This window comes from Mycobacterium sp. NGS16, assembly GCF_059813225.1.
Genome location: NZ_JCALEE010000015.1, coordinates 1 through 48,240, shown reverse-complemented (window position 1 = coordinate 48,240; position 48,240 = coordinate 1). Strand labels below are relative to the sequence as shown.

The following is a 48,240-nucleotide window of genomic DNA, read 5'->3' as shown; positions in this document are numbered from 1 at the left end:
TGGTGGCGGCACCCACCGTGCGCTTGCCCCGACGCGACCGCATCCGACTCTTGCCCTCTTCACGCCGACCAGCCATCATCCCCGCATCCCTTCCCACAAAAATCGCTCAGCTTCCCTTAAGCAACGCAGCGTAAACGAAGTTAGGTTCAGTGATCGCGAATTCGCGAAATCGGCACCGAATTTGACCGGAGCTCCGCGAGCCGAAAACGTCCTCTAAGCACTTCTCGTTTTAGCTACGCGCCCACGAAAAGCACCGATGGAGCAGCCTCCAGCCCCCGGCAGGCCCCGCATGCCCTCCACCACGCAAAAAACGGGCTCTTATCCGTCGGCCACCCGCGAAGAATTTACGTGGAAAATAATTTACAAGATAGTTCTAAGTTTCCGCAAGGGGGCATCTTCGTCCAGCGGGAGCCGCCGCGCCCGTCGGTTGCAAATCACGGGGCTATCGCGCCCACTTGCTGTGTGCCACCCATGGAGAAGCGGTCGCGGCCACCGACCACGCCCACTCCTCCGGCACGTCGATCACCCGGTAGGCCTTGACACCGGCGGCGGTCGCCGCGATCAGGGTGGCGACTCCGACACGGCGCTGAAACCAGCTCTGGCGCACCGTCCAGCCGATGATGCCCGCGGTGGCGATACAGTAGCGGCGCTGTTCCCAACTACCGGTGCGGGCCGAAAGCCATTGCGGGTCAACGCGATGCCCGAGCGCACGCGCCCGATCGGCGGCCAGCAGCGCCGCGCATACCGTCAGCGCCGCCCAGACCGGCCAGTACCACAGCGGCACACCGTCGACCGCCGCCAGCACCGCCCCACCCGCCACCGGCAGCATCATCGCGCGGGTCCAGCGTCGGCGGGCCGCCGCCGGGCCGTGCCGGCGCAGCGGGCCGGTGACCACGACGGGGTCGGCGACCAGCCCGGCCAGCACCTGCTCGGCGGTGGCTCGCGGGCACGGCGGCAACAGGACCGAGGATTCACCTGCCCCGGTGACACCGGTCATGGCCGCGTCCAACCGCGCGCCGCCGAACAGCCGCACCAACAGCGGCCGTCGCAGCGTTCCACCGCGCAGCCGGCGCATGTCGTAGCTGTGCTGCCGCACGCGCAGCAGTCCGTAGCTCAACTCCAACACGTCGCCGGCCGCCCCGGAGCTGCGGGACAACACCAGGTTGCCGTAGGTCAGCGCCGATCGCAGCACCGCCAGTAGGATCGCCGCCACCAGTACCAGACCCGCGATCACCGCCGCGGTCTGCTGCGCCCCGAACCGCCCGGCGGCGTCACGCCAGGCCCCGCTCAGCGCCGAATCCTGCAGCGCCGCCCAGGCGCCGCTCTGATAGAGCGCACCCACCGCGGCGCCGATCGTCACCAGCCCGGACAGACTCAGGGCGCTGTAGCGCAACCACGACGGGCGCCACCGCGCCAGCACCGTCGCGCGGGTCGGCGCCGGCCCAAATTCCGCTGGACCCCCGGTGTGCGCCAGCAGGATCTTGCGCAGCCGCGGCACCTGGCTGCTCTCCACCGCGTTGAGTTCGAACATGGTGTCCCCGGTGCCGTGCTGGCCGGTGCTGACCCGCAGCACCGTGAGCCCCAGCAGCCGGTGCAGCAGCCGGGCGTCGGTCTGAACCGAACGAATCCTGTTGCGCGGCACCGAAAGCACCTTGCGGCGCAGCAGGCCCGAGCGCAACTGCACCCGGCCCTGGGGGTCGGGTTCGATGCGATAGCTGGTGGTGAACCAGCGCGTCACCCCGATCACGGCGATCACCCACACCACCGCGACCACCCACACCGAGTTGTCGGTGGCCGAACCGAACACGACGATCGCGATCAGCAGCGGTAGCTCACGCAGCGCCTCGTGCAGCGGATGCACCAGCAACATCCGCGGGCTCAGCCGCTGCCAAGCCGGTTCAGCGGTCATGTGGCGTCCCCGGCGCCCAGCGAGGCGATGTCGGTCAGTTGCGCCACCACCCGGTCGGCGACCGGGGCATCCAGCGCCACGATGTGCACCGCCCCCGCCGAGGACGCGGTCGTCACCCGGACGTTGGCCAAGCCAAGCAGTCGATCCAGTGGCCCGCGGTAGGTGTCGACGGTCTGGACCCGCGAGATCGGGGCGATCCGGCGCTCCTGCACCAGCCAGCCGGTGCGCGTGTAGACGGCTTGATCGCTGATGTCCCACCGGTGCACGCGATAACGCCATAGTGGCGCGATCACCGCGGAGACCAGCAGCCCCAACGCCGTGACCGCTAGGGCGACCATGTGTAGCCAGGCCAGCCGCTCATCAGCGACCGCCCACCCCAGTTGCAGCACGGCCAGTACCAGCCAGGGCACCGCGCCGACCAGAGCCCATACCAATGGCGCGCGAGAGCTCGGTGGATTGGTGGGGTCGACCATGGTGACCTCCCCGGGACGGTTTGCGTTGGGCGCCATGCAACAGAGAATGACCTAGCGTCGCAGCGCTGTCATCTGCAAGGGTGCGGAACCGGCCGGCGTCGGTATCGTTTCGGGAATGGGGAGCCGGGACAAATGGGCCGCACAGGACGTACCCGACCAAACCGGGCGCGTCGCGGTAATCACCGGCTCCAACACCGGAATCGGCTATCACACTGCTCTGGTGCTCGCCGAACACGGCGCCACGGTGGTGCTGGCGGTGCGCGACCTGCACAAGGGACGTGCGGCAGCCGAACGGATCCACCACGCCAGCCCGCAGGCCGCCGTCGAGGTGCAGGAACTGGATCTGAGTTCGCTGGCCTCAGTCCGCGAAGCCGCCGAAGCGCTCGGCTCTGCCCATCCCCGCATCGACGTGCTGATCAACAACGCCGGTGTCATGTACACCCCCAAACAGACCACCGTCGACGGGTTCGAGCTGCAGTTCGGCACCAACCATCTGGGGCATTTCGCGCTGACGGGCCTGCTGCTGCCCCGGATGATGCGGGTGAAGGGGTCCCGGGTGGTGACGGTCAGCAGCATGGCGCACCGGATCATGGCGGCGATCCACTTCGACGACCTGCAGTGGGAGCACGGCTACAACCGGATCGCCGCCTACGGCCAGTCCAAGCTGGCCAACCTGATGTTCACCTACGAGCTGCAGCGGCGGCTGGCCGCCAAACGCAAATCGACGATTGCCGTCGCGGCGCATCCCGGCACTGCCAACACCGAACTGACCCGCTACCTGCCGCCGTTCCTGCGTCCGGCCGACCGGTTGCTGATGCCGCTGGTCGTCCAGAGCGCCGCGATGGGCGCACTGCCGACGCTGCGTGCCGCCACCGACCCCGAGGTGGCCGGCGGGCAGTACTACGGGCCGGGTGGTCTGGGGGAGCAGCGCGGGCATCCGAAGCTGGTCGACGCCAGCAAGCAGGCGCACGAGGTCGAGTTGCAGCAGCGGCTGTGGGCGGTCTCCGAGGAACTGACAGGAATCACTTACCCCGTCTAGTTCAGACTGTCGTCATGCGATCCGTTGAAGAGCACCAACGCGCCGTCGCCGACTTGATCCGTGCCCGCCCACCGGTCACGGTGCCACTGTCCGACGCCGAGGGGCTGGCCCTGGCCGCGGATGTGACCGCGCCGATCTCCTTGCCGGTCTTCGACAACTCCGGCATGGACGGCTACGCCGTACTAGCCGACGACGTGGCCACGGCGACCCCTGAGCATCCGGTGAAATTGCCGGTGACCGAGGACATTCCGGCCGGCCGTACCGACATCCCCTCGTTGGCGCCCGGTACTGCGCACCGCATCATGACCGGTGCGCCGATCCCATTCGGCGCCGACGGCGTAGTTCCCGTCGAAGCCACCGATGGCGGCACCGAGGTGGTGGCGATCAGTGCCGCCACCGCGCGGGGACGCCACATCCGTCGCGCCGGCGGTGACGTCGCCGAGGGCGCCACCGTGCTGTGGGCCGGCCAGCTCGTCACAGCGCCGGCGGCCGGCCTGGCCGCGGCGCTGGGCCTGGCCGAGTTGACCGTGCGCCCACGGCAACGCGTGCTGGTGATCTCCACCGGCACTGAACTGGTCAAGCCGGGCACGACGCTGGCGCCCGGACAGATATATGAGTCCAACGGGGTGATGCTGGCCGCCGCGCTGCGTGACGCCGGTGCCGAGGTGGTGGCCGCGGCGACCGTCGCCGACGACACCGCCGAGTTCACCGCGGTGCTCGACCGCTACGGCGTGCGCGACGGCGCGGTGGATCTGGTCATCACCAGCGGTGGCGTCAGCGCGGGCGCCTACGAGGTGGTCAAGGACGTCTTCGGTCGCGACGGCGATCAGGGCGTGGACTTCGTCAAGGTGGCGATGCAGCCGGGCATGCCGCAGGGCATCGGCCGGGTCGGCGACGCAGCCATCATCACGCTGCCGGGCAACCCGGTCAGCGCGCAGGTGTCCTTCGAGGTGTTCGTCCGGCCCGCGCTGCGCCGCGCGATGGATCTGCCGGCACCGGACCGGCCGCGCCGCACCGCCATCCTCAGCGAGACGCTGACCTCGCCGGCCGGGCGGCGGCAGTTCCGGCGCGGACTGCTCGACCACGAAACCGGGACCGTCACCAACTACGGGCCGCCGGCCTCGCACCATCTGCGCTACCTGGCGTCGGCCAACTGCCTGCTCGACATCGCCGACGAGGTGACCGAACTGCCGGTGGGCACCGCGGTGGAGGTCTGGGACCTGACCGGGTGAGTCCCCCCAGCTTCTAAGATGGCCGGATGGCCAGACGACCCCGCGCTGCTGATGATCCCGGCGGTCTGCGGCACCTGATCGAGCTCGTGCGCTCGACGGTGCCGCCGATGCACCCCGCCGGCTTGCCGTTCGTCGCCGGGGCGTTGGGCCTGGCGGCGTTGGGCCGCAAGCAGCGCTGGCTGCGCGGCGCCGGGCTGCTGGCCGCCGGGGCCAGCGCGGGGTTCTTCCGGCATCCCCGACGGGTGCCGCCGATCCGCCCGGGTGTGGTGGTGGCCCCCGCCGACGGCATGGTCTGCCTGGTCGACACCGCGACCCCGCCCCCGGAACTGGGCCTGCCCGACACCCCGCTGCCACGAGTCAGCATCTTCATGTCGGTGTTCGATGCCCACGTGCAGCGGGCCCCGGTCGGCGGCGAGGTGCTCGACGTGATGCACCGGGCCGGCCGGTTCGGGTCCGCCGACCGCACCGAGGCCAGCGAGGACAACGAGCGCAACAGTGTGCGGATCCGCACCGCCGACGGCGCCGAGGTGATCGCGGTGCAGATCGCCGGGCTGGTGGCGCGACGCATCGTCTGCGCCACCAGGCCCGGCGATCACCTGGCGATCGGCGACACCTACGGGCTGATCCGGTTCGGCTCGCGGCTGGACACCTACATGCCGGTCGGGACGCAGCCGCTGGTCGGTGTCGGGCAGCGCATGGTCGCCGGTGAGACCGTGCTGGCCCAGCTGCCATGACGACATCCACCCCGGGCCGCACCCGGGGCCCGGTGGGCCTGCACATCCTGCCCAGCTCGATGACGGTGCTGGCCATCTGCGCCGGCCTGACCTCGATCAAGTACGCACTGGACGGTCAGCCGCACGTGGCGATGGCGCTGATCGCCGCGGCCGCCATCCTCGACGGTCTCGACGGCCGGGTGGCTCGCATCCTGGATGCCCAGTCGCGGATGGGCGCCGAGATCGACTCGCTGGCCGACGCGGTCGACTTCGGCGTCGCGCCCGCGGTGGTGATCTACGTGTCGCTGCTGTCCACCCAGCCGGCGGGCTGGATCGTGGTGTTGCTCTACGCGGTGTGCGTGGTGCTGCGGCTGGCGCGGTTCAACGCCCTGCTCGACGACGCCACCCTGCCGGCCTACACCCGCGAGTTCTTCGTCGGGATGCCTGCTCCGGCCGGAGCGATCACGCTGATGGGGCTGCTGGCGGCGAAACTGCAGTTCGGCGATGGCTGGTGGACGTCGCAGTGGTTCACCTGTGCCTGGGTGGTGGGCACGTCGATGCTGCTGGTCAGCCGGATCCCGATGCGCAAGATGCACGCCGTGTCGGTGCCGCCGCATCTGGCCGCGGTACTGCTGGCGGTGCTGGCCCTGGTGGCCGCGGCGGCCTTCCTGTTCCCCTACGTGCTGGTGCTGGTGCTGATTGTGACCTACCTGTGCACCATCCCGTTCTCGGTGCGCAGCCAACGCTGGGTGGCCGCGCACCCGGAGGCCTGGGAGCACGCCCCGCGGGAGCGCCGCGCCGCGCGCCGGGCGATCCGCCGGGCGCAGCCGCGACCGGGGCCCCGGCTGGGCATCCGCCGGCCCAGCGGGCAATCGATGGCACGGCTGCGGCTGCGCAAGCCCGGGCGTTGAGCTACCCGGTGCAGTAGTCCCGCGTCGCCGACGACAGCGCCCGCCGGGAGAACTCGTCGAACTGCCGCGCAGCGCTGACGTCCCGGATTGCCTCGTCGAGTCGCGGGGCGCATTCCGCTGCGTGCAGCTGCTGCCACCGCAATCCGATCTGGGTGAGCATGACGCGGTTATAGCCGTCGATGCGGGCCCGCGACGTGGCCAGATCGGGCGCGACCGCCGGGGCGCTGGCCGGGTCCAGCTTCCACTGCGCGAACCGGTAGTGCTCGAGGGCTTCGGTGGCCGCGATCTGGTCGGTGAAAGCCTGACGCACATAGCCGGCGTCGAGGTGTTGGACCTCAGCGGCCGAGGCCACGGCGGCCAGTTGCTGCTGCACCCGGGCCGGGTCTTCGATGGCGCCTCCGGAGTGCCACTTGACCGCCGCCACGTCGTCGCCGACCTGCAGGCGTTGGGCCGCGGCGTCGACGAGGTCGGTCAACGGGTTATCTGCGTGGGCCGCGGGCGGTGCCGCCAGCAGCGTGACCGCGCAGAGCGCCGACAGCAGGCCGCCACTGTACGTCGATAATGACCGCATGGGTTCTATTGAAGAGCATCGGGATGGCGATGCCTCCCGGTCCTCCCGCCACCTGACCCTGATCGCCCGGCTGAACACCTCGGCCGTCGACGCCCGCCGCGGCGTGGTGCGGATGCACGCCGAAGCCATTGCCGCCCTCGGCATTCGGGAATGGGATGCGGTGTCGCTGACCGGTTCTCGCACCACCTCGGCGGTGGCCGGGCTGGCCGCCCCCGACTCCCCGGCCGGGGTGGTGCTGCTCGACGACGTGACGCTGTCCAACGCCGGACTGCGCGACGGGACCGCCGTGGTGGTGGCCGCCGTCACCGTCTACGGTGCCCGTGCGGTGACGTTGAGCGGGTCCTCGGTTTCGCAGGCACTGTCGCCGGCCACGCTGCGTCAGGCGTTGCTGGGCAAGGTACTCACCGTCGGCGACGCGGTCTCGCTGCTGCCACGCGATCTGGGCCCGGGCACGTCGACGTCCGCCGCGACGACCGCGCTGGCCTCCGCGGTGGGGATCAGCTGGACCTCGGAGCTGCTGACCGTCACCGACGTCGACCCGGCCGGGCCGGTCAGCGTGCAACCCAGCTCGTCGGTGACCTGGGGCAGCGGCACGGCATCCGCGCCGACCATGCCGACCAACCCGACCAGCGCACCCGCCGCCGCGCCGCTGAGCGTCGACGACCTCAAGGGCTGCACCGCACAGGCCGACAAGCTCAGCGAATGGCTCAAGCTGGCCTTGGACGAACCACACCTGCTCAAATCACTCAACGCCGGCACCAACCTCGGGGTGCTGGTGTCCGGCCCACCCGGGGTCGGCAAGTCCACGCTGGTGCGGGCGGTGTGTGCACGCCGGCGGGTGGTCGAGCTCGACGGGCCCGAGATCGGGGCCACAGTCCCCGACGAGCGGTTGGCGGCGGTGCGCTCGGCGGTCACCGACGTGCGCGACGGCGGTGGGGTGCTGCTGATCACCGACATCGATGCGCTGCTGCCGGATCCGCCCGAGCCGGTGAGCACCTTGATCCTGGCCGAGCTGCGCACCGCGGTCGCCGCCGACGGGGTGGCGTTCATCGCCACTTCCGCGCTGCCGGATCGGGTCGACACCAGGTTGCGCGCCCCGGAGCTGTGCGACCGGGAGCTGCGCCTGAGCCTTCCCGACGGAGCGACCCGCGCCGCATTGCTGGGCGGGTTGCTCAAGTCGGTGCCCAATACCACCCTGGATCTGAACGAGATCGCCGAGCGCACACCGGGTTTCGTCGCGGCCGATCTGTCGGCTCTGGTCCGCGAGGCGGCGCTGCGCGCGGCGTCGCGGGCCAGCGACAGCGGCGAGGAGCCGGTGCTGACCCAGCAGGATCTGGCCGGCGCGCTCAGCGTGATCCGTCCGCTGTCCCGCTCGGCGGCCGCCGAGGTCTCCGTGGGCTCGGTCACCCTCGATGACGTCGGAGACATGGCGGCCACCAAACAAGCACTGACCGAAGCGATTTTGTGGCCGCTGCAGCATCCGGACACCTTCACCCGTTTGGGTGTCGACCCGCCGCACGGTGTGCTGCTCTACGGTCCGCCGGGGTGCGGCAAGACCTTCGTGGTGCGCGCCCTGGCCGGCTCCGGACGGGTCAGCGTGCATGCCGTCAAGGGTGCCGAGCTGATGGACAAGTGGGTGGGCAGCAGCGAGCGAGCGGTGCGGGATCTGTTTCAGCGCGCCCGCGATTCCGCCCCCTCGCTGGTGTTCCTCGACGAGATCGATGCCCTGGCACCGCGGCGCGGCCAGAGTTTCGATTCGGGGGTGACCGATCGGGTGGTGGCCGCGCTGCTCACCGAGCTCGACGGCGCCAACCCGCTGCGCGACGTGGTGGTGGTGGGCGCCACCAACCGCCCCGAGCTGATCGATCCGGCCCTGACCCGACCGGGCCGGCTGGAGAAGCTGGTGTTCGTCGAACCGCCCGACGCCGACGCCCGCCGGCAGATCCTGCGGGTGGCCGGCAAGTCCGTACCGCTGCACGATGACGTCGACCTCGACGCGCTGGCCGCCGACCTGGACGGCTACAGCGCCGCGGACTGCGTGGCGCTGCTGCGCGAGGCGGCCCTGACCGCGATGCGCCGCTGTATCGACGCCGCCGACGTCACCAACGCCGATATCACCGCGGCGCGGGAAAATGTCCGGCCCTCACTGGATCCCGCGCAGATCGATGCGCTGCGCTCCTTCACCGCGGCGCGTTAGCTTCCGGCTGTCAGCCGCGCTCGGCCAGCTCGGCGAGCCGGCTCAGCGAGGCCGCCAGTCTGTCCGCGGTGGTCGCACGGGCCCGCTGCTTGCGGTTCGGGTCGGTCAGCTGCGACCAGTCGTAGGTGTGGGTGACGCGGGTGTGGGCCTCGTCCAGCGGCTCGAGCTCCCATCGCCACAGGTGCCCCGGCGGCCGCTTTCCGGGTTCGGCCGGCAGCCAGGCGATCCGGCGTCCCTCCTCGAACTCCACCACGTGGTTCTCCCGGACGGCGCCCGAGGTGAGCGCCATGGTGAACATCGCACCGACCGCGTGCACGCGTTGTCCGGCAGGAGCTTCGGCCAGGTTGTCGTTGCCGTCCCAGCGCGGCTGGTGAGCCGGGTCGGCGATCAACTCGAAGATCCGCGGGGCCGGGGCGGCGACGTCGCGGCTGGCGCTGACGATCGTGGCCGGCAGCGGTGACCCGACGCGATGCAAGGTGCCCTCGGGATCGACGTAGGCGAACTCGCGGAGCCGATAGTCGGTGTCGACCGGTTCGATGAACCGTCCCGGAACTCCGCTTGCCGCCCACTGCGCATAGAGCGCGTCGGCGTCGTCGACGTAGAGGTACACGCTGGCCGCGGTGGGCAGCGGATCGTGCTGCGCCCACTCACTCAGATGCAACGACACCGGGCCGCGCTCGGCGAATCCGTACCGCGCCGGCCCGTCGTAGGGATGGGTGGTGAAGCCGAGCCGGCGGTAGCGGTCCAGGGCGGCATCGAGATCGCGCACCGGAATGATCGGTGCCACCGCGCTGAACCCGATGTCCGGCATGGCCAAAGCCTACGTTGCTGTACGCGGAACTCGGGCCGCGCCGGCTCGATAGCGCCCGGCGCTATCCGATCCGGCAAGATCTGCCACCGGTCGGCACGGGGCGGTTGCCGCCGCTGGGAAACCTGATACGGCACGACGGCGCAGAAAACGCTGGATAATCAGCGACATGACCGACGACCCCTTTCCCGAGGTGCGGTGGGGCCGTGACCCCGGACCGCTGGCGCGGCGGGTGATCGGCGCAGTCGCGGGGTCGAAACCCGGCGCCTGGCTCATCCGTCAAGGCACTCCGCTGGACCGCTGGCTGCTCGATCACAGCGGCGGTCGGTTCACCATCTTCGGGCCGATGGCGGTGCCGTTGCTGCTGCTCACCACGACCGGCCGCAAGTCCGGCCAGCGTCGGCAGACCCCGCTGGCTTACATGCGTGAGGGCGATCGGCTGTACCTGGTGGGCAGCAACTTCGGTCAAGCGCACCACCCGGCTTGGGCGCTGAATCTCATCGCCGAGCCGAACGCCTGGGTGACCATGGGCGGCAAGGAGATTCCGGTGCTCGCCAGTGAGGTTGTCGGCGAGGAGCGTGACCGGGCCTACCAGAGATTCGTCGACTACGTCAACAACTACCAAACCTACCGACACCGGGCCGCACGCGAGATCAAGGTGTTCGCGTTGACCAGACGTTAACTGCCGGAGCCCCTTTCATATCCGGTGGTGAGCCAGTACACCGCGCGGTCCAGGCCGGGAAGGATGTCGGTGATGGCGATCTCGCCAGCGGCGAAGCGGGCGGACAGTCCGTACACCAGGTTCGAGATGATGACATCCAAGTCGGCGATGAAGCCTTCGTCGACGTCGCCGAGTGCCGCGCGCATCGCGGGTCCGACCACGTCAAGTCCCCGGCGGACCAACTTCTCACCGCCGGGCCCAGAGCGGGCCCGAACGTAAGCCGCCAGCATCGCCGGATGGCGTTCCCACGGCTCGAAGATGGTGCGGTACAGCCTCATCAGCGCGTCATACAGCGGTTCCCCGGGCTCCCGTGAATGCGGGACGACGCCGGAATAGCGGTGCTCTGCCATCCAGGCGTCCAGCGCGGCGAGAATGAGCTCGTCACGGGTGGCATACCGCTTGTAGATGGTCGCCAGCGACATCCGGGCCCGGCGGGCGACCTCGCGGAGCTGAACGGCGTCGTAGCCTTGCGTTTCGAGAATCTCGACGACGATGCCCAGGATCCGATCCTCCGGACTGTCCATTGATCCCCCTTGCCCCTCGGCGAGTAACCAGGTTACTGTACCGGCATGGGTTCTCTGGACGGAGAAGTCGCATTCATCACCGGCGCGGCGCGCGGGCAGGGCCGCAGCCATGCGCTTCGGCTGGCAGCCGACGGCGCCGACATCATCGGGGTGGACATCTGCGCCGACATCGCCTCCAACGGTTACCCGATGGCAAGCCGGCAGGAGCTCGACGAGACCGTCGCGCTGGTGGAAGCCCAGGGCGGCAAGATGCTCGCCTCGGTCGCCGACGTCCGCGATTTCGCCGCGCTGAAGGCGAGCCTGGACGCCGGCGTCGACCACTTCGGTCGCCTCGACATCGTCTGCGTCAACGCCGGTATCGCCACGATGGCTTTTCGCGAGTTGACCGACGCCGAAGACCTGCAGATGTGGACCGACGTGATCGACGTCAACCTGGTCGGGGCGTTCCACACCGCCAAGGCCGCCATCCCGCACCTGATCGCCGGCGGCCGGGGCGGGTCGATTGTGTTCACCAGCTCGACAGCCGGCCTGAAAGGATTCGGCGGCCTGCAGGGCGGCGGACTGGGTTATGCGGCATCCAAGCACGGCATCGTCGGGCTGATGCGCACGCTGGCCAATGCGCTTGCCCCGCACAGTATCCGGGTGAACACCGTGCACCCGACCGCGGTGAACACCATGATGGCGGTCAACCCAGCGATGACGTCGTTTCTGGAGCACTATCCCGACGGCGGGCCACATCTGCAGAACCCGATGCCGGTCGAATTGCTCGAGCCGGAGGACATCAGCGCCGCGATCGCCTACCTGGTCTCCGACGCTGCTCGATACGTCACCGGGGTCACCTTCCCCGTAGACGCCGGCTTCTGCAACAAGCTATGAGCGGGCGGGTAGCCGGCAAGCGGGTGTTGATCACCGGCGCCGCCCGGGGCATGGGCCGCAGCCACGCCGTGCGCTTGGCCGAGGAAGGCGCCGATCTCATCCTGATCGACATCTGCGCTTCGCTGCCGGAGATCGAATATCCGCTGGCCACAACCGATGACCTGTACGAGACCGCCCGGTTGGTCGAAGAACAGGGACGCCGGGCGGTCACCCAGGTAGTCGACGTGCGGGATGCCGCCGCGCTGGCCGCCGCGGTCGACGACGGAGTCACCCGCTTGGGCGGCCTGGACGCCTCGGTAGCCAACGCCGGGGTGCTCACCGCGGGTACCTGGGACACCACCACGTCCGAGCAGTGGCGCACCGTCATCGACGTCAACCTGGTCGGAGCGTGGAACACCTGCTCGGCGGCGCTGCCGCATCTAGTCGAGCGCGGCGGCAGCCTGATCAACATCAGTTCGGTGGCGGGCCTGAAGGGCAGCCCGCTGCACACGCCCTACACGGCGTCCAAGCACGGGGTGGTCGGTATGAGCCGTGCCCTGGCCAACGAGCTTGCGGCAGTGAATGTCCGGGTCAACACCGTGCATCCGACCGGGGTCGAAACCGGGATGCGGCCAGACACGCTGCACGGGCTGCTGCACGAGACCCGCGCCGACCTGGGACCGATCTTCTCCAACGCCTTACCGATCGTGATGACCGAGGCTCGCGACGTCAGCAATGCGGTGCTGTTTTTGGTCTCCGACGAGTCACGGCATGTGACCGGCCTGGAATTCAAGGTTGACGCCGGTGTCACCCTCCGGTGAGGCGGGGCGCGGCGAACGCGCCTTCGCCGAGTTGATGACCGTCCCGGCACCGCACTGCACCCCGACAACGGAAACACTATTCGACTTCGTCTTCGCGCAGGTGTGGCAGCGTCCGGGTTTGAGCCGGCGCGACCGGTGGTTCATCGCGCTGCCCTGCCTCGCCGCGGCAGACACCGAGGAGCCGCTGCGCGCCCATGTCTACGCCGCGCTCGTCGGTGGAGATCTGACGATCGACGAAATGCGGGAGACCGTACTGCATTTCGCGGTGTATTCAGGATGGCCGAAAGCCTCGCTGTTCAACATGATCGTCGACGCGCAGTGGCAGCGTATCCACGCCGAACGAGGAGAACCGGTGCCGCCGCCGACTCCGCTGCTGCCACTGACCACCCCCAGCGATCCCGAAGTCCGGCTGAGCGTCGGCGAGCAGGCGTTTCGGGACGTCAACTGTCTGCCCTACGCGCCGGGGCGGGACGACCCGTACTCGGGTGCGGGCATCTTGAACTTCGTCTTCGGCGAGATGTGGCTGCGGCCCGGGCTGGGCATGAAGGAACGGCGGCTGGTGACCGTGGCCTGCGTGGCGTTCCAGGACGCCCCGTATCCGATCCTCAGCCACGTCTATGCCGCGCTGAAGAGCCGCGACGTGACGTTCGGCGAAATGGACGAGCTGGTGCTGCATTTCGGGGCCTACTATGGCTGGGCCAAGGCGTCTCGGCTGGCCCAGGTGGTCGAGGAGCAGAAGCAGCGCGTCACCCAGGAGTGGGCTGCGGAAGGCGTTGCATGACGGCGCCCGTCACACACGCGCATATCTATCCGGCTACCGGGCAACCGAACGCCACGGTCACACTGGCCGGCGCCCATGAGATCGACCGCGCGGTGGCTGCTGCGAGAGAGGCTCAGCGGCAGTGGATAGCGCTGACCGTCGACCGGCGACGTGATCTGCTGATCGACCTCGCCGACGTGGTGCACCAGCATCTCGACGAACTCGCTGCGCTGAATGTGCAGGACTACGCGGTGCCGATCTCTTTCGCCGGCAACGCGATCCTGTTGGAGCGATTCCTGCGCCACTTCGCCGGCTACGTCGACAAGCCGCACGGGTCCAGCACTCCGGTGAACGGCTCGTTCGACGTCAATCTGATCGAACGCGAACCATTCGGGGTCGTGGGCATTATCGCTCCGTGGAATGGCGCACTGGTTGTCGCCGGATCATGCGTCGCACCCGCGCTGGCGGCCGGCAACGCCGTAGTTTTCAAACCGTCCGAGCTGGCACCGCTCGCCGCACTGCGCTTCGGTGAGCTATGCCTGGAAGCGGGCCTTCCGCCCGGTCTGGTGAACGTGGTACCGGCGGCCGCCGAGGGCGGCGATGCGTTGGTACGCCACCCCGGCATCGGCAAGATCCATTTCACCGGCGGTGAGGCAACTGCCCGCGACGTGCTACAGGCCGCAGCGGTCAATCTCACCCCGGTGGTCACCGAACTCGGCGGCAAGTCGGCCAATATCGTCTTCGCCGACGCCGACCTGGACGCCGCCGCGGTCATGGCAGCACACCAGGGGCCGCTGATGCAGTCGGGTCAGAGCTGCGCCTGCGCCAGCAGACTACTGGTGCATGAATCGGTCTACGACACCTTCCTCGAGAAGTTCCTCACCGTGATCGGCCATGCCCGCATTGGCGATCCGCTCGACCCCACAGTGACGTTCGGCCCAGTCATCAGCCAGTCGGCGGTCGATCGCGTCCTGGGCGTGATCGACGGTGCCGTTGCCGACGGCAGCGGGGAATTGCTCACCGGCGGCCGGCGGCTCGGCGGTGAGCTCGCACCGGGCTACTACATTGAGCCGACGGTCTTCGGCGGTGTTGACAACTCTTCACAGTTGGCCCAGACCGAAACGTTCGGCCCGGTCGTGTCCGTCATCAGATTCGGCGACGATGCCGATGCGGTGCGCATCGCCAACGACAGCCGCTACGGGCTGAACGCATTCGTGCACACCCGCGATCTTCAGCGCGCTCACCGCGTCGCTCGCCAGCTGGAAGCGGGGTCGGTCTGGGTCAACACCTCCAGCGATATCGCGCCGCAAGGTCCCTACGGCGGCTACAAGCAGAGCGGGTTCGGACGCACCGGCGGAGTCGACGGACTCCACGAATTCCTGCAGATCAAGAACATTCGCATCGGCATGAGCTGAATGGCTCCCTACAGCTGCGCGTACACCGACTTGGTCTGCAGGAAGCTCTCGACGCCCTCGCGGCCCCATTCATGCCCCCAGCCGGACTGCTTGTACCCGCCGAACGGCACCGAGTGATCAAAGACCAACTGGCAGTTCAGCGAAACGGTTCCGGACTCCAACCGCTTGGCAAGCCGGTGGGCGCGGCTGAGGTCACGGGTCCAGGCGGTGGCGGCCAGACCGTAGTCGGAGTCGTTGGCCAGGGCGACGGCTTCGTCGTCGTCGTCGAATGGCAGCACGGTGACCACCGGACCGAAGATCTCTTGCTGGTAGAGCCGCATTGCCGGATCAACGTTGGCCAGCACGGTCGGATGCACGAAATAGCCGCGGCGGTCCAGCCGGTGCCCGCCGGTGATGACGTCGACGCTGTCCCGCTTACCCTCGTCGATGTATCCCATCACCCGGTCGAGCTGCCTCTCGCTGATCAGCGGCCCGATCATGGCACCCTCATCCGTGGGCCCGCCCAACCGAAGGTTGTTGGCCACCATGGCGATACCCTCGACGACCTGATCGTAGACGCCGCGCTGCACGAAGATCCGGGATCCGCAGATGCACCCCTGCCCGGAGTGGATGAAGATACCCATGGCCGCCATGGTGATCGCGGTGTTCAGGTCGGCGTCGTCGTAGATCAGCACCGGAGATTTGCCGCCGAGCTCGAGGGTGACACGCTTGAGGTTTCCGGCCGATGCCGCCACGATCCGCTTGCCGACCTCGGTGGAACCGGTGAACGCGATCTTCTGGACGCCGGGGTGATCGACCAGTGCTGCGCCCGCGGTGTGCCCGTAACCGGTGACCAGATTGACGACACCGTCGGGAACACCCGCCTCGACCAGCAGGCGCTCTAAAACCAGCGCCGAAAGGGGTGTCTCCTCGGCGGGTTTGGCCACGGTGCTGCAGCCGGCGGCCAGCGCCGGCGCCAGCTTGGTGCAGGCGTTGAACAACGGCCCGTTCCACGGGAAGATCAGCCCGACCACGCCGTAGGGTTCCTTGAGGGTGTAGGCGTGCATGTCGGCATAGGCGCCGGAGATGCCGCCGGTCATCTGCACCTGATAGGCATCACCGTTGAGTTTGGTGCACCAGCCGGCGTAGTAGCGGAAGATCTCGGCACAGGTCGGCACGATCATCTGCGCCTGCGCCAGGGGCATCCCGGTGTTGAGCGAGTCGATCTGCGCGAGTTCCTCGGCGTGCTCATCGATCAGATCGGCGACGCGCCAAAGGATCTTGGCGCGTTCCCGGGCCGGCATCGCGCTCCAGACCCCTGCGTCGAAGGAGGCCCGGGCCCGCCCGACCGCGTCGTCGATGGCGGTGGCGCCGCCGTCGTTGAACTCGCCGATCTGCTCCTCAGTGGCCGGATCGATGATCGGGATCACCTCACCGGAGCCGGGACGCCGGCGCAGTTCTTCCACTACAGAATTCAGGGACATTGCCCGCCTTTCGGCTCGCTGGATCTGTTAGGCGACCGGGTCGAACTCGACATGCAGCGCTGTGAGGCCGCGCAGCAGGAAGGTCGGCTCATAGGCGTAATGACGCTCACCGGCCGGGCCGTGGTGCGCTTCGCTGATCCTGATGTCACGCATGCGGTCCAACATGCGGTTGGCGGTGATCCGGCCTTCGACACGTACCAGCGGCGCGCCGGGACAGGTGTGGATGCCGCGGCCGAAGGCGATGTGCTCGCGAACATTCTTGCGGTCCATGTTGAATTCGTCTGGGTTTTCGAACTTTCGCGGATCCCGGTTGGCCGCCCCCAGGCAGAGCATGAGCACCGTGCCCGCCTTGATCGGCACCCCGGCCAACGTGGTGGACTTGCGTGCCAGCCGGAAGTCGACCTTGGTGGGGCTCTGGATCCGCAGCGATTCCTCGATGAAGCGCGGGATCAGGTCGCGGTTCTCGCGCAGCCGCTCCTGCAACTCGGGTTGCTCGCCGAGGACCTGCACCATGGTCCCGAGCAGCTTGGTGACGGTCTCCTGGCCCGCGCCGAACAGGAAGGTGGCCGGACGCACCACGTCCATCACTTCCGGGATCGACCCGTCGGGGTAGGTGGCCTCGGCCAGCATGGTCAGCACGTCGGCCCGGGGGTTGTTGCGCCGATCGGAGATGTAGCCGTTGAACTTGTCGTCGAGATACTCCAGTGGGTTGAGCCCGACCGGCTCTCCGTCCAGGGCGCCGACCCGGGCGCCCGGGCGTTCACCGGCACCGAGCGCCCGGCGGAACTCGGCGCGGTCGTCGTCGGGCACGCCGAGCAGGTCCGCGATCGCCAGCGTCGCAAACGGTTTGGCGTAATCCATCAGGAATTCGCATCGGCCGTCGGCGATGAACTCGTCGAGCTGCAGGTCGGCCAGCCGCCAGATGAAGTCCTCGTTCTCTTTCAACCGGACCGGAGTCAGGATGCGCCCCAGCAGCGCCCGGGTCCGCTCGTGCGCCGGCGGGTCCTGGACGACGACGTGCTCGAAGATGGGGAACTCGTGCCGGTGCGCCTCGATCTGCTCGGTGATGTCGTCGCCCTCGGGCTCGAACGGCAGCGGCGGGAAGGGACCGCCGATGGCGTTGACCGCCGAGAACGAGTCGTGGTCTTTGAACGCGGCGTGCACCTCTTCGTAGCCGGTGACGGCCACGACGCCGTGGTGCGGCTCGGCGAAGACCGGCCCGCATCCGCGCAGGTACTCGTAATAGGGGTAGGGATTCTGGGTTACCTCCGGGTCGGAGAAGTAGTCCACCGCCGCGAGATCCGTCACCACGCGATGCGCCCTTTCGCTCGTATCACGACCTCGTCGCGCTGATCGATCGATCAAATTGCTAGAATGCGTCATGCCTACCATGTGCGGCGACGGATGGTCAAGCAATCGCAGCGCCAGGGTCGCCTGAATGACGCCGCCGCGCAAGGCCAGATCGACCGATAGCGCCACCCGCCGCCGGCTGATCGAAGCAACAGCCCGGCTCATGCGCGACGAGGGCTATGCCGCGGCAACCTCGCGGCGGGTAGCCGCCGAGGCCGGGGTGAAGCAAGCCCTGGTCTACTACTACTTCCCCACCATGGACGACCTGTTCGTCGAGGTGCTGCGCGCCGGCGCCGACGCCGCGCTAGAGCGGATGCGCGCCGCCCTCACCGACGACGATCCGCTCCGGACACTGTGGGAGATCAACGGCGATGCCCGCTTGACCAGCCTGAACACCGAGTTCATGGCGCTGGCCAACCACCGCAAGGCGATCCGGACCGAGCTCAAGGCCTACGCCGAACGGGTCCGCGACATCGAGACCGCGGCCGTCACGGTGGCATTGCGCACCAACGGCGTCGACCTGCAGAAGTATCCGCCCGTCGCCGTCGCCATGCTGATCGCGCAGACCGCCCGCAGCCTGTGCAATGAAGACGCCGTCGGAGTCAACAGTGGCCACGATGAGTTGCGCGCCCTCGTCGAGCGCGAACTGGGCCGGCTGGCGGCTCCGTCGGCTGCGGCCGACTAGCAACCCACGGTTGACAACCCGGCCCGTTGGTGCCAGCCTTGCTGATCGATCGACCAACAACGAGACGAGGTGCGCAACATGGCTGGACGAGTGGAGGGAAAGGTCGCGCTCATCACCGGCGCGGCCCGCGGTCAGGGCCGCAGTCACGCGGTGCGACTCGCGCAGGAAGGTGCCGACATCATCGCCGTCGATGTCTGCGCGCGGATCAGCAGCAACGAGGAGATCCCGGCTCCGACGCCCGACGACCTGGCGCAGACCGCTGATCTGGTCAAGGGATTGGACCGTCGGATCGTGACGGCACAGGTCGACGTGCGTGACTTCGACGCGCTCAAGGCCGCGGTCGACAGCGGTGTCGAGCAGCTCGGCCGACTGGACATCATCGTGGCCAACGCCGGGATCGGCAACGGTGGCCAGACCCTGGACAAGACCAGCGAGGCCGACTGGCAGGACATGATCGACGTCAACCTGTCCGGCGTCTGGAAGACGGTCAAAGCTGGTGTTCCCCACCTTATCTCCGGCGGAAACGGCGGATCCATCGTCTTGACCAGCTCAGTCGGCGGCCTCAAGGCCTACCCGCACACCGGCCACTACATCGCGGCCAAGCACGGCGTGGTCGGGCTGATGCGCACCTTCGCCGTCGAGTTGGGCCAGCATTTCATCCGGGTCAACTCGGTGCACCCCACCAACGTGAACACGCCGCTGTTCATGAACGAGGGAACGATGAAGCTGTTCCGCCCCGACCTGGAGAACCCCGGACCCGACGACATGGCCGTCGTCGCCCAGCTCATGCACGTGCTGCCGATCGGATGGGTGGAGCCGGTGGACATCAGCAATGCCGTGCTGTTCCTGGCCTCGGACGAATCCCGTTACGTGACCGGGCTTCCGCTCACCGTCGACGCGGGCAGCATGCTCAAATAAGCGTTGACTCTGCGGTGCGGGCGGAAGTTACTCGCACTTTGTCGCCCTCACCGCAGAATCAGCGAGGGAGATCGAATTCGACGCGGGCCGAGACCGTCTCGATCGCCTCGTGCAGCGCGCTCATCCGTTCGGGCAGCGAGGGCGCCGCCAGCACCGCGTAGCGGTCGGCCTCCCCCATCGGGACCCGGCAGGCCAGCGAATACAGCCGCTGCACCGGGTCCAGCGACCGCAGCCGGCGGCCCCCCAGCATGGCGTTGCGCCCCGGCATGACCCACCGGCGACGGGCCATCGCCATCCGCTTGTGCAGCATCACGATGCGGTCTTCGAGCTCACGGAACTGGTTGTCGCTCACCGGTTCTGCCGGCTCATCGGGCCACACCTCAACGATCGCCCGCGGATAGGGATCGTCGGGCAGCCACTCGCGGACCCGGATCCGCTCGCCGGTCAGGCAGCGCAAGGCGTATCGGCCGCCACCGAGTTCGGTGCAGTGCGTAATGGCTGTCATCGCCCCGACATCGTGGCGCTGCTCGCCGCCGCCCACCTCGCGTCCCCGGGCGATCAGCACCACCCCGAAGCGCGGGTCGCCGCTGCGCATCAGATCACCGACCAGCACCGTGTAACGCAGCTCGAAGATCCGCAGCGACAGTTCCTCGCCGGGCAGCAGCACCCACTCCAGCGGGAACATCGGCAGTTCCATCACATGTCCAGTTCGGCAACCAGCGCGTCGACGACCGCGCGCAGGTCACCGTCGTGTTCCTCGGCGACGCGGCGCTGGCGCTGATAGGACGCGCCTTTGTGGTAGATGTCGGCGACGGCCGCCAGCTCGTCGGCGCAGTGCAGTCGCGCGGCCATCGGTTCGAGCCGATTGAGCAGGTCGTCGAGGTCCTCGGTGACCAACCGCTCGTTGCTGTCGGCGTCGAGGATGATCTCGGCGTCCAGGCCGTAGCGCGCCGCGCGCCACTTGTTCTCCTGCACGTGCCACGGTGGCATGGTGGGCAGGGACTGGTCGGCGTCCAGCCGCCGGTCCAGGTCCACGATCAGGCAGTGGGTCAGCGCCACCAGCGCGCCCAATTCGCGCAGATTGGACACCCCGTCACAGACCCGCACCTCGATGGTGCCCAGGTGCGGTGACGGTCTGATGTCCCAACGGATCTCGTTGATGTGATCGATGATCCCGGTCTTCTTCTGGTCGTAGACGAAGCCCTCGAACTCCGACCAGGTCTGGAACTGGAAGGGCAGCCCCGCGGTGGGTAACTGCTGGAACATCATCGCCCGGTTACTGGCGTAGCCGGTGTCCTCCCCACCCCACCACGGCGAGGACGCCGACAGCGCCAACAGGTGCGGGTAGTACAGCAGCAGCGACGAGATGATCGGCATCACCTTGTGCGCCGAGGAGATTCCGACGTGGACGTGCACGCCCCAGATCAGCATCTGCCGGCCCCACCACTGGGTGCGTTTGATCAGCTCGGCGTAGCGCGGCGCGTCGGTCAGCTTCTGCGCCGACCACTGCGCGAACGGGTGGGTGCCGGCGCCGAACAGTTCCATGCCCCGGTCGTGCACGATGGGCCGGGTGGTCGCCAGCGTCGAGCGCAGATCCTCGATCGCCTCGCCGGTGTTGTCGCAGATACCGGTGACGAGTTCGACGGTGTTGCGCAGCAGTTCCTTGTGGACCCGCGGGTTCTCGCCGAGCTCGGACAGGACCGCGTGGGCTTCGTTGCTCAGGTCGCGGGTCGCCGCGTCGACGAGCGCGAACTCCCATTCCACGCCGAGGGTGGGCCGGGCGCAGTGAGCGAACTCGATCCGAGCTTCGGACCTCGCAGAAGCCCTGTTGTGGGGCGGGCTATCCGGTGCCGATAACACCACACGCAACCCGCTTACCGGCATCTCCGGTGGTCAGCGTGGTCTGGTCCGGGCCGGGCGTGCCGTTGACCTGGGTGTAGCGGTCCGCCGGGATGTTGGCGAAATTGTCGTCGTCGGCGTGGATGATCAGGGCCGTCTTCTCCCCGGCCAGCAGCTCGTCGCGGGTGAACGCGTCGGTGGTGGTCACCAGCAGCGCGCTGCCGTCGGAGCGCACCTGCAGCGAGGTCAGGTCGCCGCTCTGCGGGTGCTCGCTGTGGCCGGGAGCCTGGAAGTGCCCACCGGCGGACAGGAAGGCGCCGGGTGCGCCGCCGCCCGGGGGCACCGAGTCGGCTTCGCACTTACCCACGCCGTGGATGTGCATGCCGTGGAAGCCGGGCGTGAGCACGCCGGGGCTGGTGGTCTGCACCGTGACGGTGACGAATTCCTTGCCACCGGCCTTGCTGAACTCAAACGTCGCGGTGGCGACCTGGCCACCGTCGGGGGCGGTCAGGTGCGCGACGAGGTTGTCCGAGCCGCCCGAGGCACCCGGTTCGGTGGCCGCACCGGACGGCGCCGGCGATCCGGTCCAGATGGCCGGGGTGGTGCCCGGCGCGTCCGACGGCTGTTCGTTGGGGGGGCTGCACGCCGCCAGCATCACGACCGGAGTGGCGAAGACAGCGGCGGCAAGAGCTCTGCGGTGACCTGTGACCATGCGAGGAGCTTAACCCGCGACGACCACGATGACGCCCGGTGGCTGCTCGGCTACGTCGGGGACGCGCGGCGCCACGGCAGCGTGCAGCATGCCGGCCACGGCGGTGGCCGAATCGTGTTCCCCGGGGGCGTCGCTGAAGTAGACGGTGGTCTCGGTGACCTCGGGCAGCTCGAGGTTCCCGACGTCGGTCACGTTCCAGCCGGCTTCACGCAGCCGGTCCGCGGTGTGCCCGGCCAGTCCGGCCTGCTCGGAGATGTTGTAGACCCGCACGTCGGACTTGTGGGCGGGCTGCTCGGGCTTGGCGACCGCCGAGGTGGTGGTCATGGGTTTCGACGTCGGCGAGTGGCTGCTGTCGTCCTCGCTGCCCGACGATCCGAGTGCCTGGAACCCGACCAGCAGGAACACGGTGCCCAAAAACAGCAGCACCATCACCATGGCTCGCAGCGGGAGTCGGGAGGAGTCGGGAACGTGCTCGTTCATTGCGCCTACTGTATCGAGGAGCAGGCCATAACCGATAAACGGCCAGCTATCAAGGGTTCCGGGTGATTCAGGTGATATCGAATCCGAGACGCCGGGCCGCGCGCGCCTTCTGCCGACTGGACCGCAGCCTGCGCAGCCGCTTGACCAGCATCGGGTCGGCGGCCAGAGCCTCGGGCCGGTCGACGAGCGCATTGAGCACCTGGTAGTAGCGGGTCGCCGACAGTGCGAACCGCTCCTTGATGGCTTCTTCCTTGGCGCCGGCGTACTTCCACCAGTCCCGTTCGAAGGCCAAGATGTCGCGCTCGCGGCGACTCAGGCCGTCGATGGGTTCCGAATCGTCCCCTGAGCGATTCGCTTGCGCCATAGCGCCGTCCATATCGTTTCCTGGACCCTTCCGGAAAGTTCTGTGGTTGAACCGTTCGTTGCGTTTATCGGCGGCGTGTCCTGAGCGAATATTCAATCACGGCAGGCGGTGTTGAACCGGGAGCCGGTCCCGCGAGTCGCCGTGGCCGCTGCACTGCACCGATGGCCGAATGAACCCGGCGGCTCCAGCTTGGCCTCTCCTCCGTCGAGCCTCGCTGAACCGCCCGCTTAAGCTTTTCGGTCATGGCCGTCGTACCCATCCGCATTGTGGGCGATCCCGTCCTGCACACCCCGACCAGTCTGGTTCCCATCGCCGAAGACGGCTCACTGCCGGCCGACCTGGGTGAGCTGATCGACACCATGTACGAGACTATGGACGCGGCCAACGGGGTCGGCCTGGCCGCGAACCAGATCGGCGTGGGGCTGCGGGTCTTCGTCTACGACTGCGCCGACGACCGCCGCTCGACCACCCGGCGCCGCGGCGTGGTGGTCAACCCGGTGCTGGAGACCTCCGAGCGCCCCGAGACGATGCCTGATCCGGACAACGACGATGAAGGCTGCCTGTCGGTGCCCGGTGAATCGTTTCCGACCGGCCGGGCGGAATGGGCGCGGGTCACCGGCTTGGACGGCGACGGCAAGCCGGTCACGCTGGAGGGCACCGGGTTGTTCGCCCGGATGCTGCAGCACGAGACCGGACACCTGGACGGCTTGCTCTACCTCGACATGCTGGTCGGCCGGCATGCCCGCGCGGCGAAGCGGACGGTGAAATCCAACGGCTGGGGCGTCCCGGGCCTGTCCTGGATGCCCGGCGACGTGCCCGATCCGTTCGGCCACTGACCAGCCGGTGATGTCCCCGCCACCCGAACTCCCTGAGATCGGCGTCCGGGTGAGCCTGCGCTATCTGCGCCCGCCCGGCTCCGAGCCGCCGATGGGCGATGTGGTGGGGCATCTGGTGGCGACCGGGCCGCTGGTGCGGGTCCGCTCCGCGGACGGGGTGGTCCACGAATGCCGGCACGCCGACGTGCTCTATGTGCGCCGGCTGACCGATCGGCCGGTGAAGAACTCGGCGATCCGCTCCGTCGAGCACGCCGCCGCCCTGGCCTGGCCGGGCAGCGAACACCAGTGGCTCGAGGGCTGGCTGCTGCGGGCCGCACCGGGCGCTGGGCTGCAAGCCAATTCCGCTGTGCCCCTCGACATGTTCGCCCACAGAAACACCGTTCCGGCGATCCTCGACTGGTACGCGCAGCGGGGGTTGCCGCCGTACCTGGCGGTACCGGAACGGCTGCTGCGACTGCCCGAGGGAATTCCCACGCGGTATGAGACCCGCACCCTGGTGTGCGATCTGCCCACCGGGGAGCGCGGCGGCGCTGTGATGCTGGCCGCCGAACCCGACGCCGACTGGCTGGCCTGCTACGGCGAAGCGGCGCCGCCGCTCGGCGTGCTGACCGCGGTGGTCGACGGCGAGGTGGTGTTCGCCTCGATCCCCGGGATCGCGGTCGGGCGGGGTGCGGTCACCGCCGGCCCGGACGGCACCCGCTGGCTGGGCGTAACGGCGTTGCGGGTGGTCGAGGACCGGCGGCGCCAGGGCCACGGGCGAGCGGTCTGCGCCGCCCTGCAGGCCTGGGGCGTCGACCGCGGCGCCACCCGCGGCTACGCCCAGGTGCCCACCGGCGGGCCCGGCGATCCCGACGCCTTCGGCTTCTTCGAGGCGATCGGGTTCGCCGCCCAGCACCGCACCCGCTACCTGGACGCCCATCTAGGGTGACTTCGGTGACTGCACTGCGACTGGCAACCTGGAATGTCAACTCCATCCGCACCCGGCTGGACCGGGTGACCGACTGGCTGGCCCGCGCGCAGGTCGACGTACTGGCCATGCAGGAGACCAAGTGCACTGACGCGCAGTTCCCCACACTGCCGTTCCACGAACTGGGCTACGAGGTGGCACATGTCGGCCACAACCAGTGGAACGGGGTGGCGATCGCCTCCCGGGTCGGGCTCGACGACGTCGAAGTCGGGTTCCCCGGGCAGCCGGTCTGGGCCAAACCGGACGCCGACCCGGCGGTGGAGGCACGGGCCCTGGGCGCCACCTGCGGCGGGGTGCGGGTATGGAGCCTGTATGTGCCCAACGGTCGCGCACTGAACGACCCGCATTACACGTACAAGTTGGAATGGCTTGCCGCGCTGCGTGATACCGCTGAAAGCTGGCTTATCGACGACCCGTCGGCGCCGATCGCGCTGGTCGGCGACTGGAACATCGCCCCGCAGGACGACGATGTGTGGAGCATGGAGTTCTTCGACGGTGCGACGCACGTCTCAGAGCCGGAGCGCAGCGCGTTCCGCGCACTGACCGAGGCGCAGTACCTCGACGTGGTGCGGCCGTTCACCCCCGGCCCCGGCGTCTATACCTATTGGGACTACACGCAGCTGCGGTTCCCCAAGAAGCAGGGCATGCGCATCGACTTCATCCTGGGCTCCCCCGCGCTGGCGACTCGGGTCACGCACGCCGAGATCGTCCGTGAAGAGCGTAAGGGCAAGGCGCCCAGCGACCACGCGCCGGTGCTGGTGGACATTCAGCGGGTCTGACGGGCCGCGGTTATATGAATTCTGTGTGGATTTCCCGGTGTTCGCCGATTAGCGCATAGGATGGATCGGGTTAACCAATTTGCTCATTTGAAGGGCAGGGAATACCCATGAACGCCGTCGCAGGGACGGTACGGAAGGTGGCCGGGGCGGCAACCCGCGCGGCGACCATGACCACCGAGGCGGCCGGCGCGATCGGCGGGGCCGCGCTCAACGGGGTGATCGGCGGATTGAAGGGTGCGGCCAGCGGTGCGCAACGCGGCCTGAGCACCGGCAGCCACTCCACCCCCGCGGCCGCACTGACCCTGGGCGCCCTGGGCGTCTCCGGGTTGGTCGAGTGGCCGGTGCTGGTGGCGGTGGGCGGCACCGCGCTGGTGCTCAAGCAACTCAACGGCCGGTCCGAGGACGGCAAAGCGCCGACGGCGGCCCCGGCGAAAACCCCGGCGAAGGCTCCGACCGCGGCCGCACGGCCGTTGAAGTCGGTGAAGTCCGGGAAGCCGGCGGGTTCCCCGCGGCGCAGCCCGCAGCCGAAGAAGACCACCGCACGGCAGTCGCGCAGCGGCAGCAGCGCTCGCGCGCGCCACTGATCGGGCCCGAGTGGATTTAGGCCGTGCCGTCAGGCACTCTCTTCCGCTGCGCGCAGCGAACTTCGGTGTCCAACTCACCTCCGCGCTGGTAGACACATCGGTGCAGACTGCGGCCGGGTTAGCCGGCGCGGTCTTGCCCAATGCCGAGACCGGGTGGTCGCTGTCCCGGCGGTGCTTCCGCGGCGAGCAGCGGGCCTGGGTGGAGGTGCGCGGGCTGGACGGACCGACCGGAGCCGAGCTGGCAACCGCCGTGCTCGGTGCGGCGCGGGCGCTACCCGGGGTCACCTCCGTCCGGTTGAACCACCCGTTGTCGCGCCTGGTGGTCGGCCTGGACTCGTCCGCCGCCGACGTGGTCTCGTTGCGCGAGCTGTGCCGCGTCGTCGCCGACACCGAGAACCGGTACCGTCGGCTGGCCCACCGTGGCCGCCCGCCGGCGAGCCTGCCCGGGGACGGCATGACGCAGGCGTTACGCGCGTTGACGGTCGGCGCCAACGTCGCCGGTCTGGGCTTGGCGACCCTCGGCCGGCTGCTGCGGTTGCCGGGGCTGCCGCTGGGCCTGGAAGCCGGCGTCATCGTCGTCGACTACCAGCCGCGGCTGCGCCGCCTGCTCGAGGAGAGCATCGGCAAGCAGGCCACCGACGCCCTGCTATCGCTGGCCGGTGCCGGCGTGCACACCCTCAACCAGGCACCCACCGCGCTGGCGGTGGACCTGTCGATGGAGGCGATGCGCGCCGGGGAGGAACGCGCCGCGGCGCGGGCCTGGCGCCGCTGCGAACCCGAGCTCGCCGACTACGCCGACCACCCTGCGGTGACCGTCCCGCCCCGGCCGGCGCCGCGTCCGCCGGGTCCGGTCGAACGGCATCTGACCCGTAGCGCCTGGGCGCAGGCCGTCGGGGCCGGGGTGATCGGCGCCGCCACCCGCAGCCCCGACCTGGCCGGTACCGCCGCGGCGGTGGCCGCGCCGAAGGGCACCCGCGCCGCGCGCGAGTCCTTCGCCGCGACCCTGGGCCGCGGTCTGGCCGACCAGCACGGCGCCGTGGTGCTGCGGCCGGGCAGCCTGCGTGAGCTCGACCGGATCGACACCGTGATCATCGATCCGCGGGTGCTGTGCGGCGACGACCTGCGGGTGATGCAGGTGCGCGGCGCCGACGACGACGAGCTGCGCGCCGTGTGGGCGCAGGCCCAAGCCCGGCTGAGCGACCCTGGCCTCACACCGGGCTGGCATCGGATCGGTCCGCGCGCCGGCGTCGAGGCGTCGTTCCAGCCCGCGCTGCTGCCGTTGGCCGCCGCGGTGGTGACCGAGGCCCGGCATGCCGACGTGGAAGTGGTCTCGGTCGAGACCGAGGCGCTCGGCGAGCTGCGCCCGATCTTCGACGACATCCGACCACTGGACGGGGCCTCGGTGGACGAGGCGCTGGTCGCCGCGGTCAGCGCCTATCAGGCCGATGGTCACGATGTCGCGGTGCTGTCGACGGCCGCGGTCGAAGCATTGGCGGCCGCCGACGTGGCGCTGGGCATCCTGCCGGGACGGGATCGCCCGCCGTGGTGTGCCGACGTGTTGCTGACCGACCTGGCTGCCGCGTGGCGAGTGCTGCACGCGCTGCCGGCGGCTCGCTCCGCCGCCCGCCGCGGTGTCGAGATCGCCACCGGCGCTTCGACGTTGGGTGCGCTGCTGATGCTGCCCGGGGTGCGCGGTCGCGGGCCCGGCCCGGTGACCACCGGCGCGGCGGCCGGCGCGCTGTCCGGCTACTGGCTGGCCCGGCGTGCGGTGGATGCCGCGACGCCGCGGCCGGCGGCGGTGCACGAATGGCACGCGATGTCGGTCGAGCAGGTACAGGCGGTACTTCCGCCGCCGGACCTGGAGGTCCCGGCCGAGACCCGCCGCGCTCCGGCGGCGGCGGCCGCGCTGGCCGCCGTCGATCTGGCCCGCCGCGGCGCGCAGCGCACCGCACCGCCCCGGCTGTTGTGGCAGTTCGCCCAGGCCGTGCGCAGTGAACTATCCGACCCGATCACGCCGGTGCTGGCGTTGGGGGCAGCGGCCAGCGCGGTGCTGGGCTCGCCGGTCGACGCCGTCCTGGTGGGTTCGGTGCTCGGCGGCAACGCCGTCCTGGCGGCCGCCCAGCGACTGGTGGCCGAGCGACGGCTCAATGTCCTGCTCAACGAGCAGGTGGCACCCGCCCGCAAGGTGATCCTGGGCGCCACAACCGACGACCGCACCTACTGCGACGTGAACGCCGAAGATCTGCGGCCCGGTGAACTGATCGAGGTCCGCTCGCATGAGGTGGTGCCCGCCGACGGGCGACTGATCGACGCCGACGACCTCGAGGTCGACGAGTCCTCACTGACCGGCGAATCCCTGTCTGTGGTCAAGCAGGTCGAGGCCACCCCGGGGGCGGAACTGCCGGAACGCGAGTGCATGGTCTACGCCGGCACCACGGTCATCACCGGAACGGCGTTGGCGCTGGTGACCGCCGCCGGGGGCGACACCTACAGTCGCCGGGCCGCCGACCTGGTCGCCGGTGAGCAGTCCGCGGTCGGCCTGCAACACCAGTTGAGCCTGCTGACCAGCAAGGCGTGGCGGATCAGCCTGGCCGGCGGGACGCTGGTGACCGGGCTGGGCATGCTCCGGCGGATCGGGCTGCGCCAGTCGGTGGCGTCCGGCATCGCGATCGCCGTCGCGGCGATCCCGGAGGGGCTGCCGCTGGTGGCGACGCTCGCCCAGCAGGCATCCGCTCGCCGATTGACCAAATCCGGTGTGCTGGTACGTGTTCCCCGTTCGGTGGAGGCGCTCGGTCGCGTCGACGTGGTGTGCTTCGACAAGACCGGGACGCTGAGCCAGAACCGGCTGCGGGTGACCCAGGTCAAACCCGCACCGGGTTACTCGGCCGACCAGGTTTTGACGTCCGCAGCGCACGCCGCGCCGGCGACCAACGGGCGGCAGGTGCACGCCACCGATGCCGCGATCGTCGAGGCCGCGGTGGCCGCCGAAGTGGTGGACCCTGATCGCGGCGAGGTCGCCCACCTGCCATTCCGCTCTGGCCGCAGTTATTCGGCGTCGGTCGACGGCGCCGAGCTGTGCGTCAAGGGTGCCCCGGAGGTGGTAGTGCCCGCCTGCGGCGGTGACCCGGCGATCCGCCGAACGGTGCTCGACATGGCCGGCCAGGGCCTGCGGGTGATCGCCGTCGCCCGGCGCGAGCTGTCCCCCGAACAGGTCGCCGTCCTCGGCGATGATCCGGATCCGGAGGACATCGCCGAATTCTGCGGTGCCGGACTGACTTTCGTCGGCCTGCTGGGGATCGCCGACACACCGCGCCCGGAAGCCGCCGATCTGTTGGCCGAACTGGACCGCCGCAAGATCCCGGTGCGGCTGATCACCGGTGACCACCCGGTCACCGCTACCGCGATCGCCCGGGAGATGGGACTGGCCGTCAGCGCCGATCAGGTGATCAGCGGCACGGACTGGGATGCGTTGTCCCGCAAGGGCCAAGAGCAAGCGGTGAACGAGAAGGTGGTATTCGCCCGGATGTCGCCGGAGAACAAGGTTCAGGTCGTCCAGACCCTGGAGCGCACCGGCAAGGTGTCGGCGATGGTCGGCGACGGCGCCAACGACGCGGCCGCGATCCGGGCGGCCACCGTGGGCCTCGCCGTCGTGGCGCACGGCAGCGAATCGGCAAGCACCGCTGCGGATGTGGTGCTGGTCGGCGGTCGGGTGCATGCGCTGCTGGACGCACTCGACGAGGGCCGCGAACTGTGGCAGCGGGTGCAGGCCGCGGTGGCGGTGCTGTTGGGCGGCAACGCCGGTGAGGTGGCGTTCGCGATCATCGGCAGTGCGATCACCGGCCGCTCACCGTTGAACGCCCGCCAGCTGCTGCTGGTGAACATGCTCACCGATGCGCTGCCGGCCACTGCGCTGGCGGTCAGCGAGCTGAGCGAGTCCGCAGCGTCGGCCGCTCGCGGGCCGGACCCGGACGCGCTGTGGCGCGCGGTCGCGGTGCGCGGGGTGACCACCGCGTCGTCGGCGGTCGGCGCATGGGCGTTGGCGTCGTTCACCGGCCGCCAGCAGCGGGCGTCGACCGTCGCCCTGGTGTCCTTGGTGGCCGCCCAGCTGGGCCAGACACTGCTGGACTCCCACGACGCGCTGGTGGTGCTGACCGCGGTCGGCTCGCTCGGCGTGATGGGGACGTTGATCTCCATTCCCGGTGTCAGTCAGCTGTTGGGCTGCACCCCGTTGGGCCCGGTGGGCTGGGCCCAGGCGCTGGGTACGGCGACGGTGGCCACCGTCGGTGCGGCGGTGGTGCCCCGGCTGCTGTCCAGTTGGCAGGACATCGCGGACAAGCCCACCGAGTTCATGGTGCCGGGGCCGCGCCAGCCGGACGGCACCCCAAGGTCCAACGGCCACCCCGCGCCGCGACTGCGGCTTGTGCACAATGGGGACACCGGCTCTCGTCGCGGAACGGCCGCGACCCGATCATCCGGCGACCCGTCGCCACCAGGAGGCTCATGATGGCGGACAAGCCGCGGCGTGGCGCGTCGCAACGGGAAGCGGTGGCCCATATCCGCGAAGCGGAGACCTTCGCGGTCGAGTTGCCGCTGGTCGGCAAGGTGACGGTGCCCCGTCCCGACCAGCTGGCCTACTACGGGGGGCTGGCGCTGCTGGCGGCCTTCGAGATCATCGACTGGCCGGTTGCCGTTGCGGTGGCTGCCGGCCACATTCTGGCCAACAACCACCGCAGCGAGGTACTCGAGCAACTCGGCGAGGCCCTCGAAGACGTCTAGACCTCAGTGGTCGACGCTGAGCACCCCGACCCGCCACAGGAGGGCATACATCTGGTGCAGGGGGCCGCTGAGCAGCCGGGTGGTCATGTCGACGACCGGGTCCGAGGCAGGCGCGGCGGGCGCAGCCCGTCGGGGGTCCAGCTTCTTCGCCGTGCTCGCGGCACGCGGGGCCGGCGCCGGGATGTCGTTGTAAGCGATTGCAACCATGATGGCCTCCTAGTCGCGTAACGGCGCTACGCGCCCAGCGAGGAGTCCGGGGTTGGGGCTCAGCTGGAGGCGGTATGCGACCGTTCGGATGGGGACGGAACAGACGTCAGATATCGGCTCGGACTATCACCGGAACTCATTCGTCCCTCACCTCCTCTCGGTCGCGGGCACGCTTGGGCGTACCGGTTCCACCGCATGCTCGGGAGGCAGCTCCGACGACTGTCGGGAGACCGCACCCCTCTCGTCAGAGCTTCGGCACTACACGGCGTGTCCATATTTCGGAAGCCACTTGGGCTCAACCCTTAAGCCGGGAGGAGCTGTCCTGACCCGGGGCGTCTTTCGACGTTCGGGGTCAGTGGCCTGTGTCCGTGCAGACGCCTCACCTAACGAGGTGCTTGCGTGCTCCATAGTGCATGACGGTCAAGCCGCGGTCAACTCTGTGATTCCCGGGCGTGTCGGACCGGCTTGACGTGCGCGGATGCGCCCGAATCGGGCTCCGCGACGTTGCTGCCCAGGCTGGTGTCGGACAGGTTCACCGGCTCGGCCGCGTAGCGCCCCGGAGCCACCCAGGAGCTCAGCGCACCGAGCACCATCATCACCGCCGCGGCGGCGAACACCACCGCCAGCCCGGTGTGGAACGGCCCGGAGATCAGCTGCGGGAAGAAGGTGTGCCCGGTCAGCGCCTGGGCATTGACGCCGGGCTGATCCAGCGCTCCGGAGGGCCCCAGCAGCTCGGCGATCGGGTTGTAGCCCAGAAATGCCGCGAACAGGCTGCCCACCGGCGGCGTCCCGGCCACCTCATCGGCCACCGCGGCCGACACGCCCTGCTGTTGCAGCCCGGCGCCCATCGCCGCGGGCAGCGTGTTGGCCAGGCCGATCACCATCAGGGAGAAGAAGACCCCGATCGACAGCGAGGTGCCGGCGTTGAAGAACGTGGCCCGCACGCCCGACGCGGCTCCGCGCTGATCGGCCGGCACGCTCGACATGACCACGGCGCTATTGGGGGCGGTGAAGATGCCGCCGCCGAGCCCGTTGAGGAACACCAGCGCCGCGAACACCCGGTAGTCGAAGTCCACCGGGAGCAGCATCAACGCCACGAATGTCGCCGCCATCAGCACCATGCCGCCCACGGCGAACGGCCGGGCGCCATGGCGGTCCGACAGCGACCCGGCCACCGGTCCGGCCAGCAGGAACCCGGCCGTCATCGGCAGCAGATAGATCCCCGACCACAGCGGGGTGGATTCGAAGCTGTACCCGTGCAACGGCAACCAGATGCCCTGCAACCAGATGATCAGCATGAACTGCAGCCCGCCGCGCCCGATCGCCGACATCAGCCCCGCCACGTTGGCCATGCCGAATGCCGGGATCAGGAACAACCGCACATCGAGCAGTGGGGCGGCCACTCGCAGTTCGATGACGCAGAACAGCACCAGCAGCGCTACCCCGAGGCCCAACGCGCCTAGAACGGCAGGGCTGGTCCAGCTGGTCGGCGAATTCCCGTGCGGCTGAATGCTGTAGGTGATCGCGGTCAGCAGCACGGTCAGGCCGAGTCCCAGCGTCACGGTGCCTGCCCAGTCCAACTTGGCCGGTGCCCGTTCACCGAGTTCGTGCAGTGAGCGCACCGACCAGATGGTGCCCAGCACGCCGATCGGCACCCCCGCCCAGAACACCGCCCGCCAGTCCCATTCCGAGAGCAGCCCGCCGAGCAGCAGGCCGACGAAGGACCCGGCGACCGCCGCCACCTGGTTGACGCCCAGCGCCATGCCGCGCTGATTGGCCGGGAAGGCATCGGTGAGGATCGCCGACGACGAGGCGAACAGCATCGCCCCGCCGACCCCTTGCACCACTCGCCAGCCGATCAGCCACTGCGCGCCGGGCCCCAGGTCGAACGGGTCGATCGACAGCGCGATCGCCGCGACCGTGAACACCACGAAACCGGCGTTGTAGATGCGCACCCGCCCGAACATGTCGCCGAGCCGGCCGAAGAAGACCACGAGCACCGCCGAGACCAGCAGGTAGCCCATCAGCATCCACAACAGGTAGCTGACGTTCGCCGGGTCCAGCGGGTTCAGGCCGATGCCGCGGAAGATCGCCGGCAACGAGATCAGCACGATCGAGCCGTTGATGGTGGCCAGCAGCACGCCCAGGGTGGTGTTGGACAGCGCGATCCACTTGTAGCGCGGGTGGTCGCGGTCGTAGCGCAGCCGGCGACGGGAGGTGGCTAGCGCGCCGGGATCGACATTCGTCCTCTCGATCTGCGCTGTCATAGCTCACCCGCATCTTTCACTAAGCCAAGGCACATATATTAGCTATGCAAAGGATCGGATGCCTAATCTGCGCCGCGCGCAGCCAGGTCAGCGCCTTACATCGGCTGCCGTGCTGCGATAGCGTGGCAGTGCAGTAGTTGCAGGGCAGAAATCCACACCGCGGGAGCGCAACCAGTGCGCTGAGAGGACGGCCGGGGCCGTCGACCGTACGAACCTGACCGGGTAATGCCGGCAAGGGAGAGGAAGAACATGACCGATGTAGCCGTCGAGCCGCAGGTGACCACCGGGCCCATCCCCTACAGCGAGAAGGTCTATCGCGAGATCGAGGCCCCCGGCGGCGTGGCGATGAAGGTGCCGTTCCGCCGGGTCAACCTGACCAACGGCGAGCACTTCGACCTCTACGACACCTCCGGTCCCTACACCGATGCCAACGCGGTGATCGACCTGCACCGGGGCCTGCCGGCCCGCCCGGGCGTGGTGCGCGACCGCGGCACCCAGCTGCAGCGCGCCCGCGCCGGGGAGATCACCGCCGAGATGGCGTTCATCGCCGCCCGCGAAGGTTTCCCCGCCGAGCTGGTGCGCGACGAGGTCGCCCGCGGCCGCGCGGTGATCCCGGCCAACCACAACCACCCGGAACTGGAGCCGATGATCATCGGCAAGGCGTTCAAGGTGAAGATCAACGCCAACATCGGCAACTCCGCGGTGACGAGCTCGATCGGCGAAGAGGTCGACAAGATGGTGTGGGCCACCCGCTGGGGCGCCGACAACATCATGGACCTGTCCACCGGTAAGGACATCCACGAAACCCGGGAGTGGATCCTGCGCAACTCCCCGGTGCCGGTCGGCACGGTGCCGATCTACCAGGCACTGGAGAAGGTCAACGGCGATCCGACGAAGCTGACCTGGGAGCTGTACCGCGACACCGTGATCGAGCAGTGCGAGCAGGGTGTGGACTACATGACCGTGCACGCCGGGGTGCTGCTGCGGTATGTGCCGCTGACCGCCAAGCGGGTCACCGGCATCGTGTCCCGCGGCGGCTCGATCATGGCGGCGTGGTGCCTGTCGCGGCATCAGGAATCCTTTCTCTACACGAACTTCGAAGAGCTCGCCGACATCCTGGCCAGCTATGACGTCACGTTCTCCCTCGGCGACGGACTGCGGCCCGGGTCCATCGCGGATGCCAATGACGAGGCTCAGTTCGCCGAGCTGCGCACCCTGGGCGAGCTGACCAAGATCGCCAAATCCCGTGGCGCCCAAGTGATGATCGAGGGGCCGGGGCACGTTCCGATGCACAAGATCGTCGAGAACGTGCGATTGGAGGAGGAGCTGTGCGACGAGGCGCCGTTCTACACCCTCGGGCCGCTGGCCACTGACATCGCGCCGGCCTACGACCACATCACCTCGGCGATCGGCGCGGCGATCATCGCGCAGGCCGGCACCGCCATGCTGTGCTACGTGACCCCCAAGGAGCACCTGGGGTTGCCGGACCGCAAGGACGTCAAGGACGGGGTGATCGCCTACAAGATCGCCGCACACGCCGCCGATCTGGCCAAAGGGCACCCGCACGCCCAGGACCGCGACAACGCACTGTCCAAGGCGCGCTTTGAGTTTCGCTGGTATGACCAGTTCGCGCTGTCGCTGGATCCCGACACCGCACGCGAATACCACGACGAGACCCTGCCGGCCGAGCCGGCCAAGTCCGCGCACTTCTGCTCGATGTGCGGGCCGAAGTTCTGCTCGATGCGGATCAGCCAGGACGTGCGCGACTACGCCAGTGAGCACGGGCTGCAAACCCAGGAGGAGATCGACGCCGCCATCGCCAAGGGCATGGACGAGAAGTCGGCCGAGTTCGCCGAACACGGCAACCGGGTATACCTGCCCATCTCCTCCTAGTGGAGTTCCTGCCGCTGACCCCGCCCGGGTCGACACCGGCGCGGGTGCTGACCATCGCGGGGTCGGATTCCGGCGGCGGCGCGGGCATTCAGGCCGACATGCGCACCTGCGCGCTGCTCGGCGTGCATGCCTGCGTCGCGGTCACGGCGGTGACGGTGCAGAACACGGTGGGCGTCAAGAGCTTTCACGAGGTGCCTCCTGACATCGTCGCCGCGCAGGTCGAAGCGGTGGTGCCCGACATCGGGATTCAGGCCGCCAAGACCGGGATGCTGGCCTCGGCGCAGATCATCACGGGCGTGGCCGCGACGTGGCGAGCACTCCATCTGTCGGTTCCACTCGTGGTCGATCCGGTGTCAGCGTCCATGCACGGTGATGCACTGCTGGCCGATTCGGCTCTAGACGCGCTGCGCGACAAGCTGTTTCCGCTGGCTACCCTGGTGACTCCTAACCTGCACGAGGTACGGCTGCTGGTCGGCGTCGAGGTCGTCGATGCCGAATCGCAGCGGGCGGCCGCCCGGGCACTGCATGCCCTGGGGCCACGCTGGGTGCTGGTCAAAGGCGGGCACCTGCCGTCGGCGCAGCACAGTCCCGATCTGCTCTACGACGGCACCGGCTTTCGGGAGTTTCCGGGGCCACGCGTGGCCACCGCCGACGACCACGGCGCGGGAGACACGCTGGCCGCAGCGACCGCATGCGCGCTGGCGCACGGGTACTCCGTGCCCGACGCGGTGGCCTTCGCCAAACGCTGGGTGACCGAGTGCCTGCGCGCCGCGTACCCGCTGGGCCACGGGCACGGTCCGGTCTCGCCGCTGTTCCGGTTGACGCGATGACTCTCCAGGACATCGCCGGAATCAGCCACCACCCCGCCGGCACCCCGAAGGGGATCGTGCTACTTACCCACGGCGCCGGCGGCAACCGGGATTCACCGATGCTGCACCGGCTGTGCGACGAGTGGGCGCGGCGCGGTTTTCTGGCGATCCGCTACGACCTGCCGTTTCGCCGACGGCGCCCGAAGGGACCACCGTCGGGGTCGGGGGCCGGCGACCGGGACGGCATCACCTCGGCGATCGGGTATGCCCGCGGGCTGGCCGATGGTCCGCTGATCGCCGGCGGGCACTCCTACGGCGGCCGGCAGACCTCGATGGTGGTGGCCGCCGGCGGCGCCCCGGTCGACCTGCTGGCGTTGTTCTCCTACCCGCTGCATCCGCCCGGCAAGCCGGAGCGCACCCGCACCGACCACCTGCGCGACATCGGCGTGCCCACGGTGTTCACCCACGGCACTTCGGATCCCTTCGGCACGCCCGCTGAGCTGCGCACCGCCGCCGCGTTGATCCCGGCGCCGCACCAGGTCGTGGAGATCACCGGTGCCCGCCACGACCTCGCCTCCAAAACCCTGGACGTGCCGGCCCTGGCGGTCGACGCCGCACTGCGACTACTGGGCTGAACACCCTCCGGTGAACTTCGCTGGTTACTGGCGAGTCAGGTACCGTAGATTTTCATGAGTACGGAGCGCTTCGACGTCGTCATCGTGGGTGCGGGCTTCGGTGGGATGGGCGCGGCGATCGAGCTCAAGAAGCTCGGATATGACAACATCGTCCTGCTGGAGCGCGAAGACGATCTGGGCGGGACCTGGCACGTCAACCGCTATCCCGGCCTGGCCGTCGACATCCCGTCGACCACCTACTCCTACTGGTTCGAGCCCAACCCGCACTGGTCGCGCCTGTTCGCCACCGGCGCGGAGCTCAAACGCTACGCCGAGCACGTCGCCGACAAGTACGACGTGCGCCGCCACATGCGATTCAACACCACCGTCGAGGGCGCCCGCTGGGACGAGGAGGCCCAGTGCTGGCAGGTGAGCCTGGCCGACGGTGCAACCCTGAGCGCTCGTTACCTGATCACCGCGACCGGGTTCCTGTCCCAGCCGCACACCCCGGACATCCCTGGAATCGCCGGGTTCGCCGGCAAGGTGGTGCACACCACCGCCTGGGACGCTCAGCACGACTTCGCCGGCCGCCGGGTCGGGCTGATCGGCACCGGCGCCACCGCGGTGCAGCTGATCCCGGAGCTGGCCAAGACGGTTGGTGACCTCACGGTGTATCAGCGCACGCCGATCTGGGTGGCCCCCAAGCTGGACTTCGGGTTCTCCCCCGCCGTGCAGCGGCTGTTCGCGCGCGTCCCGCTCGCCCAGCGGGCGCTGCGGTGGGTGACCGACAATCTGCTGGAATTCATGACGTTCGTCGGGGTGCTCAATTTCCCGTACTTCCGGCGGCTTTCGGTCGCCGCGATGGACCTGTGCAAGATCCACCGGTTCATCTCGATCCGCGACAAGGAGCTGCGCGCCAAGCTCACCCCGAGCTACGACATCGGTTGTAAACGGCCCAGCTGGTCCAACGACTACTACCGCACCTTCACCAAGCCGCACGTGCACCTGGAGACGGCTGGGATCGAGCGGGTCGAACCGGACGGGATCGTCACCGTCGACGGGCGCAAGAGCCACATCGACACGCTGGTGCTGGCCACCGGATTCGATCTGTGGGAGGCCAACTTCCCGGCGATCGAGATCGTCGGACGCGACGGGCGGAATCTGGGTAAGTGGTGGCGGGAGAACCGGTTCCAGGCCTACCAGGGGGTGTCGATTCCGGCCTTCCCGAATTTCTTGAGCCTGGCCAGCCCGTATGCGTTCTGCGGCCTGTCGTTCTTCAACACGATGGAATACCAGATGCGCCACATGGGCCGGCTCTTCGGCGAAGTGCAGCGCCGCGGCGCGACGACCTTCGAGGTCACCGAGGCCGCCAACGCCCGCTTCCTCGACGAGATGACCAAGCGGCTGGACCGCTCGGTGTTCTACGCCGGCGACTGTGCCACCTCACGCTCCTACTACTTCAACCACAGCGGCGAAGCATCACTGCTGCGGCCCACCTCGGTGCGTAACGCGGTGCGCGAGGGCTCCCGGTTTCCGTTGGAGGACTACCAAATCGCTTGAGCCGCGCGACGACTCGGTGATAGGCCTCAGCCGTCAGCCGGCCCCAGCAAAATGGATTCCATCAGTTTGCGCAGGCAGGCCTGGGCATAGCCCGGCCCGCCGGGGGCGGCGTCCTCGCCGTACTTCGCCGCATGTTCACGGACCACCCGACCCATGTCATCCAGCAGTACCGCCAGCACATGCACCAGGAACCGCGCGTGGTCGCTGTCCAGTCCTGGCCGCACCATGATCAGTGGCTTGGCCCAGGTGTCCATGAAACCGCGCTCGGAGTCCCGGAGCAGCTCCCGCTCGGACGATGCGAGGTTCACCCGCTCGGTGTCGTACACGGCCGCCAGCTCGGGATTGGCGAACACCGTCGCCACATAGGCCTCCACCAGGCGGGTCAGCGCCTCCCGCGGGTCGGCGAAGACACTCGCGATCGCCGACATCTCCCCGGCGATCCGGTCCATGGCGCGCTGCAGACCCGTCGTCAAGATATCGGCTTTGCTGGAGAAATACCGGTACACCCCGGAGGCCGGGACGCCGACGGCCTCGGCGATCTCGGTGACGCTGGTCTCGGCGTAGCCTTGCTTGCCGAACAGCAGGATCGCCGCGTGCAGCAGAGCCTCATAGGGTCCGGCGTCCGGTGTGAAGAGGCGCCACACCGCCAGGCGATTGACCCCGACCTCTTCCGGTTGCGGCAGCCGGGTGGCCACCACCGCCCGCGCGGTCTCGACAAGCAAGGGCTGGACTTCTTCGTCGGGCAGACGCAGCCGGTGGCCGAGGATGCTGCCGGCGACACTGAGCAGACTCGACGCCAAGGTCCAGCGTTCCGCGGAGTTCAGCTCCGGGCGCAGCGCGCCGATCGGACGTTCGATGCGCCGAATGACCGTGCGCATCTGCGCCATCAGCTTGGCCTGGTCGTCGGGCTGCAGGTAACGGCCCTGCCACCGGTACAACCCGCCGGCCTCCCGGTTGCGGATTGCCGTAGCCAGCAGCCCCTCGACGATCTGGTCGATGACCGCCGCCGGATCCTGCTCTAACGCGGCGTCGGAGAGGTCGTCGAGGAAGGCCGTGCAGTCAAGCAACTGCTGGCCGAGCGCACCGACGACGACGGCGAACATGTCGTACTTGCTGGGGTAGTGCCGGTACAGCGCGGGCGCGGAGATCCCCACTCGTGAGGCGATCGCCTCCATGCTGGTCGCGTGGTAGCCCTGCGCACTGAACGCTTCCGCCGCCGCACGGGTGATCTGTGCTTTGCGGTCTTTGGGGCGCCGCCTGATGTGGGCACCCGTACGTCCGGCCGGGTCGTTCGTGGCACCAAGCGTGATAACCACCCCTTAATCAACTCCCGGCCGGGCCTGTCACTTTCAGAGCATTATTAACACACCCGGGTGAATAACGCAGCGCAAGGTGCTGCGCTCCGGACTTGGCTGGCCGCAACGGCTACGGGGCCAACGGTACCCGGTGGCGCGCGTCGCGGGGCGGAACCCCGTTGGGCCCCCCGGCGGACTCCGCGTAGGTGGCCACCGCGAACGCGACCGCGGATCCGGTGAGCGCCAGCGCATGCCGATCGATGTTGTCGATGGTGTCGCCGGGACGGTGATAATTCGGATCGAACGCGGACCCGGGTGTACCGCCCCACAGCCGGGCCTGGGCGGTGGTCTTGAGCTGGGACGCCCCGGTCGTGATCCCGCCGATCGGAACTCCGGCCACCACGAACGGGCTGTAGTCGTGGTCGCTGCTCAACGGCATGTCGGCGGGCCGCACACCTGCCAGGTTGAGGTAGCCGGCCAGGGTGCGTTCCACACCGGCGGATCCGGCGGGCACGTCGGCCGGGGCGATGTCGCGGCTCGGCAGCGCCGACTGGTCACCGTCGTAGGTGAAGAAGCCGGCATTCGGGGAGCCGAGCATGTCGAAGTCGAGATAGACCGCGATGTCGTTGAGTGCCTCGCGGTCGAGCCGGAAGACGTAATCGGTGGAGCCACCGAGCTGTTGTTCTTCTCCCGCCCAGAACGCGAACCGCACCGCGTTGGTCACCGCGGGCGACGGTCCCAGCTGTAGCGCGGTCTCGAGCACCGCGGCCACCCCGGTGCCGTTGTCGTTGATCCCCGGCCCATCCGCCACGCCATCCAAGTGCGCACCAACCATCACGACGTCATGCTGGGAGCCGGTTTTGGTCTGCGCCAGGATGTTTCGGGAGGTGACTTTGACGGTGGTGGCGTCTAACACCAGCCGCACCGTGCCGGTGGCGCCGCGCAGCGCGCGGTCCCCGTCGCGGCCGGTCACCGCCACCGGCAGGCTCAGCTGGTCGTAGTAGTCCGGCGGGAACAGGCCGGCTGGCGCGCCGTTGCGGCTGGGCAGGCTGACCACGATCAGGGCGGCGGCACCGCGCTGCGCGGCCACGTTCTGCTTGACCACCACCGAGCAGCCGGCGTCGCTGACCACGGCGATACCGCCGCGGGGCGCCGTGGCCGGATAGTCGGCCGCCGCACAACCGGTCGACCGGGTCGGGCGGACCACCGGCCCGTTCACTCCCCCAGCCGGGGTGCGCACCAGCAGCGACGCCTGGTCGACGGGGTAGCCGATACCGCCGACGGTCAACGTCGGTTTGCCCGGCGACGTGGTGTCCAGCCGGGTGAGCTCGGGGGTTTCGACATCAAAACCTTTGTCCCGCAACGCGTTGACCACGTAGTCCACGCTGGCGTCGAAGCCCGGCGTGCCATCGGCCCGGTGATGTTGGTGCGCGTCGGCGATCTCCTGCAACCGTTGCAGGTGCACCAGCATCGCGTCGAGCGTGACCTGACCGGCAAGCCGATTCGACAGCGGCGGCCCGGCGGGCTCCGGCGAGCAGCCGGCCAACAGGGCGGTTGCCAGCAGTAGGGCGCCCGCCGGACGGATCACGGGGTGGTGACGAGGTGGCGGGTGCGGTCGTCCCGGACCGGAACACCGTTGCGGCCGCTGAGGTCCTGGGAGTACAGCCCGACGGCGTAGGGGACGCCTCGGCCGTTGACGGCCAATTCGTCGCGGTCGATGTTGTCGATGGTGTCGCCCTTTTGGTGGTAATTCGGGTCGAACGGCTCATCGGCGGCACCGCCCCACAGCTTGGCCTCCTCGGCCGACTTCTTCACCTCGGCACCGGAGAACAATCCGCCGGACGGGATACCGGCCTGCGTGAATCCGTCGTAGTCGGAACGACCGTCGAACGATGTGTCGCGCGCCTCCTTGCCGGCGGACTTGAGATAGGCCACCAGGGTGCGCTCGATGCCGGCCGAGCCTTCCGGCACCACCGGCTGTCCGCGCTTATCGGCGTCCAGCGACTGGTCGCCGTCGTAGGTGAAGTAACCGGGGTTCGGCGAGCCGAGCATGTCGAAGTTCAGATACAGCGCGATGTTCTTGAGCTGCTCGATGTCGAGCGACTCGACGTATTTGCGCGAACCGATCAAGCCGAGCTCTTCGGCGCCCCAGAACCCGAACCGCACCGCATTGTTCACCTGCGGCGAGTCACCAAGTTGCAGAGCAGTTTCCAGCACCGCGGCGACCCCGGATCCGTTGTCGTTGATGCCAGGCCCCTCGGGGACGCTGTCCAGGTGGGCGCCGAGCATGACCACGTTCTCGGTCGATCCGGTCTTGGTCTGGGCGATCACGTTACGCGCCGGGATCTCGTCGGTGTGCGCGTCGAGCTTGACGGTCATGGTGCCGTGCCCAGCGCGCAGCATCGCACCGTCGGCCTTGGTCACGCTCACCACCGGGATCTTGACCTCGGTGGCCTCGCCCAGCGTGCCGCCCATCTTCTCCTCGTCGATGCTGTCGGCGACCACCATCGCCACCGCGCCCTTCTCGACGGCGACGGCCATCTTCTCCTTGAACGGGCAGGTTCCGCGGTCGACCAGCACGACGGCGTCCTTGACGGCCAGCCCCTCGTAATCCTCTGCGCTACAGCCCGGGCTGTCATCGGCCGGCGCGGCGACCAGCGGTCCGGTCACACCCTCGGGCGGGGTTCCGAGGCTGTACTGCAGGGCGCGAGCTTCCACGGTCTTGTCGCCGAGCTGCACCGAGCCCTTTTCGGCCTTGAACACCCGGGCGATGAATTCCGGGGTCTCGACGTCGAAACCGTGCTCGCGCAAGGTGTTGGCCACGTAGTCGACGCTGGCGTCGTAGCCGGGAGTGCCGACGGCGCGGGTGTCGTTGTTGGCGTTGGCGATGTCCTGCAGCTTCTGCAGGTGCGCCATCATCGCGTCGATGGTGACCTTGTCACTAAGCGTCTTGGCGAACTCGGTGGCCGCGGCGGCGTCCGGTGCCTGTTCGGTGTGTACCGGCGTGCTGCTGCAACCGCCGGTGAACAGCGCGCCGAGCAGCACGGCGCCGAAAACGGGCATCAGTTTCTTCTGGTAATCCACCGCGTCCACGTTAGTGGGTGCGCGCGTTGGATTTCTGCCAGGCACGGCTGGGCGTCGAAGTCACGTCCACGTTCGTATACGCGCCAACGTGGCTGCACTCCAAAGCGGAGCCGTTCGGTACTGGCCATGTTGCCCACAAGCCGCGACGCCTGGCGCCGATGCAGCAGCCCCGCACGGCTATGCCGCGCGGGGCTGCTGCGCTCCTTGTTACCGAGCGACTCCTATGGCGTGGGCTGGGCGCCGGCGCCACCGGCGCCACCGGCGCCGCCGCCACCGTTGTTCTGCGGGCTGCCGGATGTGCCTGCTTCACCGGCCGTCGACCCGGATGACCCGCCGTTAGCGCCGTTGCCGCCGGAACCACCAGGCTGCTGGATCGCGTTGGGTCCGATGCTGCCGTTACCCCCGTCGCCCCCGCTGCCGCCGTTACCGCCGGCACCGGTCTGGCTTGTGCCTCCCGTACCACCACTGCCGCCGGCGCCGCCCTTACCACCGATCTGTCCGGTTCCGCCGGCACCGCCGTTACCGCCGTCGCCGCCGGCGCCGGAGTTGCTGCTGCCGCCCGCACCACCGGCTCCACCTGCACCGCTGACTTTGAAGTCGGCGCTGTCGCGAGTGTCGCCGCCATCGCCGCCGTTACCGCCGTGGCCGCCATCCCCGGCGTCACCGGCACCGCCGGCCCCGCCGGCACCACCGGCTCCGGCAAAGTCGGTGGTGATGGTGTCATCAGTAGTGGTGCCACCGGCACCGCCTTCGCCGCCGTTGCCGCCGGTGTCGCCGCTGCCCCCGACACCACCGGCGCCACCTCTACCGCCGATGGTCACATTGACCAACGGGTTGCCCCCGTGCCCGCCGGCACCGCCCGCACCGCCGGTGCTACCGGTACCACTGGCGGCACCGCCAGCACCTCCGTTACCGCCGGCACCGCCGAGTTGTGCGCTCCGACCGGCATCGCCGCCCGCACCGCCGTCACCACCGGCACCGCCGGTACTGCCGACACCCGAGGTGGCACCGCCCGCACCACCGTTACCGCCGGCGCCGGACCTACTACCTGTGCCGACACTGCCGTGGCCGCCGTTGCCGCCGTGACCACCAGTCGTGCCCTCGCCCGTGGCGTTGCCGCCATCACCGCCGTCGCCGCCGGCGGAGCCGCCGAAGCCGTTGCCACCGTCACCACCGTCACCGCCGTCCGAGTCGGCGCCGTCGGTCCCGGTGGTACCGCCGTGGCTTGTTCCGGCGAGGCCGCCGCTGCCGCCGTGGCCGCCGTTACCGCCGTTACCGCCGTCGTGGTTCTCGAAAGCGGTGCCCACATTGCCGCCGTTTCCACCGTTCCCAGCCGTTCCGGCATCGCCGCCGGCGCCGGCGTTGAAGCCGTCACCGCCCGTGCCGCCGGCACCGGCGGCGCCACCGTTGCCACCGTTGACGACACTGCCCAATTGGATGACGTTGACTGACGTCGCCAGGTTCGCGCCGTTGCCACCATCTCCGCCGTTGCCGCCGGCTCCCCCGCTGCCGCCGGTGCCGAGGGTGCCGCTGGGATCGCCCGCGCCGCCGTCGCCGCCCTGGCCGCCGACGCCGCCGTGGGTGTTGTATCCGGTGCTGGTCGTCAGTGCTCCGCCGTTGCCTCCGGCCCCGCCATTGCCGCCGACGCCGGAGGCGCCCAGACCGCTGCCGCCATTGCCGCCGGTACCACCGGCACCGCCCGTGCTCGACCCGCCGGGGGCCGCGTTGTAGTTCGGGGCACCGCCGTTACCGCCGGCACCGCCGTCGCCGCCGTGACCGTTCCCGCCGGCGATGGCGTCCGCACCGCTGCCGCCGTGACCGCCGGCGCCTCCAAGGACGGGTCCACCGTTGCCATTGAGGGCAGGTGTGGACGACGCCGCGCCGCCGGCACCGCCCGCACCACCGTCGCCGGCCTGATAGCCGGTGCCGCCCTGGCCGCCAGCACCGCCGACGCCGCCCGCGCTGCTGAAGCTGTTCGGGAACGCCGGGATGCCGTCATCGGACTGGCCGCCGGTACCACCGTTACCGCCATTACCGCCATTACCCAGCTGACCCGCTGTTCCGGCGGTAGCGGTCCCTGCCGCTCCACCAGTACCGCCGTCACCGCCCGCACCGCCGGCACCGCCGACGGTGGGGCCGGATGCGCCCGTGGTCACCGCGGCGCGGCCGCCGGTGCCGCCGGTGGCGCCGCTGCCCGCATTGCCGCCGTTGCCGCCGTTGCCTGCGTGGGCCCCACCGGACCCGCCGGCGCCGCCGTTGCCCCCGGCCCCACCGGCCTGGCCGTCGGCACCGAGGGCCGTGGCGTTGGCGCCGGCGCTACCGCTTCCGCCGTTTCCGCCGTTGCCGCCGTTGCCGTAATCGCCACCGTTGCCGGCGTTGCCGCCGTTTCCGCCGTTGGCACCGGCGACCGCGTTGGGATCGGTGGACGGGTCGTAACCGTTACCGCCGTTACCACCGTTACCGCCGCTGCCCGGGCTGCTGTCACCAGCGGTACCGTCCGCACCCCCGTGCGCGGTACCAGCCGCTCCGCCGACACCGTTGTCGCCGCCGTCGCCACCGCTGTAGCCGTCCGGGTGCGCGGCGGTGCCGTCAGCGCCGTTGCCGCCGTTGCCACCCACACCACCGTTGCCGCCGTTGCCCGCGTTGTGACCGGAACCGCCCAGACCGCCGGCCCCGCCCGCGCCGCCGTCGGTGCCGTTGGTCAGCGTTGTGCCATTGCCGAACGTGACACCGCCGTCGCCGCCGGCGCCACCAGTGCCGCCGTCGCCACCGTTGCCGCCGTTGCCCTGCTGCCCGGCCGCGCCACCGGCGGCCGCACCGCCGGCACCGCCATCACCACCATTGCCGCCGGCGCCGCCGGCGTTGGCGTCGCGGGGACCGAAGGGGGCCGCGGTAGCTCGGTTGAGGCCGCTCAAAGCCTCATAGGAGGCGCCGTCCTGGCCGCGTCCGCCGTTGCCACCGTTGCCACCGGCGCCGCCGTTGCCGTCACCACCGTTGGCCACTGACGTGCCGGCGCCACCGGCACCACCGTTGCCACCGTTTCCGCCGGCGTCACCGTTGACGCCGCCGATCGGGTTGCCGTCCTCATCGAGCGGAACGGATCCGCCGCCACCGCCGTTGCCGCCGTTGCCGCCGGTACCCGCGTGATGGCCGGTACCGCCGTTGCCACCGACACCGCCGTCACCGCCGATGCCGTGCGCCGGCGGCTTAACCGGGTTTGCGTCTTGACCGGTGGTGGCGCCGTCGAACACCTTGCCGCCGTCGCCGCCGTTGCCGCCGTTGCCGCCGTTGCCCAGGGTGCCGTCTACGGCGTTGGCTCCGCCGGTGCCTCCAACACCGCCGTTGCCGCCGTCGCCACCGGCACCACCGGCGCCGCCGTTACCGCTCCCGTCGACAGTCGCGAAGTTGTTGTCGTGGTCGCCGGCTTGGCCGCCCGTACCGCCGTTACCGCCCGTGCCGGCGTTGCCGCCGTTGCCGCCGTTCCCGCCGTCCCACAGGGCCTTGCCGCCGGCCCCACCGTTGCCGCCGGATCCGCCAGCCCCACCGAGCGCGCCGTTGGAATTCGGCCCACTGACGTTCCCGAAGTTCTGGTTGATGGGGATCTGGACGCCGTGGCCGCCGGTGCCGCCGTCGGCGCCGTTGCCGGCATCCCCGCCGGCGCCGGCGTTGCCGGCATTGGTACCGCTGTTGCCGCCGGCGCCGCCGTTGCCGCCGTTGCCGCCGGCCTGCCCGGCGGTCGGGCTCTGCGTGACGGTGTTGCCGCTCAAAGCTCCGTTGGCACCGCCAGCTCCGGCCGCGCCGGTACCGCCGTTCCCGCCATGGCCACCGTTGCCGTAGGACCCGCCGTGGCCGCCGTTACCGCCGTTGCCTCCAGAGGCGCCTGCCACCGCGTTGACATCGCTCGACGCGTCGTAGCCGTTGCCACCGGCGCCGCCGTTGCCGGTTGGAACCGTCGGCAAGTTGCCCGCCGTGCCAGCCTGGCCGTTGGTCGAGCCGGTGCCAGCGCTGCCCGCCGCGCCACCGGTGCCCGCGTCGCCACCCTGGCCGCCGTTGCCGCCATCGAGATGTGCAGCGGTCCCGGCCGCGCCGGCCCCACCGTCACCGGCCAGCCCGGCCGCCCCGCCATTGCCCGCGTTACCGCCGACACCCGCGGTACCGCTACCACCGAACAACGACGCACCCACGCCGGCCGCCCCGCCCTTGCCGCCGTTACCACCAAGCGCCCCGTCACCACCGTTACCGCCGCCGCCGCCGTTGCCGTCACCGTTGTTGTCGAACGTGCCGGCGGCGCCCGTCGCCCCGGCACCGCCATTGCCACCATTGCCACCGACACCGCCGGCTCCACCGTTGCCGCCGATCCCCAGGATCGATGAACCGGCACCACCAGCACCACCGTTTCCACCGTTGGTGCCGGCCACCCCATTGCCGCCATTGGCCCCAGGCGTACTGCCGGTCGCCCCGTTGGTGCCGGTCCAGCCAGCACCGCCGATACCACCGTCGCCGCCGTTGCCCACGGCGCCCATGCCGAAGAAGTCCTGCGCCTGACCCGAGCTACCACCGTTGCCACCGTTGCCGGCGGCCAGGGTCGCAGTCGCGGCCCCGCCCGCACCCCCGTCGCCGCCGTTGCCCCACATCTCCCCGCCATGGCCACCGTTGCCACCGTCGGCACCAAGGCCGCCGGCACCACCGTCACCGCCGTTGCCGATACCCCCGGCATGACCGCCGTTACCGCCGGCAACGCCTTCGAGGTTCGACGTCCAGCCAGCACCGCCGTCGCCGAACCACAAGCCACCGGCCTGGCCGTCGACGCTTTCCGCGGTGCCGTCGGCGCCGTTGCAGATCATCCCGCAAAAACCGTCGGTGAACGGCGCAAACATCTGGTTGATCATGCCGTTGACCTGTGAGCCGAAGTCAGAGTTGATCCAGTCCTGCAGACTGTCGTGCAACGGCATATAGAAGTAGGCGTCCCACATCTCGGCCAGATCCAGGCCCGAGGCGTCTGCCGCGCCGACACCCCAGTCCGAACCGGTGAACAAGCCGTTGAAATCGTTCGACAAATTGCCCCAGGCACTCGGCTCGAACAGATCAGAAATGAAGTCGTCGAAGTCGGCGTTGGCTGCCGGCGCCGACGCCAGCGGCGCCATCCCGAAAGCCAGAAACGCTCCGACAGCCGAGGACGCACCCACGATCCGCCGGCTCCGCCGACTCGAACCGCCCCTGCCTACAGTGCCGCTGCCCGTGACGCCGCGCCGAACGACCATGTCGAAACCCTGACCTTCCAATAAATCCGAAACGGTGGAAGGCCGTTGTTAATAGGGCCCTCAGGAAGAGCACAGTACTTGCGCGCGCGTCAATTGTCTACCGAAAGTTCAGTAACTGCGCTGATTTCATTCGTTTGGTATTTTTTCTCTGGGCGGTGGGCGAATCAGCACGCCAGTTCTTGGCGCGAGTAGAAGTAGCCCCACCTATGCCGCCGCTGGCCTGAGTTGCGTATGTCGCGGCGGACGGTCTCAGGGCTCTCATCAGCGGACGGTGAAGCTCCGCGCCTGATCAGGTCGGGCGCGGAGCTTCACCGATCGACTCCTACCAAGTGGGCCGGGCGCCGCACCACCGGCAGTCGTGCTAGCTCTGGGCGTACCCACGAGGTCTCAGTGACGTCCTAGCTTGCCCGGCTAATTCGCGGTCAGGCCCCGCACGCTTCGCGCGGGGCCTGACCGACTCGTCATATGGCGCCGCTCCTAGGGAGTGGCCCCGGCCCCGCCGGTGCCGCCGGCACCGCCCGTGGCACCACTCGCCGCACCACCGACAG

The 48,240-nt window shown here is 69.4% G+C and carries 40 protein-coding genes, 1 pseudogene and 2 riboswitches; of the genes and pseudogenes, 22 read left to right on the top strand and 19 right to left on the bottom strand.

The window, feature by feature from the left end; translation table 11 throughout:
* Positions 1-442 precede the first annotated feature (442 nt).
* Positions 443-1,909 (bottom strand): PH domain-containing protein, encoded by a 1,467-nt coding sequence (locus AC5Y4Q_RS21525; protein ID WP_065019450.1) that lies wholly within the window; start codon positions 1,907-1,909, stop codon positions 443-445.
* Positions 1,906-2,418 carry a PH domain-containing protein gene (locus tag AC5Y4Q_RS21520; protein WP_064921476.1) on the bottom strand — a complete coding sequence of 171 codons (513 nt, stop codon included), beginning with the start codon at positions 2,416-2,418 and terminating at the stop codon, positions 1,906-1,908. Before AC5Y4Q_RS21520 ends, AC5Y4Q_RS21525 begins: the two co-directional genes overlap by 4 nt.
* A gap of 79 nt (positions 2,419-2,497) precedes the next feature.
* Here AC5Y4Q_RS21520 and AC5Y4Q_RS21515 point away from each other — a divergent pair, with 79 nt between their 5' ends.
* From AC5Y4Q_RS21515 to pssA, 4 genes are read left to right on the top strand one after another with little or no spacing between them, the layout of a single operon-like run.
* The gene (locus tag AC5Y4Q_RS21515; protein WP_064921475.1) at positions 2,498-3,421 is read left to right on the top strand and encodes an SDR family NAD(P)-dependent oxidoreductase; all 924 of its coding nucleotides are present in this window, start codon (positions 2,498-2,500) and stop codon (positions 3,419-3,421) included.
* A 14-nt stretch (positions 3,422-3,435) separates the two neighbouring features.
* Entirely contained in the window at positions 3,436-4,653 is a 1,218-nt protein-coding gene (gene moeA, locus AC5Y4Q_RS21510; RefSeq protein WP_064921474.1) for a molybdopterin molybdotransferase MoeA, read from the top strand.
* Positions 4,654-4,679: 26 nt separating this feature from the next.
* Positions 4,680-5,387, top strand: a complete 708-nt coding sequence (locus tag AC5Y4Q_RS21505; RefSeq protein ID WP_064921473.1) for a phosphatidylserine decarboxylase — start codon at positions 4,680-4,682, stop codon at positions 5,385-5,387.
* Entirely contained in the window at positions 5,384-6,277 is an 894-nt protein-coding gene (pssA, locus tag AC5Y4Q_RS21500) for a CDP-diacylglycerol--serine O-phosphatidyltransferase (protein ID WP_064921472.1), read from the top strand. Before AC5Y4Q_RS21505 ends, pssA begins: the two co-directional genes overlap by 4 nt.
* Position 6,278: 1 nt before the next feature.
* Here pssA and AC5Y4Q_RS21495 read toward each other — a convergent pair whose 3' ends face one another.
* Complete coding sequence (locus AC5Y4Q_RS21495; RefSeq protein ID WP_064921471.1) at positions 6,279-6,848, bottom strand: chorismate mutase; 570 nt, start codon at positions 6,846-6,848, stop codon at positions 6,279-6,281.
* On the opposite strand from AC5Y4Q_RS21495, the gene AC5Y4Q_RS21490 reads away from it, so the two are divergent.
* Entirely contained in the window at positions 6,847-9,045 is a 2,199-nt protein-coding gene (locus AC5Y4Q_RS21490) for an AAA family ATPase (RefSeq protein WP_499960159.1), read from the top strand. The genes AC5Y4Q_RS21495 and AC5Y4Q_RS21490 overlap by 2 nt on opposite strands.
* A 10-nt stretch (positions 9,046-9,055) precedes the next feature.
* On the opposite strand, the gene AC5Y4Q_RS21485 is transcribed toward AC5Y4Q_RS21490, so the two are convergent.
* Both AC5Y4Q_RS21485 and AC5Y4Q_RS21480 read right to left on the bottom strand, forming a co-directional pair.
* Complete coding sequence (locus AC5Y4Q_RS21485) at positions 9,056-9,499, bottom strand: SRPBCC family protein (RefSeq protein ID WP_065019453.1); 444 nt, start codon at positions 9,497-9,499, stop codon at positions 9,056-9,058.
* A pseudogene (locus tag AC5Y4Q_RS21480) lies at positions 9,500-9,856 on the bottom strand (bleomycin resistance protein); the annotation flags it as partial.
* Between the two features lie 166 nt (positions 9,857-10,022).
* Here AC5Y4Q_RS21480 and AC5Y4Q_RS21475 point away from each other — a divergent pair.
* Positions 10,023-10,535 (top strand): nitroreductase/quinone reductase family protein, encoded by a 513-nt coding sequence (locus AC5Y4Q_RS21475; protein WP_065019452.1) that lies wholly within the window; start codon positions 10,023-10,025, stop codon positions 10,533-10,535.
* On the opposite strand, the gene AC5Y4Q_RS21470 is transcribed toward AC5Y4Q_RS21475, so the two are convergent.
* Positions 10,532-11,098, bottom strand: coding sequence for a TetR/AcrR family transcriptional regulator (locus AC5Y4Q_RS21470; RefSeq protein ID WP_064919849.1), 567 nt, complete (start codon positions 11,096-11,098; stop codon positions 10,532-10,534). The two genes, AC5Y4Q_RS21475 and AC5Y4Q_RS21470, sit on opposite strands and share 4 nt — an antisense overlap.
* A gap of 45 nt (positions 11,099-11,143) precedes the next feature.
* On the opposite strand from AC5Y4Q_RS21470, the gene AC5Y4Q_RS21465 reads away from it, so the two are divergent.
* Genes AC5Y4Q_RS21465 through AC5Y4Q_RS21450 form a run of 4 tightly spaced genes read left to right on the top strand, consistent with a single transcriptional unit; the run spans position 11,144 to position 14,949 of the window.
* Positions 11,144-11,974, top strand: a complete 831-nt coding sequence (locus AC5Y4Q_RS21465; RefSeq protein WP_499960158.1) for a mycofactocin-coupled SDR family oxidoreductase — start codon at positions 11,144-11,146, stop codon at positions 11,972-11,974.
* Positions 11,971-12,774, top strand: coding sequence for a mycofactocin-coupled SDR family oxidoreductase (locus AC5Y4Q_RS21460; protein ID WP_499960157.1), 804 nt, complete (start codon positions 11,971-11,973; stop codon positions 12,772-12,774). The genes AC5Y4Q_RS21465 and AC5Y4Q_RS21460 overlap by 4 nt, the downstream gene beginning before the upstream one ends.
* Before the next feature lie 34 nt (positions 12,775-12,808).
* A complete protein-coding gene (locus AC5Y4Q_RS21455; RefSeq protein WP_499960160.1) occupies positions 12,809-13,555 on the top strand; it encodes a carboxymuconolactone decarboxylase family protein in 747 nt (248 codons plus the stop codon).
* Complete coding sequence (locus tag AC5Y4Q_RS21450; protein ID WP_499960156.1) at positions 13,552-14,949, top strand: aldehyde dehydrogenase family protein; 1,398 nt, start codon at positions 13,552-13,554, stop codon at positions 14,947-14,949. Before AC5Y4Q_RS21455 ends, AC5Y4Q_RS21450 begins: the two co-directional genes overlap by 4 nt.
* An 8-nt stretch (positions 14,950-14,957) precedes the next feature.
* Here the strand turns inward: AC5Y4Q_RS21450 and AC5Y4Q_RS21445 are convergent, their stop codons facing one another.
* Both AC5Y4Q_RS21445 and AC5Y4Q_RS21440 read right to left on the bottom strand, forming a co-directional pair.
* Entirely contained in the window at positions 14,958-16,412 is a 1,455-nt protein-coding gene (locus tag AC5Y4Q_RS21445; protein WP_499960155.1) for an aldehyde dehydrogenase family protein, read from the bottom strand.
* 27 nt (positions 16,413-16,439) lie between these two features.
* The gene (locus tag AC5Y4Q_RS21440; protein ID WP_125225574.1) at positions 16,440-17,720 is read right to left on the bottom strand and encodes a cytochrome P450; all 1,281 of its coding nucleotides are present in this window, start codon (positions 17,718-17,720) and stop codon (positions 16,440-16,442) included.
* A 130-nt stretch (positions 17,721-17,850) separates the two neighbouring features.
* Between AC5Y4Q_RS21440 and AC5Y4Q_RS21435 the strand changes: the two genes are divergently transcribed.
* Entirely contained in the window at positions 17,851-18,447 is a 597-nt protein-coding gene (locus AC5Y4Q_RS21435; protein ID WP_499960154.1) for a TetR/AcrR family transcriptional regulator, read from the top strand.
* 78 nt (positions 18,448-18,525) lie between these two features.
* Complete coding sequence (locus AC5Y4Q_RS21430) at positions 18,526-19,365, top strand: mycofactocin-coupled SDR family oxidoreductase (protein WP_065018829.1); 840 nt, start codon at positions 18,526-18,528, stop codon at positions 19,363-19,365.
* Between the two features lie 58 nt (positions 19,366-19,423).
* On the opposite strand, the gene AC5Y4Q_RS21425 is transcribed toward AC5Y4Q_RS21430, so the two are convergent.
* From AC5Y4Q_RS21425 to napA, 5 genes are all read right to left on the bottom strand, one after another.
* Positions 19,424-20,062, bottom strand: coding sequence for an LON peptidase substrate-binding domain-containing protein (locus AC5Y4Q_RS21425; protein ID WP_064919855.1), 639 nt, complete (start codon positions 20,060-20,062; stop codon positions 19,424-19,426).
* Entirely contained in the window at positions 20,062-21,249 is a 1,188-nt protein-coding gene (locus AC5Y4Q_RS21420) for a glutamate--cysteine ligase (RefSeq protein WP_499960153.1), read from the bottom strand. Before AC5Y4Q_RS21420 ends, AC5Y4Q_RS21425 begins: the two co-directional genes overlap by 1 nt.
* Positions 21,206-21,916, bottom strand: coding sequence for a superoxide dismutase[Cu-Zn] (gene sodC / locus AC5Y4Q_RS21415; RefSeq protein ID WP_064919857.1), 711 nt, complete (start codon positions 21,914-21,916; stop codon positions 21,206-21,208). The genes AC5Y4Q_RS21420 and sodC overlap by 44 nt, the downstream gene beginning before the upstream one ends.
* A 9-nt stretch (positions 21,917-21,925) precedes the next feature.
* The gene (locus AC5Y4Q_RS21410; RefSeq protein ID WP_064919858.1) at positions 21,926-22,396 is read right to left on the bottom strand and encodes a LytR C-terminal domain-containing protein; all 471 of its coding nucleotides are present in this window, start codon (positions 22,394-22,396) and stop codon (positions 21,926-21,928) included.
* Positions 22,397-22,463: 67 nt separating this feature from the next.
* Complete coding sequence (napA, locus tag AC5Y4Q_RS21405) at positions 22,464-22,772, bottom strand: nucleoid-associated protein NapA (protein ID WP_064919859.1); 309 nt, start codon at positions 22,770-22,772, stop codon at positions 22,464-22,466.
* Between the two features lie 230 nt (positions 22,773-23,002).
* Here napA and AC5Y4Q_RS21400 point away from each other — a divergent pair, with 230 nt between their 5' ends.
* The 6 genes from AC5Y4Q_RS21400 (at position 23,003) to AC5Y4Q_RS21375 (ending at position 30,702) form a co-directional block, all read left to right on the top strand.
* Positions 23,003-23,596, top strand: a complete 594-nt coding sequence (locus AC5Y4Q_RS21400) for a peptide deformylase (RefSeq protein ID WP_065019383.1) — start codon at positions 23,003-23,005, stop codon at positions 23,594-23,596.
* A gap of 10 nt (positions 23,597-23,606) precedes the next feature.
* Entirely contained in the window at positions 23,607-24,524 is a 918-nt protein-coding gene (locus tag AC5Y4Q_RS21395) for an N-acetylglutamate synthase, CG3035 family (RefSeq protein WP_065019382.1), read from the top strand.
* Positions 24,525-24,538: 14 nt separating this feature from the next.
* A complete protein-coding gene (locus AC5Y4Q_RS21390; protein WP_064919874.1) occupies positions 24,539-25,342 on the top strand; it encodes an exodeoxyribonuclease III in 804 nt (267 codons plus the stop codon).
* A 107-nt stretch (positions 25,343-25,449) separates the two neighbouring features.
* Positions 25,450-25,926 carry a hypothetical protein gene (locus tag AC5Y4Q_RS21385; RefSeq protein WP_064919862.1) on the top strand — a complete coding sequence of 159 codons (477 nt, stop codon included), beginning with the start codon at positions 25,450-25,452 and terminating at the stop codon, positions 25,924-25,926.
* Positions 25,927-25,936: 10 nt separating this feature from the next.
* Positions 25,937-30,430 (top strand): HAD-IC family P-type ATPase, encoded by a 4,494-nt coding sequence (locus AC5Y4Q_RS21380; RefSeq protein ID WP_165604365.1) that lies wholly within the window; start codon positions 25,937-25,939, stop codon positions 30,428-30,430.
* Positions 30,427-30,702, top strand: a complete 276-nt coding sequence (locus AC5Y4Q_RS21375; RefSeq protein ID WP_499960152.1) for a hypothetical protein — start codon at positions 30,427-30,429, stop codon at positions 30,700-30,702. The genes AC5Y4Q_RS21380 and AC5Y4Q_RS21375 overlap by 4 nt, the downstream gene beginning before the upstream one ends.
* 3 nt (positions 30,703-30,705) lie before the next feature.
* Here AC5Y4Q_RS21375 and AC5Y4Q_RS21370 read toward each other — a convergent pair whose 3' ends face one another.
* Both AC5Y4Q_RS21370 and AC5Y4Q_RS21365 read right to left on the bottom strand, forming a co-directional pair.
* Positions 30,706-30,909 carry an Rv1535 family protein gene (locus tag AC5Y4Q_RS21370; RefSeq protein ID WP_064919864.1) on the bottom strand — a complete coding sequence of 68 codons (204 nt, stop codon included), beginning with the start codon at positions 30,907-30,909 and terminating at the stop codon, positions 30,706-30,708.
* A gap of 229 nt (positions 30,910-31,138) precedes the next feature.
* A riboswitch (M-box (ykoK) riboswitch) is annotated at positions 31,139-31,307 on the bottom strand.
* A gap of 33 nt (positions 31,308-31,340) precedes the next feature.
* Entirely contained in the window at positions 31,341-33,176 is a 1,836-nt protein-coding gene (locus AC5Y4Q_RS21365) for an MFS transporter (protein ID WP_082956798.1), read from the bottom strand.
* A 149-nt stretch (positions 33,177-33,325) separates the two neighbouring features.
* A riboswitch (TPP riboswitch) is annotated at positions 33,326-33,432 on the top strand.
* Here AC5Y4Q_RS21365 and thiC point away from each other — a divergent pair.
* The 4 genes from thiC to AC5Y4Q_RS21345 all read left to right on the top strand — a co-directional run bounded on the left by thiC (position 33,426) and on the right by AC5Y4Q_RS21345 (position 38,052).
* Positions 33,426-35,069: a phosphomethylpyrimidine synthase ThiC gene (thiC, locus tag AC5Y4Q_RS21360; protein ID WP_064919876.1), complete on the top strand. Its 1,644-nt coding sequence runs from the start codon at positions 33,426-33,428 to the stop codon at positions 35,067-35,069. (Overlaps the previous riboswitch by 7 nt.)
* Positions 35,069-35,899 carry a bifunctional hydroxymethylpyrimidine kinase/phosphomethylpyrimidine kinase gene (thiD, locus tag AC5Y4Q_RS21355; RefSeq protein ID WP_065019381.1) on the top strand — a complete coding sequence of 277 codons (831 nt, stop codon included), beginning with the start codon at positions 35,069-35,071 and terminating at the stop codon, positions 35,897-35,899. The genes thiC and thiD overlap by 1 nt, the downstream gene beginning before the upstream one ends.
* Positions 35,896-36,513, top strand: coding sequence for an alpha/beta hydrolase family protein (locus AC5Y4Q_RS21350; protein WP_499960151.1), 618 nt, complete (start codon positions 35,896-35,898; stop codon positions 36,511-36,513). Before thiD ends, AC5Y4Q_RS21350 begins: the two co-directional genes overlap by 4 nt.
* A 54-nt stretch (positions 36,514-36,567) precedes the next feature.
* On the top strand, positions 36,568-38,052 hold the full coding sequence (locus tag AC5Y4Q_RS21345) for a flavin-containing monooxygenase (RefSeq protein ID WP_064919867.1): 1,485 nt from the start codon (positions 36,568-36,570) through the stop codon (positions 38,050-38,052).
* A 26-nt stretch (positions 38,053-38,078) separates the two neighbouring features.
* Here AC5Y4Q_RS21345 and AC5Y4Q_RS21340 read toward each other — a convergent pair whose 3' ends face one another.
* From AC5Y4Q_RS21340 to AC5Y4Q_RS21325, 4 genes are all read right to left on the bottom strand, one after another.
* A complete protein-coding gene (locus tag AC5Y4Q_RS21340) occupies positions 38,079-39,368 on the bottom strand; it encodes a TetR/AcrR family transcriptional regulator (protein ID WP_234786528.1) in 1,290 nt (429 codons plus the stop codon).
* Positions 39,369-39,477: 109 nt separating this feature from the next.
* On the bottom strand, positions 39,478-40,935 hold the full coding sequence (locus tag AC5Y4Q_RS21335; RefSeq protein WP_499960150.1) for a M28 family peptidase: 1,458 nt from the start codon (positions 40,933-40,935) through the stop codon (positions 39,478-39,480).
* Complete coding sequence (locus tag AC5Y4Q_RS21330; protein ID WP_109535539.1) at positions 40,932-42,410, bottom strand: M28 family metallopeptidase; 1,479 nt, start codon at positions 42,408-42,410, stop codon at positions 40,932-40,934. The genes AC5Y4Q_RS21335 and AC5Y4Q_RS21330 overlap by 4 nt, the downstream gene beginning before the upstream one ends.
* 242 nt (positions 42,411-42,652) lie before the next feature.
* A complete protein-coding gene (locus AC5Y4Q_RS21325) occupies positions 42,653-47,617 on the bottom strand; it encodes a PGRS repeat-containing protein (RefSeq protein ID WP_499960149.1) in 4,965 nt (1,654 codons plus the stop codon).
* Positions 47,618-48,240 lie beyond the last annotated feature (623 nt).

What these genes read in the sequence shown, in the direction of transcription:
- AC5Y4Q_RS21350 (WP_499960151.1), top strand. Translation starts at nt 35,896, where the DNA reads ATGACTCTCCAGGACATCGCCGGAATCAGCCACCACCCCGCCGGCACC.
- AC5Y4Q_RS21525 (WP_065019450.1), bottom strand. Translation starts at nt 1,909, where the DNA reads ATGACCGCTGAACCGGCTTGGCAGCGGCTGAGCCCGCGGATGTTGCTG.
- AC5Y4Q_RS21520 (WP_064921476.1), bottom strand. Translation starts at nt 2,418, where the DNA reads ATGGCGCCCAACGCAAACCGTCCCGGGGAGGTCACCATGGTCGACCCC.
- AC5Y4Q_RS21330 (WP_109535539.1), bottom strand. Translation starts at nt 42,410, where the DNA reads ATGCCCGTTTTCGGCGCCGTGCTGCTCGGCGCGCTGTTCACCGGCGGT.
- AC5Y4Q_RS21495 (WP_064921471.1), bottom strand. Translation starts at nt 6,848, where the DNA reads ATGCGGTCATTATCGACGTACAGTGGCGGCCTGCTGTCGGCGCTCTGC.
- AC5Y4Q_RS21435 (WP_499960154.1), top strand. Translation starts at nt 17,851, where the DNA reads ATGACGCCGCCGCGCAAGGCCAGATCGACCGATAGCGCCACCCGCCGC.
- AC5Y4Q_RS21470 (WP_064919849.1), bottom strand. Translation starts at nt 11,098, where the DNA reads ATGGACAGTCCGGAGGATCGGATCCTGGGCATCGTCGTCGAGATTCTC.
- AC5Y4Q_RS21490 (WP_499960159.1), top strand. Translation starts at nt 6,847, where the DNA reads ATGGGTTCTATTGAAGAGCATCGGGATGGCGATGCCTCCCGGTCCTCC.
- AC5Y4Q_RS21385 (WP_064919862.1), top strand. Translation starts at nt 25,450, where the DNA reads ATGAACGCCGTCGCAGGGACGGTACGGAAGGTGGCCGGGGCGGCAACC.
- AC5Y4Q_RS21410 (WP_064919858.1), bottom strand. Translation starts at nt 22,396, where the DNA reads ATGAACGAGCACGTTCCCGACTCCTCCCGACTCCCGCTGCGAGCCATG.
- AC5Y4Q_RS21450 (WP_499960156.1), top strand. Translation starts at nt 13,552, where the DNA reads ATGACGGCGCCCGTCACACACGCGCATATCTATCCGGCTACCGGGCAA.
- AC5Y4Q_RS21515 (WP_064921475.1), top strand. Translation starts at nt 2,498, where the DNA reads ATGGGGAGCCGGGACAAATGGGCCGCACAGGACGTACCCGACCAAACC.
- AC5Y4Q_RS21465 (WP_499960158.1), top strand. Translation starts at nt 11,144, where the DNA reads ATGGGTTCTCTGGACGGAGAAGTCGCATTCATCACCGGCGCGGCGCGC.
- thiC (WP_064919876.1), top strand. Translation starts at nt 33,426, where the DNA reads ATGACCGATGTAGCCGTCGAGCCGCAGGTGACCACCGGGCCCATCCCC.
- AC5Y4Q_RS21375 (WP_499960152.1), top strand. Translation starts at nt 30,427, where the DNA reads ATGATGGCGGACAAGCCGCGGCGTGGCGCGTCGCAACGGGAAGCGGTG.
- AC5Y4Q_RS21445 (WP_499960155.1), bottom strand. Translation starts at nt 16,412, where the DNA reads ATGTCCCTGAATTCTGTAGTGGAAGAACTGCGCCGGCGTCCCGGCTCC.
- AC5Y4Q_RS21400 (WP_065019383.1), top strand. Translation starts at nt 23,003, where the DNA reads ATGGCCGTCGTACCCATCCGCATTGTGGGCGATCCCGTCCTGCACACC.
- AC5Y4Q_RS21345 (WP_064919867.1), top strand. Translation starts at nt 36,568, where the DNA reads ATGAGTACGGAGCGCTTCGACGTCGTCATCGTGGGTGCGGGCTTCGGT.
- AC5Y4Q_RS21395 (WP_065019382.1), top strand. Translation starts at nt 23,607, where the DNA reads ATGTCCCCGCCACCCGAACTCCCTGAGATCGGCGTCCGGGTGAGCCTG.
- napA (WP_064919859.1), bottom strand. Translation starts at nt 22,772, where the DNA reads ATGGACGGCGCTATGGCGCAAGCGAATCGCTCAGGGGACGATTCGGAA.
- AC5Y4Q_RS21455 (WP_499960160.1), top strand. Translation starts at nt 12,809, where the DNA reads ATGACCGTCCCGGCACCGCACTGCACCCCGACAACGGAAACACTATTC.
- moeA (WP_064921474.1), top strand. Translation starts at nt 3,436, where the DNA reads ATGCGATCCGTTGAAGAGCACCAACGCGCCGTCGCCGACTTGATCCGT.
- AC5Y4Q_RS21505 (WP_064921473.1), top strand. Translation starts at nt 4,680, where the DNA reads ATGGCCAGACGACCCCGCGCTGCTGATGATCCCGGCGGTCTGCGGCAC.
- sodC (WP_064919857.1), bottom strand. Translation starts at nt 21,916, where the DNA reads ATGGTCACAGGTCACCGCAGAGCTCTTGCCGCCGCTGTCTTCGCCACT.
- pssA (WP_064921472.1), top strand. Translation starts at nt 5,384, where the DNA reads ATGACGACATCCACCCCGGGCCGCACCCGGGGCCCGGTGGGCCTGCAC.
- AC5Y4Q_RS21370 (WP_064919864.1), bottom strand. Translation starts at nt 30,909, where the DNA reads ATGGTTGCAATCGCTTACAACGACATCCCGGCGCCGGCCCCGCGTGCC.
- AC5Y4Q_RS21430 (WP_065018829.1), top strand. Translation starts at nt 18,526, where the DNA reads ATGGCTGGACGAGTGGAGGGAAAGGTCGCGCTCATCACCGGCGCGGCC.
- AC5Y4Q_RS21475 (WP_065019452.1), top strand. Translation starts at nt 10,023, where the DNA reads ATGACCGACGACCCCTTTCCCGAGGTGCGGTGGGGCCGTGACCCCGGA.
- AC5Y4Q_RS21420 (WP_499960153.1), bottom strand. Translation starts at nt 21,249, where the DNA reads ATGCCGGTAAGCGGGTTGCGTGTGGTGTTATCGGCACCGGATAGCCCG.
- AC5Y4Q_RS21460 (WP_499960157.1), top strand. Translation starts at nt 11,971, where the DNA reads ATGAGCGGGCGGGTAGCCGGCAAGCGGGTGTTGATCACCGGCGCCGCC.
- AC5Y4Q_RS21425 (WP_064919855.1), bottom strand. Translation starts at nt 20,062, where the DNA reads ATGGAACTGCCGATGTTCCCGCTGGAGTGGGTGCTGCTGCCCGGCGAG.
- AC5Y4Q_RS21365 (WP_082956798.1), bottom strand. Translation starts at nt 33,176, where the DNA reads ATGACAGCGCAGATCGAGAGGACGAATGTCGATCCCGGCGCGCTAGCC.